This is a genomic window from Syntrophorhabdaceae bacterium, from assembly GCA_035541755.1.
Classification (GTDB): Bacteria; Desulfobacterota; Syntrophorhabdia; order Syntrophorhabdales; family Syntrophorhabdaceae; genus PNOF01.
The window spans coordinates 1-57,525 of sequence record DATKMQ010000103.1; the positions used below are offsets into that span (position 1 = coordinate 1).

At 50.9% G+C, this 57,525-nt stretch carries 56 protein-coding genes and 1 tRNA gene (1 of these 57 only partly in view); 31 read left to right on the forward strand and 26 right to left on the reverse strand.

The genetic code is table 11. From position 1 onward, the window contains the following. Positions 1-268: 268 nt before the first annotated feature. On the reverse strand, positions 269-1,651 hold the full coding sequence (locus tag VMT62_10560) for a pyruvate carboxylase subunit B (protein ID HVN96863.1): 1,383 nt from the start codon (positions 1,649-1,651) through the stop codon (positions 269-271). 98 nt (positions 1,652-1,749) lie between these two features. Between VMT62_10560 and VMT62_10565 the strand changes: the two genes are divergently transcribed. Together VMT62_10565 and VMT62_10570 are read left to right on the forward strand one after the other, a co-directional pair. After that, positions 1,750-1,828 (forward strand) — tRNA-Pro (locus VMT62_10565). 29 nt (positions 1,829-1,857) lie between these two features. After that, on the forward strand, positions 1,858-2,277 hold the full coding sequence (locus VMT62_10570; protein HVN96864.1) for a secondary thiamine-phosphate synthase enzyme YjbQ: 420 nt from the start codon (positions 1,858-1,860) through the stop codon (positions 2,275-2,277). A gap of 2 nt (positions 2,278-2,279) precedes the next feature. Here VMT62_10570 and amrB read toward each other — a convergent pair whose 3' ends face one another. After that, positions 2,280-3,476 (reverse strand): AmmeMemoRadiSam system protein B, encoded by a 1,197-nt coding sequence (amrB, locus tag VMT62_10575; GenBank protein ID HVN96865.1) that lies wholly within the window; start codon positions 3,474-3,476, stop codon positions 2,280-2,282. 36 nt (positions 3,477-3,512) lie between these two features. After that, entirely contained in the window at positions 3,513-3,653 is a 141-nt protein-coding gene (locus VMT62_10580; GenBank protein HVN96866.1) for a hypothetical protein, read from the reverse strand. Between the two features lie 73 nt (positions 3,654-3,726). Between VMT62_10580 and VMT62_10585 the strand changes: the two genes are divergently transcribed. Both VMT62_10585 and VMT62_10590 read left to right on the forward strand, forming a co-directional pair. Next, positions 3,727-4,938: an MFS transporter gene (locus VMT62_10585; GenBank protein ID HVN96867.1), complete on the forward strand. Its 1,212-nt coding sequence runs from the start codon at positions 3,727-3,729 to the stop codon at positions 4,936-4,938. 168 nt (positions 4,939-5,106) lie between these two features. Further along, positions 5,107-5,784, forward strand: coding sequence for a DUF1614 domain-containing protein (locus VMT62_10590; protein HVN96868.1), 678 nt, complete (start codon positions 5,107-5,109; stop codon positions 5,782-5,784). Between the two features lie 86 nt (positions 5,785-5,870). Here VMT62_10590 and VMT62_10595 read toward each other — a convergent pair whose 3' ends face one another. Both VMT62_10595 and VMT62_10600 read right to left on the reverse strand, forming a co-directional pair. Beyond that, positions 5,871-6,275 (reverse strand): pyridoxamine 5'-phosphate oxidase family protein, encoded by a 405-nt coding sequence (locus tag VMT62_10595; GenBank protein ID HVN96869.1) that lies wholly within the window; start codon positions 6,273-6,275, stop codon positions 5,871-5,873. Between the two features lie 96 nt (positions 6,276-6,371). Then, the gene (locus VMT62_10600; protein HVN96870.1) at positions 6,372-6,560 is read right to left on the reverse strand and encodes a ferredoxin; all 189 of its coding nucleotides are present in this window, start codon (positions 6,558-6,560) and stop codon (positions 6,372-6,374) included. Positions 6,561-6,889: 329 nt separating this feature from the next. Here VMT62_10600 and VMT62_10605 point away from each other — a divergent pair, with 329 nt between their 5' ends. From VMT62_10605 to VMT62_10640, 8 genes are all read left to right on the forward strand, one after another. Further along, a complete protein-coding gene (locus tag VMT62_10605; GenBank protein ID HVN96871.1) occupies positions 6,890-7,429 on the forward strand; it encodes a 4Fe-4S dicluster domain-containing protein in 540 nt (179 codons plus the stop codon). Further along, on the forward strand, positions 7,422-7,877 hold the full coding sequence (locus VMT62_10610; protein ID HVN96872.1) for a four helix bundle protein: 456 nt from the start codon (positions 7,422-7,424) through the stop codon (positions 7,875-7,877). The genes VMT62_10605 and VMT62_10610 overlap by 8 nt, the downstream gene beginning before the upstream one ends. A 65-nt stretch (positions 7,878-7,942) precedes the next feature. Further along, the gene (locus VMT62_10615; protein HVN96873.1) at positions 7,943-8,800 is read left to right on the forward strand and encodes a CoB--CoM heterodisulfide reductase iron-sulfur subunit B family protein; all 858 of its coding nucleotides are present in this window, start codon (positions 7,943-7,945) and stop codon (positions 8,798-8,800) included. 29 nt (positions 8,801-8,829) lie between these two features. Next, a complete protein-coding gene (locus tag VMT62_10620) occupies positions 8,830-9,183 on the forward strand; it encodes a helix-turn-helix domain-containing protein (protein ID HVN96874.1) in 354 nt (117 codons plus the stop codon). A 6-nt stretch (positions 9,184-9,189) separates the two neighbouring features. Beyond that, the gene (locus VMT62_10625) at positions 9,190-13,593 is read left to right on the forward strand and encodes an FAD-dependent oxidoreductase (protein ID HVN96875.1); all 4,404 of its coding nucleotides are present in this window, start codon (positions 9,190-9,192) and stop codon (positions 13,591-13,593) included. A 170-nt stretch (positions 13,594-13,763) separates the two neighbouring features. Continuing rightward, entirely contained in the window at positions 13,764-14,210 is a 447-nt protein-coding gene (locus tag VMT62_10630; protein ID HVN96876.1) for a hydrogenase iron-sulfur subunit, read from the forward strand. Positions 14,211-14,628: 418 nt separating this feature from the next. Beyond that, on the forward strand, positions 14,629-15,300 hold the full coding sequence (locus tag VMT62_10635; GenBank protein ID HVN96877.1) for a methylenetetrahydrofolate reductase C-terminal domain-containing protein: 672 nt from the start codon (positions 14,629-14,631) through the stop codon (positions 15,298-15,300). Next, positions 15,297-16,214 (forward strand): methylenetetrahydrofolate reductase, encoded by a 918-nt coding sequence (locus VMT62_10640; protein ID HVN96878.1) that lies wholly within the window; start codon positions 15,297-15,299, stop codon positions 16,212-16,214. Before VMT62_10635 ends, VMT62_10640 begins: the two co-directional genes overlap by 4 nt. Before the next feature lie 360 nt (positions 16,215-16,574). On the opposite strand, the gene VMT62_10645 is transcribed toward VMT62_10640, so the two are convergent. From VMT62_10645 to VMT62_10655, 3 genes are all read right to left on the reverse strand, one after another. Further along, positions 16,575-19,400 carry a hypothetical protein gene (locus tag VMT62_10645; protein HVN96879.1) on the reverse strand — a complete coding sequence of 942 codons (2,826 nt, stop codon included), beginning with the start codon at positions 19,398-19,400 and terminating at the stop codon, positions 16,575-16,577. After that, positions 19,390-20,319: an SIR2 family protein gene (locus VMT62_10650; protein ID HVN96880.1), complete on the reverse strand. Its 930-nt coding sequence runs from the start codon at positions 20,317-20,319 to the stop codon at positions 19,390-19,392. The genes VMT62_10645 and VMT62_10650 overlap by 11 nt, the downstream gene beginning before the upstream one ends. 142 nt (positions 20,320-20,461) lie before the next feature. Next, positions 20,462-21,025, reverse strand: coding sequence for a hypothetical protein (locus tag VMT62_10655; GenBank protein HVN96881.1), 564 nt, complete (start codon positions 21,023-21,025; stop codon positions 20,462-20,464). Positions 21,026-22,257: 1,232 nt separating this feature from the next. On the opposite strand from VMT62_10655, the gene VMT62_10660 reads away from it, so the two are divergent. The 6 genes from VMT62_10660 (at position 22,258) to VMT62_10685 (ending at position 26,779) form a co-directional block, all read left to right on the forward strand. Continuing rightward, positions 22,258-22,551, forward strand: coding sequence for a helix-turn-helix transcriptional regulator (locus VMT62_10660; GenBank protein ID HVN96882.1), 294 nt, complete (start codon positions 22,258-22,260; stop codon positions 22,549-22,551). A 623-nt stretch (positions 22,552-23,174) separates the two neighbouring features. Further along, positions 23,175-24,164 (forward strand): prolipoprotein diacylglyceryl transferase, encoded by a 990-nt coding sequence (lgt, locus tag VMT62_10665; protein HVN96883.1) that lies wholly within the window; start codon positions 23,175-23,177, stop codon positions 24,162-24,164. A gap of 299 nt (positions 24,165-24,463) precedes the next feature. Continuing rightward, positions 24,464-24,718, forward strand: coding sequence for a hypothetical protein (locus VMT62_10670; protein ID HVN96884.1), 255 nt, complete (start codon positions 24,464-24,466; stop codon positions 24,716-24,718). A gap of 33 nt (positions 24,719-24,751) precedes the next feature. Next, on the forward strand, positions 24,752-25,222 hold the full coding sequence (locus VMT62_10675; protein ID HVN96885.1) for an isoprenylcysteine carboxylmethyltransferase family protein: 471 nt from the start codon (positions 24,752-24,754) through the stop codon (positions 25,220-25,222). A 46-nt stretch (positions 25,223-25,268) separates the two neighbouring features. Next, entirely contained in the window at positions 25,269-25,571 is a 303-nt protein-coding gene (locus VMT62_10680; protein ID HVN96886.1) for a DUF3175 domain-containing protein, read from the forward strand. A gap of 56 nt (positions 25,572-25,627) precedes the next feature. Then, complete coding sequence (locus VMT62_10685; GenBank protein HVN96887.1) at positions 25,628-26,779, forward strand: protoglobin domain-containing protein; 1,152 nt, start codon at positions 25,628-25,630, stop codon at positions 26,777-26,779. A 31-nt stretch (positions 26,780-26,810) separates the two neighbouring features. On the opposite strand, the gene VMT62_10690 is transcribed toward VMT62_10685, so the two are convergent. Further along, a complete protein-coding gene (locus VMT62_10690; protein HVN96888.1) occupies positions 26,811-27,329 on the reverse strand; it encodes a hypothetical protein in 519 nt (172 codons plus the stop codon). A 29-nt stretch (positions 27,330-27,358) separates the two neighbouring features. On the opposite strand from VMT62_10690, the gene VMT62_10695 reads away from it, so the two are divergent. Beyond that, positions 27,359-28,537, forward strand: coding sequence for an MFS transporter (locus VMT62_10695; protein ID HVN96889.1), 1,179 nt, complete (start codon positions 27,359-27,361; stop codon positions 28,535-28,537). A gap of 31 nt (positions 28,538-28,568) precedes the next feature. On the opposite strand, the gene VMT62_10700 is transcribed toward VMT62_10695, so the two are convergent. Then, entirely contained in the window at positions 28,569-29,045 is a 477-nt protein-coding gene (locus VMT62_10700) for a chemotaxis protein CheX (GenBank protein HVN96890.1), read from the reverse strand. Between the two features lie 344 nt (positions 29,046-29,389). Here VMT62_10700 and VMT62_10705 point away from each other — a divergent pair, with 344 nt between their 5' ends. Then, positions 29,390-30,625: an MFS transporter gene (locus VMT62_10705; GenBank protein ID HVN96891.1), complete on the forward strand. Its 1,236-nt coding sequence runs from the start codon at positions 29,390-29,392 to the stop codon at positions 30,623-30,625. On the opposite strand, the gene VMT62_10710 is transcribed toward VMT62_10705, so the two are convergent. After that, entirely contained in the window at positions 30,570-31,763 is a 1,194-nt protein-coding gene (locus VMT62_10710; GenBank protein HVN96892.1) for an MFS transporter, read from the reverse strand. The two genes, VMT62_10705 and VMT62_10710, sit on opposite strands and share 56 nt — an antisense overlap. A 286-nt stretch (positions 31,764-32,049) precedes the next feature. Between VMT62_10710 and VMT62_10715 the strand changes: the two genes are divergently transcribed. Then, a complete protein-coding gene (locus VMT62_10715; GenBank protein ID HVN96893.1) occupies positions 32,050-32,760 on the forward strand; it encodes a site-2 protease family protein in 711 nt (236 codons plus the stop codon). An 8-nt stretch (positions 32,761-32,768) separates the two neighbouring features. On the opposite strand, the gene VMT62_10720 is transcribed toward VMT62_10715, so the two are convergent. Next, positions 32,769-33,152 carry a metallopeptidase family protein gene (locus tag VMT62_10720; GenBank protein HVN96894.1) on the reverse strand — a complete coding sequence of 128 codons (384 nt, stop codon included), beginning with the start codon at positions 33,150-33,152 and terminating at the stop codon, positions 32,769-32,771. A 172-nt stretch (positions 33,153-33,324) separates the two neighbouring features. Further along, the gene (locus VMT62_10725; GenBank protein ID HVN96895.1) at positions 33,325-34,800 is read right to left on the reverse strand and encodes an RNB domain-containing ribonuclease; all 1,476 of its coding nucleotides are present in this window, start codon (positions 34,798-34,800) and stop codon (positions 33,325-33,327) included. 126 nt (positions 34,801-34,926) lie between these two features. Here VMT62_10725 and VMT62_10730 point away from each other — a divergent pair, with 126 nt between their 5' ends. The 5 genes from VMT62_10730 to VMT62_10750 all read left to right on the forward strand — a co-directional run bounded on the left by VMT62_10730 (position 34,927) and on the right by VMT62_10750 (position 40,275). After that, positions 34,927-35,904 (forward strand): DUF6268 family outer membrane beta-barrel protein, encoded by a 978-nt coding sequence (locus VMT62_10730; GenBank protein ID HVN96896.1) that lies wholly within the window; start codon positions 34,927-34,929, stop codon positions 35,902-35,904. A gap of 314 nt (positions 35,905-36,218) precedes the next feature. After that, the gene (locus VMT62_10735) at positions 36,219-37,130 is read left to right on the forward strand and encodes a hypothetical protein (GenBank protein HVN96897.1); all 912 of its coding nucleotides are present in this window, start codon (positions 36,219-36,221) and stop codon (positions 37,128-37,130) included. Positions 37,131-37,240: 110 nt separating this feature from the next. Then, positions 37,241-39,052, forward strand: coding sequence for a translational GTPase TypA (gene typA / locus VMT62_10740; GenBank protein ID HVN96898.1), 1,812 nt, complete (start codon positions 37,241-37,243; stop codon positions 39,050-39,052). A 278-nt stretch (positions 39,053-39,330) separates the two neighbouring features. Next, positions 39,331-39,834: a putative metallopeptidase gene (locus tag VMT62_10745; protein ID HVN96899.1), complete on the forward strand. Its 504-nt coding sequence runs from the start codon at positions 39,331-39,333 to the stop codon at positions 39,832-39,834. A gap of 198 nt (positions 39,835-40,032) precedes the next feature. Next, positions 40,033-40,275 (forward strand): hypothetical protein, encoded by a 243-nt coding sequence (locus tag VMT62_10750; protein HVN96900.1) that lies wholly within the window; start codon positions 40,033-40,035, stop codon positions 40,273-40,275. A gap of 173 nt (positions 40,276-40,448) precedes the next feature. Here VMT62_10750 and VMT62_10755 read toward each other — a convergent pair whose 3' ends face one another. Then, positions 40,449-41,834: an MFS transporter gene (locus VMT62_10755; protein HVN96901.1), complete on the reverse strand. Its 1,386-nt coding sequence runs from the start codon at positions 41,832-41,834 to the stop codon at positions 40,449-40,451. Between the two features lie 303 nt (positions 41,835-42,137). Between VMT62_10755 and VMT62_10760 the strand changes: the two genes are divergently transcribed. Further along, complete coding sequence (locus VMT62_10760; GenBank protein ID HVN96902.1) at positions 42,138-43,910, forward strand: phosphoenolpyruvate carboxykinase (GTP); 1,773 nt, start codon at positions 42,138-42,140, stop codon at positions 43,908-43,910. Between the two features lie 105 nt (positions 43,911-44,015). Here VMT62_10760 and VMT62_10765 read toward each other — a convergent pair whose 3' ends face one another. Then, positions 44,016-44,570: an NAD(P)H-dependent oxidoreductase gene (locus VMT62_10765; GenBank protein HVN96903.1), complete on the reverse strand. Its 555-nt coding sequence runs from the start codon at positions 44,568-44,570 to the stop codon at positions 44,016-44,018. 297 nt (positions 44,571-44,867) lie between these two features. Here VMT62_10765 and VMT62_10770 point away from each other — a divergent pair, with 297 nt between their 5' ends. Next, complete coding sequence (locus VMT62_10770; protein ID HVN96904.1) at positions 44,868-45,569, forward strand: hypothetical protein; 702 nt, start codon at positions 44,868-44,870, stop codon at positions 45,567-45,569. Positions 45,570-45,663: 94 nt separating this feature from the next. Here VMT62_10770 and VMT62_10775 read toward each other — a convergent pair whose 3' ends face one another. The 7 genes from VMT62_10775 to VMT62_10805 all read right to left on the reverse strand — a co-directional run bounded on the left by VMT62_10775 (position 45,664) and on the right by VMT62_10805 (position 52,863). Continuing rightward, positions 45,664-46,476, reverse strand: coding sequence for an alpha/beta hydrolase (locus VMT62_10775; GenBank protein HVN96905.1), 813 nt, complete (start codon positions 46,474-46,476; stop codon positions 45,664-45,666). Positions 46,477-46,532: 56 nt separating this feature from the next. Further along, positions 46,533-48,464, reverse strand: a complete 1,932-nt coding sequence (locus tag VMT62_10780) for a DUF4105 domain-containing protein (protein HVN96906.1) — start codon at positions 48,462-48,464, stop codon at positions 46,533-46,535. A 28-nt stretch (positions 48,465-48,492) separates the two neighbouring features. After that, a complete protein-coding gene (locus VMT62_10785) occupies positions 48,493-48,960 on the reverse strand; it encodes a DUF3015 domain-containing protein (protein ID HVN96907.1) in 468 nt (155 codons plus the stop codon). A 336-nt stretch (positions 48,961-49,296) separates the two neighbouring features. Then, complete coding sequence (locus tag VMT62_10790) at positions 49,297-50,421, reverse strand: ABC transporter ATP-binding protein (GenBank protein HVN96908.1); 1,125 nt, start codon at positions 50,419-50,421, stop codon at positions 49,297-49,299. Between the two features lies 1 nt (position 50,422). Continuing rightward, complete coding sequence (locus VMT62_10795) at positions 50,423-51,121, reverse strand: ABC transporter permease (protein HVN96909.1); 699 nt, start codon at positions 51,119-51,121, stop codon at positions 50,423-50,425. Then, on the reverse strand, positions 51,122-51,973 hold the full coding sequence (locus VMT62_10800; protein ID HVN96910.1) for a substrate-binding domain-containing protein: 852 nt from the start codon (positions 51,971-51,973) through the stop codon (positions 51,122-51,124). Positions 51,974-52,005: 32 nt separating this feature from the next. Next, positions 52,006-52,863 (reverse strand): substrate-binding domain-containing protein, encoded by an 858-nt coding sequence (locus VMT62_10805; GenBank protein ID HVN96911.1) that lies wholly within the window; start codon positions 52,861-52,863, stop codon positions 52,006-52,008. A 304-nt stretch (positions 52,864-53,167) separates the two neighbouring features. Here VMT62_10805 and VMT62_10810 point away from each other — a divergent pair, with 304 nt between their 5' ends. The 3 genes from VMT62_10810 to purN are packed head-to-tail and all read left to right on the forward strand — an operon-like array spanning position 53,168 to position 55,653. Continuing rightward, a complete protein-coding gene (locus VMT62_10810) occupies positions 53,168-54,085 on the forward strand; it encodes a substrate-binding domain-containing protein (GenBank protein ID HVN96912.1) in 918 nt (305 codons plus the stop codon). Then, a complete protein-coding gene (locus VMT62_10815; GenBank protein ID HVN96913.1) occupies positions 54,082-55,023 on the forward strand; it encodes a 50S ribosomal protein L11 methyltransferase in 942 nt (313 codons plus the stop codon). The genes VMT62_10810 and VMT62_10815 overlap by 4 nt, the downstream gene beginning before the upstream one ends. 33 nt (positions 55,024-55,056) lie before the next feature. After that, positions 55,057-55,653 carry a phosphoribosylglycinamide formyltransferase gene (purN, locus tag VMT62_10820; GenBank protein HVN96914.1) on the forward strand — a complete coding sequence of 199 codons (597 nt, stop codon included), beginning with the start codon at positions 55,057-55,059 and terminating at the stop codon, positions 55,651-55,653. A 62-nt stretch (positions 55,654-55,715) separates the two neighbouring features. On the opposite strand, the gene ftsY is transcribed toward purN, so the two are convergent. The 4 genes in view from ftsY to VMT62_10840 are tightly spaced (at most 17 nt apart) and all read right to left on the reverse strand, a layout consistent with a single transcriptional unit that may run on beyond the window. Then, the gene (gene ftsY, locus VMT62_10825; GenBank protein ID HVN96915.1) at positions 55,716-56,621 is read right to left on the reverse strand and encodes a signal recognition particle-docking protein FtsY; all 906 of its coding nucleotides are present in this window, start codon (positions 56,619-56,621) and stop codon (positions 55,716-55,718) included. A gap of 17 nt (positions 56,622-56,638) precedes the next feature. Continuing rightward, positions 56,639-57,214 carry a hypothetical protein gene (locus tag VMT62_10830; protein ID HVN96916.1) on the reverse strand — a complete coding sequence of 192 codons (576 nt, stop codon included), beginning with the start codon at positions 57,212-57,214 and terminating at the stop codon, positions 56,639-56,641. After that, complete coding sequence (locus VMT62_10835) at positions 57,184-57,429, reverse strand: hypothetical protein (protein ID HVN96917.1); 246 nt, start codon at positions 57,427-57,429, stop codon at positions 57,184-57,186. Before VMT62_10835 ends, VMT62_10830 begins: the two co-directional genes overlap by 31 nt. Before the next feature lie 12 nt (positions 57,430-57,441). Further along, positions 57,442-57,525 carry the 3' end of a hypothetical protein gene (locus VMT62_10840; protein HVN96918.1) on the reverse strand. 363 nt of this gene lie beyond the right edge of the window, so 84 of the gene's 447 nt are visible here — the last part of the coding sequence; the start codon falls outside the window, past its right edge — the gene reads right to left on this strand; its stop codon occupies positions 57,442-57,444.

Below are 57,525 nucleotides of genomic sequence, written 5' to 3' on the forward strand. Positions count from 1 at the left end.
GGTCTTTTTTATGTCCTTTCCGGACGCAACGAGGATTTGGGGTTCTTTGTGAAGTTCCGCGGCAAGGACCTGGATATCTTCCTGGATATTCTCCTTTGTACCCACGGCAATGACGATTTCTTTCATGAGTGTAGATTACTACAGCGGCTCCGTTTTTTCAACGCATGGCGGCCAATCGAGACGCAAATAATAAAACCGGGCAACGGATTTGCTGCCCGGTTTTAATCTCGAAACGTTCTTTATTTCTTTTACAGCTTAGCGCCTGCTATCAGGAGGATTTTCCATATTTCTTTTTGAGGAATTCAAGACCCGTCATGGGATACAGGGCGTAGATGAGAATATCGCCCATGTCGCTCGTTATGTCTTTCACCGCCTCCCTCGCCTTGGGAAGTTCCGGTTCGATAACATCACCCGGCCGAGTGTCGATGGGAGTATTTCCTTTGGCATAACCTTTAAGCGCCTTCTGTTTGATCTCCTCGCTCACCGCTACCGGCGGTTTACCGTACAGGCCGTAAAAATAATCTTTGACCTCGTTGGAGATCATCTTGTAGCGGCCCGCGATAACGTTGAATACGGACTGCACACCCACAATCTGACTCGTGGGGGTGACAAGCGGGGGGAATCCGAGGTCCTTGCGGGTGGCGGGTATTTCTTCGTACACTTCTTTGAGCCTGTGGAGCGCCTTTCCCTGTTTTAACTGGCTCACGAGATTGCTGATCATGCCGCCCGGTATCTGATGCATGAGAACGCCGATGTCGATAACGGAAAAACGGGTCGTATCGGCAAAATTCATGTATTTGGGAACAATGGATTCGAGGTAATCGTCTATTTCAGCGATGGCCTCAAGATCAAAGCCTGTCTCGTGCGGGGTGCCTTGCAGTGTTACCACAAAGGGTTCCACGGCGCTATGGGAAGACCGCAGGGCAAAAGGGGCAAGACAGGTATCGACGCCGTCGGCTCCGGCTTCGATCGCCTTAAGCAGAGCCATGGAAGCCATACCGCTCGTATAATGGGTATGGAGGTGCACCGGGATGGAAATGCTGGATTTGAGCTCTGACACAAGGTCGTACGCGTCATAGGGAGAGATGATCCCGGCCATGTCTTTTATACAGAGAGAGTGTGCACCCATGTCTTCAATCTTCTTTGCCTTGTCTACATAGTATTTTACGTTGAAAATAGGCCCCCCGAGTCTCTTCTCGGTAAGCGAATAGGAGATTGCGCCCTGAATATGCTTTCCGCATTTCTTGATGGCTTTGAAAGCGGCGATAAAGTTACGTTCATCGTTCAGCGCGTCAAAGACCCTGAAAATATCGATTCCCACTTCAGCGGCCTTCTCCACGAAGGCCTCGACCACGTCATCGGCGTAGTTGCGGTACCCGACGAGGTTCTGTCCGCGAAGCAGCATCTGGAATTTGGTCTTGGGCATCTTCTGTTTGAGGATCTTCACGCGCTCCCAAGGATCCTCGTTGAGGAACCGGGTCATGACATCGAAGGTAGCACCTCCCCAGACTTCCATAGAATAGAACCCAATGTTGTCCATTTTCTCCGCAATGGGAAGCATGTCCTCTGTGGTCATCCTCGTCGCGAAAAGCGACTGGTGGCCATCCCGCAACGTTAAATCGGTAATACGGATGGGTTTCTTGTCTGCCATGATACGTTGCCTCCTCTTCAGAATGTGAAATAAGTTACATGATCCCCAGGGAAAAATCAATGGAATTCTTCTTACCAGTCATGGTATGTATATAGCCTCGGGAAGTAGCTCAGTATGGTGTAGAGCACAGCGTTCGGGACGCTGGGGTCGCAGGTTCAAATCCTGTCTTCCCGACCAGTTTTGCCCTCCACAAGTCGGACGTACCCATGAAGATCATACACAAGAAGATTGGTTTCAAAACCAAAGGGAGCGGCGATCTCATAAACATTACCGGTTCTCTGTCGCAAGCGCTCAAAGAAACGGCGTTAAAAATCGGTAACGTGACCGTCTTTGTCTGCGGTTCTACCGCCGGCATCTTGACCTTAGAGTACGAACCGGGCCTTATCAAAGATATAGGTGAATTCTACGAGAAGCTCGCACCTTCGAACCCACACTATCATCATGACGATACCTGGGGTGACGCGAACGGCTTCAGCCATATCAGGGCAAGCTTGACCGGACAATCGCTCACCGTGCCTTTTGAAGACGGAAAACTCCTGCTCGGAACCTGGCAGCAGGTGGTGCTTGCCGAATTCGATAACCGTCCCCGCTCACGCGAGCTCACCGCACAGTTCATTGGGGAATAGATTTACTTGTAAAAGACACCGCCCGCGAAGCTCACCGATGACTTGCCGTCTGTCCACTGGTCGTAGCCCACAATATCGCAGCGGCCTCCGGCGAGCAGCTTGAGTTGAAAGTAGATCGGCGTGAGGCCGCATATGCGCCGTTCATCCTTTTCTTCTTTGATCGCTTCAAAGAATCCTTGAGCATCGACCTTTCTTATGGATTCAAGCAGAAGCTCATCGCGGGCCTTTGAACGGGCAAGGGTCGCATCGTGGAGGGTAAAGGTATCTCCGAATTGCGCCCCGATATGGGCCAGGTCTGCGCCTGACAGGATTATAAACGGTTTGCCTGAGGCGGCGAGCACCGCTTTTAGACTTGTCACAACCTCGTCGATCTCTCCGTCATCAAGATTTCGCTCTCCTTCCACGTACTCATGCATGGAGCCGGTAAGAATGGGTAGCATCTCGAAGTCGTGCTGCATCATGAACTGTATGAGCGGAAGCTGCAATTCAATCGAATGTTCGTTCCTGTGGGGCCATTCGTCTATGTATCTCTCGAGGACCGGGTTTTCGCGGATGAGCTCGGCCACATCTTTCGCATGGGGGATGGTTTCAAGCGGCGTTTCAAAGTCCTTAAGCGATATGGAAAGAAGCCTCTCGGTGGGGTGATGGCACGTGCCCAGGATAACTATAAGAGGCGCGGCGCAGCCTTTGAGGTGGGGATAGGTCTTCTGATAGACGCTCATGCCCCTCGGATAGTCGATGTGGGGCGCTACCATGCCTGTCATCTCGCCTTTTTCCGCACAACCGTCAACGCCTCCTTTCAACATCTCAGTAAGAAAGGTGATGAGTTCCATTCTGTTCGCGGCATAGCTTCTGCCCGCGAGAGCAGCGGGGCGTACCGGCGATTTTTCATACTCTTCCCGCAGCGCGGCAAAACGAGCCCTGAAGTTGTCGTTCAAAAGAAGAAGGTGCGAATCCATGGTGCGAACCAGCTCTTCGATCTTCTCGATATAGACAAGCTCACCGACAGTCCGCATGAAATCGAGCTGTATGTCTCTTATGGTTCGGGAGCCGTCCATGAGAGAGATCATGAAGGCCACCTCTCGCGACACAACGAGTGCATTCTCCGTGATCCCCTCGGTATCCTTAAGAACGATGAGCTCCTGGCCTTCCTCAACTACGGGGATCGCTTCAATGAATCGTATGCGGGGGTTTTCCATGTGAAAGGTATACCACAATCGGCCCGAAGAGTGAAATTACAACGGGTCCCTGAGGTGGGAGAAAAATCGGTTTGTCTGGTTTGTCTGGTTTGTTTGGTTTGTCTGGTTTGTCTGGTTTATCTGGTTTATCCGGTTGATCTGGTTCGCTCGCCCGTTTACGCCATCCTTCACTGCCATATCGGACCTTCCTCTAAAAACCATTGACAATCCGAATGCAAAATTTGAGAATGAAAAAAAGGGGGTGTCCATCATGATACATTATGCATGGATCATCGCGCTCACGGGAACATTGGTGACGATTCTCGCTCATGGCCTCGGCAGGATGTCCTATTCCGTGATACTGCCTTCTATGAAGGACGGCCTCGCCCTTACCTACACTCAGACCGGCTATATCGCCACGGGCAATTTCATCGGATATCTCTGTCTCGCGATCATGGGAGGATTTCTGGCGGCCCGGTTCGGGGTGAGGCGAGTCGTGTTCGTATCCCTTGTTGTGATCGGCGTAAGTCTCTTTCTCACCGGTCTTTCCAATTCCTTCGCTTTTGCATTTCTCATGCGGCTTCTTGCCGGGGCTGGTAACGGGGGAAGCTATGTCCCCATAATGGCGTTGCCTGCGGCCTGGTTCGTGGCGAAAAAGAGAGGTCTTGCTACTGGCATCGTGTCCGGAGGTATCGGCATCGGGCTTTTTCTCGCAGGGATTATCCTTCCTCCCATAATTTCCGCTTACGGGAAAGAGGGATGGAGATACGCGTGGTATTTCATGGGGATTGTCGTGTTCGCGCTCGCCTTTCTCTGCTATGGCTTCTTAAGGAACAGTCCGGCGGACAAAGGCATTTCCCAGCTCGGCGGCACAGAAGCATTAAAGGGCGGCGTGAGGGTGACGCTGTTTTCGGCCTTCAAGGATGTGGTCGTCGAGCGAGAGATATGGAAACTCGGATGCGTCTACTTCATGTATGGCTTCTCGTACATAATATACCTCACGTTTTTTGTGGCTTATCTTACCAAAGAACTGGGGGTAAGTCCGGTGGCTGCGGGACGAATATTCGCCGTGCTCGGTATTTTCAGTATCTTCTGCGGCGTTATCTGGGGAGGTATATCGGATGCCCTGGGGAGAAGGCTCGGGTCCATGCTCGCCTACCTTACCCTGGCTTTCTCGTATCTGGTTTTCGTTTTCTGGAAAGACTACACCGGGTTCTATATCTCGGCCGTGGTATTCGGTTTAGCCGCCTTTTCCATACCCACGATCATGGCGGCTGCGGCTGGTGACGCCGTAGGCGGAAGGCTCGCCCCGGCCGGACTCGGTTTTATCACCCTGTTCTTCGGGGTGGGCCAGGCATTTGGTCCGGCTGTAGCCGGATGGATAAAGGATTCGGCAGGCACCTTTACCTATGCCTTCCTCCTCGCCGCTGCCATTTCTCTCGTCGGGGGCTTCGGATCCATGATACTCAGGAAGAAGGCGTAACAGGGCGAGTTCTTCTTCGGGCTGGGCAAGATATCTCTCATAAGTCTTCCTCCCCGTAATAGAAGGTCATACGGAAGAGGACAATGGCTCGCCTCGTCAACCCGGCTCATGAAGATTCCCCATCCATGTATTAGATTATGGCAGGACGAAATGTAAGGGGGATCAATAATGTTCTTTTCGCCGCTTTCTTTTTTCTTCATGGTGATCTTCTTCGTCATCATCGGTTTCGTCTTCACCATGGTTCAAGTTAACGTCATAGCGCTCGCCTTCGAAAAAATCGGGATCCCATCCCATTATGTGTTCGGGGCGCTTTTCGCGAGCTTTCTCGGAAGTCTCATCAACATTCCCGTGAAGAAGGTCCGGCAACAGACCATGACCACACGGAGGAGGGCAAGATTCTTCGGCCTTCATTACGTTGTTCCTGCCGTGAGGAATAACTTCACCGTGATCGCCGTGAACGTGGGTGGCGCCGTTGTGCCCTGTGCCATATCGGCCTTCCTGTTATTCAAAACGAGTCTTTACCTTCAGGCCCTGATCGCCACGGCATGCGTTACCTTCGCGGCCTACCGGCTTGCGAGGCCCGTGCCGGGTGTGGGCATCGCGTTGCCTTTCTTTTTGCCCCCGTTTCTCGCTGCGGTGGTTTCGGTCATCGTGGCCCGCGAGCATGCACCTATCGTGGCCTATATCGCGGGGAGTCTGGGAACGATCATCGGTGCCGACATACTGAATTTGAAAAAGATCTCGGAACTCGGTGCGCCCATCGCCTCCATCGGCGGGGCCGGCACCTTCGATGGGATATTTTTGTCCGGCATCCTGGCGGTTATTCTCTCAGCCCTTTTTACCTGATTTCGGGGGATGAAATCTCGTGTCAACCTTGCGGATGCGCGCGTCTTCAGTATTGGATACGTTGGCGGGGCCTTAAGCGAGTGTTCTTAATCCTCAATGTCATTATGAGGGGCATGTTTGAAATCTATCACCCTATCCACGCGAATGAGGACTGATCTTTCCACTTGAGGAACGGTGATCTTCTCGGTGAAAGCCGGAGCATACCCATCAAGCATGGCCATATCTTCGATCTTCTCCGATTGGCCGGTGAGCTGGAAACCCCGGTCAGACTCCCTGTCCCAGATCACAAGGCAGACGGCCCGGTTTTCGTGTAGATTCGCCACGGTCGTGGGACAGAACCAAGCGCTCGCTGTCACGTGCGTTTCATCGACCTGCCTGAGAACGGCGGCCGCGGCGATATGGGGCTCTTTTTTTCGGTTGGCCGTGCCGATCAGGACGTGCTGCAACCTCCCGGCCAGGGTCACCGCGTCACGTAATGCCTGGTAATTCATATGATCCTCCATTTTACGGGTACGCGTCATCCCTCACGGTGCGATAGCCATGTCGACCCACGCGGCCATCCGGCTCTATCTCGCCGCTTACCCTTACTACTCGTGAATAATGATCGCGTCAACCGGGCAGGCCTCGGCCGCTTCCCTGCACAGATGCTCAAGCTTCTCGGGCACCTCCTCCATCTTCACGACCGCCAGGTCTCCAACCATCTTGAAGAGATCCGGACAAATCTCTACGCAGCTTCCGTCTCCCACGCACTCCTCGTCATTGATCCTGACTTTCATATCGCCCTCCTTAAACCCGCCCTGCAGTTCCTGTCTATCTCTAATCGCATAACAGCGGACTGTCAAGGACAAGGCCGGCACGCCAACTCTCGATTGGCATGAAACCACGGTCTTTACGCGACGTCAACAATAACCCACAATATCGCCTACCGGTTAAAAAGGCCCATTCCTGCCTGTATTCGCGCATATTGCCTTTCTTCAATGCTTATGATATATAATTATTTCTGCCAGTTACCACGCAGCGCTGCATCGCGTAACTAAATTCGCACCGGGGCGAAAAACGTTTTTGAATTGATGCTGCAGAGAAACATGCAAGGGGTTGGTATCCTGTGAATGACCTTACATTCTTGAATGAAATTGAAGATAAATCGGGGCAAAAGGTATCGGCCTGTTATCAATGCTACAAGTGCACCACAGGCTGTCCCGTAGCCGGTGAAATGGATATTTATCCTCACAGGATCATACGCCACATCATCCTCGGCGACAGAGAAAAAGTGCTCGCTTCGGCAACCATCTGGACCTGCCTCCAATGCACAACCTGTTCGGTCCGTTGCCCCAACGATATAGATATTGCTCATGTGTTCGATACTTTACGGAAGATCGCTGTGGCCGAGCATCGGGAGGCCGAGCGCGACACCTGGGCCTTCTACAGATACTTCCTTGACAGCGTGAAGAAACATGGCAGACTGCACGAACTCGAAGCGATCATGCACTACAAGCTCGCCAAGAAGGATTTTTTCAGCGATACGAAAATGGGTCTCGGCATGCTCACAAAAGGAAGGATGGGCATACTGCCCCATAATATAAAGGATAAGAAGTTGATGAAAAAGATCTTCACGAGAACGAAGAGCGGAGATAAGGGTGAATAACTCGAAATTGGGGTCGGGGTTCAGGGACCGGGGGTCAGCAAAATCAGAGAACCGGGGCTCAGGAATTGAGAATCTCGGGCCGGAAAAGATAAAGAGCTATCAAGATCTGGACGCATGGAAGCAAGCCATGGATTTGGTCGTCGAGTGTTATAAGGCTACAAGAAATTTCGCTAAGAACGAGACCTTTGGTCTATCAAGCCAATTACAAAGGGCGGCCGTTTCTGTTGTCGCAAATATTGCCGAGGGCAGATCGAGAGGGCATACCAAGGAGTTTCTGCAGCACTTGGCTATTGCCTATGGCTCTCTGGCAGAATTAGAGACCCACCTCCAAATTGCAAACCGTTTGAGCTACATTAATGATGCCGGATTATCCCTACTGCTGGATAAGACAAATCTTGTGGGAAAATTGATTAACGGGTTACGTAGATCTTTGGAGAAGAAGCTATGATAGGTCTGTCTTTGCTGACCCCCGGCCCCAGAACCCTGGCCCCGCTATTTACGAAGGTACACTAAATGATCACCTTGACCTACTATCCCGGCTGCTCCATGAAGACTTCGAGCAAATTCTACGAGGCGTCTCTCAAGGAGATATTCTCCTTTTACGGGATCGGCCTCAAAGAACTCGATGACTGGTCATGCTGCGGGGCTTCCGCTGCACACACGATCGACGAGAGGCTCGCCCACGCGCTATCCGCCCGCAACATAGCCGTGGCAGAAGGTGAGGGGAACCATTTCTTTGCGCCCTGTTCTGCCTGCTATAACCGGGCAAAGATCACGAATGATGCAATCCGAAAGGATGCTACCCTGCGTGAGGAAGTGAATAGTATGATCGCACCCCTTCAATGCCGGGGCACAGTCGAAGTCAAGAACATTATAGAGGTGCTCCGCGACCACGTGGGCCTTGAACGGATCGCCGCAAGCATCGCCTACGACCTCTCCGCCATCAAAGTAGCGCCTTATTACGGCTGCGTGCTCACGCGCATACCCGGGGTCGATGTATTTGACGATGTGGAGAATCCTACGAGCATGGACGACCTGCTCTGGGTGACCGGGGTAGACCCGGTGGTCTGGCCCTATAAGATGGAATGTTGCGGGGCGAGTAAGACCCTCACGAACAAGGATGTGACCACGAGACTATCCGGGAAGATCATGGATATGGCGATCTCGGTAGGCGCGGATATGATCGTCACGCCCTGCCCTCTCTGCCAGATGAACCTGGACCTCCTCCCCTATCTCGGCAGAACGGACAAGAACCTCCCTGTGCTCTTCCTGACCGAGATCTATGAACTCGCGCTTTTTGGGAAGATTGCTGGCGGGTCATCGCACATCATACCGGTGGATGGCCTCGCGGATAAGGTGAAAAAGAAATGAAGGGAACTAAGACCCAGGAATAAGAGATCATGGACGTGACGGAAAAGATTGCCTTTATAAAAACACACGATCCGGACGGTGCGGCGCGCCTTGAGCGGTTAATCGGCAAGAGAGAAAATCTTGTGCGTGAGGGGAATGTGTACAAAGAGAAGTTTACCGAGAGGCAGTTCACTCTCGTCTTTAACCCGCTTCTGGACGCGACCTATGAGCGGACCCGCATACTGGAGATACTCTCGAGAGGCGACAGTACCATACCTGCAATTTCCGAAAAAATCGGTCTGTCAAGGGAGAAAGTCTTCGCTGCAATAAAAGACCTCATGAGAAAAAATCTCGTTGAAATAGCGCATCACCAGGAGCGGGATGCCACATTCAGGAAAAAGTGAGACGGCATGGATAAGGTAGGAAAAGTTCTCGTTATCGGCGGCGGCATTGGCGGCATGGAGGCCTCGCTCAACCTTGTGGAGGCGGGCTTTCGCGTCTATCTCGCTGACGAGAAACCGAACATCGGCGGCAGCATGTCCCAGCTCGACAAGACATTTCCTACGAACGACTGCTCCATGTGCATCATGGCCCCCAAGCTCGTGGAAGTTGGAAGAAACCCGAACATAGAGCTACTCATGAATTCAGAGGTGGTGGCCTTAGAGGGTGAGCCGGGTAATTTCACCGTTACCTTGAAACGAAGGCCCCGCAGGGTCCTGCCCGAAAAATGCACCTCCTGTGCACTCTGCGCCCCAAGCTGTCCTCTAGAAGTCAAGGCCGACTACAATGAGGGACTCTCCAAAAAAAGTGCCGCATTCATCAATTTTCCCCAGGCCATCCCTTCCACGTATATGATCGACAGACAGATCGCCCCCTGCGTGAACCGCTGTCCCGTGAACTTAAATGCCCGGGACTACGTGGGACTCATCGCCGAAGGGCGCTTCCTCGAAGCACTCGATTTGATCAGGGAACGACTTCCCTTCCCCGGCATCATTGGCCGCATCTGTGCGCATCCGTGCGAGGACGAGTGCCTGCGCGGACGCAAGGTCGAGCAGCCCATCGCCATCTGCGCGCTAAAACGGTTCGTGGCCGATTTTGAGAAGGGCAAAAGAGAGGCCCCAATACCTGAGATCGGCCCGGATACCGGCAAGAAAATAGCCGTGATCGGCGGCGGTCCCGCGGGTATGAGCTGCGCCATTGAACTTCGCAAATCGGGTCACGCCGTGACCATCTTCGAGGCCCAAGACAAGCTGGGAGGCATGCTCTATCTTGGCATCCCGGCTTACCGGCTCCCCAAGGAGGAGCTCGCGCGGGAAGTCTCTATCATCGAAAAGATGGGCGTTGAGGTAAAGTACAACACGCTCGTTGGCAAGGACGTGGCAGTCAAAGATCTCTTGAATAAGTTCGATGCGATCTTCTTTGCTGTTGGCGCTCACGGAGGCAGAGGCTTAGGAATAGAGAACGAAAACGCTCAAGGCGTATTGGGCGGCATAGACTTTCTCCGCAGCGTCAATAAAGGCACACCCATGCCTCTTGGAAAGACGGTCTTTGTTATCGGCGGCGGAAACGTGGCCATAGACGTGGCCTTAACCGCTGTAAGATCCGGCGCCGAGCGCGTGCATATGGCATGTCTTGAGACCTGGGACGAGATGCCCGCCCACACCTGGGAGATCGACCAGGCCGTATCCGAAGGGGTTCAAGTCCATACATCCTGGGGGCCAAGACGCATCCTCGCACGTGACGGAAAGCTCACCGGCATAGAATTCAAACGGTGCACTGCCGTATTCGACGCCTCCGGTCGTTTCAGTCCCTGCTACGACGACGGCACTACCCTTTCATTCGATGCGGACACAGTGATTCTCGCCATCGGGCAGGCCATGGATACGGGCTTTCTAAAGGACGCTCACGGATTGGAGATCTACCGTGACGGCAGAATCAAGACAGACCCCGTAACCCTCGAAACCACGCTCAAAGGCGTTTTTGCCGGCGGCGACGTGGCAACGGGTCCCAAGCTTGCCATCGACGCAATCAATCAGGGACAGGTTGCCGCCGAATCCATCAACCGATATCTCGCGGGCAAAGATATCAAGGCAGGTCGACTTGCAAAAGAAGATGAGCTCGTCGAAGACGTGCCGGAGGTGATCGAAAAGAAGGCCCGCGTGCTCATCCCGGAAGTGCCGCTATCGGAGCGTAAGGGGTTTGACGAGGTGTATCTGACGCTAAGCGCAGAGGCAGCGATGGAGGAGGCAAAGCGATGCCTTAACTGTCGCCGGTGCCTCGGATGCCGCATCTGCGAGGAATTCTGCAAGCCTCAAGCCATTGACTACCTCATAGAACCTACCGAAGAAAAGATCAACGTGGGGAGCATCATCATCGCCACCGGTTTTGATGAATACGACGCGAACGCAAAGAAAGAACTAGGCTACGGTATCTATAGCAATGTGCTGACGAGCATCGAATTTGAACGTGTCCTCTCGGCAACCGGACCCACGGGCAGCGTGATCATGCGCCCCTCCGATGGAAGGATACCCAAAAAGATCGCCTTTCTTCAGTGCGTGGGGAGCCGCGACAAAGTAAACGAATACTGCTCGTCCGTGTGCTGCATGTACGCCACAAAAGAGGCGGTCATTGCCAAGGAACACCAGCGGGATATCGAGGCCGCCATCTTCTATATCGATATACGGGCCTTCGGTAAAGGCTTTGACCAGTACTATGAGCGGGCAAAGAACGAGTACGGAGTCCGCTACGTAAAATCGACCATATCGCGCGTGCTCGAAGACATTAAGACCAAAGACGTGGAGATCACCTACATCGATGAGGACGGCGTGCTCAAGACCGAGATGTTCGATATGCTCGTGCTCTCCGTGGGGTTGAGGCCGCCGAAGACGCTCGCAAAACTCTCGTCGGTGCTCGATGTGGCGCTCAACGAATACGGCTTCGTGAAGACTGACACGGGTAGTCCTCTTATCACCTCCCGGCAAGGCATCTACGTGAGCGGTGCGGCGGAATCGCCCAAGGACATCCCGGAGACGGTCATGCAGTCCGCGGGCGCGGCATGTGAAGCGGCATCTATCATAGCGGACGCCCGGGGTAAAGACCTCGTGGTCCTAGAGCTGCCCGAAGAAAAGAATGTGGATGAAGAAGAGCCACGAATCGGCGTCTTCATCTGTAACTGTGGGATTAACATCGGCGGCGTGGTCAATGTGCCGGAGGTGCAGGCCTACGCAAAGACGCTACCCAATGTGGTGCTGTCCGATGAAAACCTCTTTACCTGTTCTCAGGATACGCAGGACAAGATGAAGAGGGTCATCGACGAATACAAGATCAATCGCGTGGTCGTGGCATCCTGTTCACCCCGTACCCATGAGCCGCTCTTCAGGGCAACTATACGGGAGGCGGGCCTTAACAAATACCTCTTCGAGATGGCAAACATCCGCGATCAATGTTCCTGGGTCCACATGCAGGACAAACCGGGCGCCACCGAAAAGGCAAAAGACCTGGTGAGAATGGCGGTCACCAATGCCAACTACATTCGGCCGCTCAAAGAAGTCACGATCCACGTGAACCACAGGGCGCTCGTGGCAGGCGGCGGCATTGCCGGCCTGACGGCGGCGCTTAAACTTGCCGGTCAGAACTTCGAGGTCTTCCTCATCGAAAAAGACGCGGAACTTGGCGGGAACTTGAGACACATATACCACACCGTGGACGGCATGGATGTGCAGGCGTTCCTCAAGGATACGGTCGAGAAGGTTCTCAGTCATCCGTTGATCCATGTGGAGCGCGAGGCCACAATCGTAGGCCATTCCGGGTTTAAGGGTAATTTTTCTACAGAGATCGCAATCGGACCGACAAAAGAAAGAAAGACCATTGAGCACGGTATCATCGTGGTGGCGGTGGGAGGCGAGGAATTTAAACCCCACGGCAAATATCTCTACGGCGAAGATCCGCGCATTATGACGCAGACCGAATTCGAGAACGCGCATGCGGAAGGAAAACTGCATCAGTTTCAGCGTTGCGTCATGGTGCAGTGCGTGGGCTCACGGGACGAAGAACGACCATACTGCAGCAGGGTGTGCTGCTCCCTGGCCGTGAAAAATGCCATCGACATCAAAGAAAAAGACCCGAATACCGATGTAGTTATCCTGTACCGGGATATCAGGACCTACGGCTTTCTGGAGAAATATTACCTCAAGGCGAGAAACCTGGGTGTCAGGTTCATCCGCTTCGAGCCGGAGAACCCTCCCGTGGTAAAGAATGAGCAGGGTGAACTTTCCATAGCCTGTTTTGAACCGTCTGTGGGCGAGAATATCACATTCAAAACTGATCTCTTAGTCTTGAGTAGCGCCATCGTGGCAGGCGACAACAAAGGGCTGGCCACTCTTCTCAAAGTGCCGAGGACAAATGAAGGCTTCTTCTTCGAGGCCCATATGAAATTGCGGCCCGTGGACTTTGCCTCCGACGGCATGTTTCTCTGCGGACTCGCCCATTCGCCCAAGAACATTCAGGAGAGCATTACCCAGGCTGAAGGCGCCGTAGCCAGGGCGCTCACCATCCTTGCAAAGGACACCATGGCCGTGGGCGGTGTGGTGGCGACCGTGGATGCAGACAAGTGTGCCGCGTGTCTCACCTGTGTCAGGACATGTCCATATTCCGTCCCGGTCATAAACGAAAAGGGTGAGGCCGAAATAGATATCAGCAAGTGCAAGGGGTGCGGCAATTGTGTGGCCGAATGCCCTGCAAAGGCGATCGATCTTATGCATTACAGGGACGCGCAGCTTATCGAGAAGACGAAAGCGCTCTGTGTGGAGAGATAGAACGATGAGCAGTAAACAGACTATATCAGATTTGAAATCTGCAGCAAGGAAACCAGTTCCTTTGCTCGCGCTGCGGGTGCTTTACCCTTGCTACGATTCATCTGCGCTCAATTCTCGAACTCGCTTTGTCGCTCCAAACCCAACTATTCGCTGTGTCACAAGGAGCATTGATGGGCAATTTTGAACCGGATATCATAGCCTTCTGTTGCGAATACTGAGGATACGCGGCCGCGGACCTGGCAGGTTCGATGAGACTTACGTATCCGACCAACATCAAGATCGTAAAGGTGCCCTGCACAGGCAGGGTCGATATTATGCTTATGATGAAGGCATTTGAAAACGGGGCAGACGGCGTCTGTCTCGTGGGTTGTCTGGAGGGCGATTGCCATTATCTGGTGGGCAACCTCAAGGCAAAAAGACGCGTGGAATACGTAAAGAAATTACTTGATGAATGCGGCATCGGCGGCGAGCGCGTGGCTATGTACAATCTGTCTTCTGCCCAGGGCCAGCGATTTGCCGAGGCAGCGCGCGAGATGGGAGAGAAGATAAAGGCACTCGGACCAAATCCTGCAAAGCAGGGATCAGGGGCCAGGGATCAGGGACCAGGAAACCAATGAACCAAATACGTGATAATAGTTTGTCGGGTTTGTCTTGTTTGTACGGTTTGTTTGGTTTCAACCAAATAAACCAAAAAAACCAGAGAAACCAGATCAACAAGAATAGTTTGTATGGTTTCAACCAGATAAACAAAACAAACCATATGAACCAAATAAATAAAGAAGGTTTGTCGGGTTTGTCTTGTTTGTCAGGTTTATATGGTTTCAACCAGATAAACCAAAGAAACCAAACAAACAGAGATAATAGTTTGTCGGGTTTGTCTTGTTTGTACGGTTTGTTTGGTTTCAACCAAATAAACCAAAAAAACCAGAGAAACCAGATGAACAAGAATGGTTTGTATGGTTTCAATCAGATAAACCAAAGAAACCAAACAAACAGAGAACGGGAAGGGCAGTCCCGCAGAATAAAGGAGTTATCATGATAGTAGCAGACAGAAAACCGTTTGACGAGATTATGAAGATGCTCGCGCCGTACACAAAAATTCTGCTTGTGGCGTGCAACGAGTGCGTCACGGTCTGTTCCGTGGGCGGCACAAAAGAGGTGGAAGTGCTCGCATCGGAGATACGCATGGCCCGCGCCAAAGACGGCGTGCCCGTAGAAGTGAAAGAGCACACGCTCGAGAGGCAGTGCGACCCCGAATATGCCGAGGAGTTGAAACCCTTGATAGACAACTATGAGGTCGTGATCTCCATGGCCTGCGGGTGCGGCGTCCAGACCGTAGCCGGAACGTATCCGAATAAATATGTGGTGCCCGCGGTGAACACAACCTTTATGGGCTCCTCTGAAGAACAAGGCGTGTGGAAAGAGATGTGCCAGGGATGCGGCAACTGCGTGCTCGACAAAACACTCGGGCTCTGTCCCGTGGCGCGCTGTGCCAAGAGTCTTTTCAACGGTCCCTGCGGGGGATCTCAGGTCGGCGGTTCCTGCGAAGTAAACAAAGATACGCCCTGCGTGTGGCAGCTCATCGTCAAAAAAATGAAAGAGATGAATATGATGGAAAAATATATGGAAATTCAGCCCGTGAAGAATTGGTCAACGGCGAGAGACGGGGGTCCGAGAAAAAGGATCAGGGAGGACTTGAAGATATGAGCACAGAGAGCAATCTGGAAAAAGTTCTCTTAAGCGGGGCCTTTGCGGTGACCGGCGAGTGCGGCCCTCCGCGCGGCGCCGACACCGAAGTAATCCGGAAGAAGGGCGCCTTTCTCAAAGGCTATGTGGATGCCGTGAACGTGACTGACAACCAGACGAGCGTGGTCAGGATGAGCAGCTTTTCCGCATCCCTGGTTTTGAAGGAAATGGGCTTCGATCCGGTCATGCAGATGGTCTGCCGCGACAGAAACCGTATCGCCATACAGAGTGATGTGCTGGGTGCGGCCGCACTCGGTATCAACAACCTCGTCTGCCTCTCCGGCGACCACCAGACCTTCGGTGACCATGCATCGGCAAAGAACGTTTTCGATATCGATTCCATGCAGCTCATTCAGACTGTGTCACAGATGAAAAACCAGGGCAAATTCATAAGCGGCGAAGACGTCAAGGGCAAACCAAATCTCTTTATCGGCTGCGCCGAGAACCCCTTTGCAGATCCGTTTGAGATACGCGCCATGCGTCTTGCTAAGAAGGCCGCAGCAGGCGCCCAGTTCGTCCAGACCCAGTGTGTGTTCAATGTGGACAAGTTCGAGAAGTGGATGGAGATGGTCCGCGATCTCGGCGTCCACGAAAGGATGTATATCCTCGCAGGTATTACGCCATATAAATCAATCGGCATGGCAAATTACATGAAAAAGTCCGTCCCCGGGATGGACGTGCCCGATGAGCATATCGCGCGTCTAAAAGGCGTGGCCAAAGAAAAGGTCGCCGAGGAAGGCGTGAACATATGCCTGGAGATTATAGAGCGCGTGAAATCAATCAAGGGCGTGGCGGGCATCCACATCATGGCTATAGAATGGGAGCAGATAGTGGCAGACATAGTTACGCGCGCTAAGCTGCATCCGCGTCCATAATGTTTGTTTTAATCGGCTGATGATGTCTCAGCCTAGATTAAAACAAACATGGTGCCATCTGGCCTCGATCTTTTCGCGCCTGATCTCGTTGCGCTTCGTACCGTGACTCTTCGACGTACACTTCAGTACGCCTGCGATCCCCGGCACTCACGCGCCTAATCATCCATCGCAAATCTCTTCGGCCTGAGACTCTCTTGAATTAGCGATTTCACCTGCTAATCTTCACATTATTGATTGGATAGGAATTGAAGATACAGATATGGCAGACAATACTCACCGCGAATATTTAGGAACACTAGCGAGTGACTTTTCTGCAACGGCGCATTGTTATGCAGTATCTTGATTTTCTCTTAAGCTACCTTATGTCAACTGTTGTTGCCTAATCTCTCTTAACCAAAGTGAAGGTCTATCGTTGCCTTTCTTAAGGTACTCACTTTCCGCCTCTCTAACTTTTCGCAGCCCTTCAGGGCCCATTTTGAGTAAATTAGTAAATATGATTCTAACAGCTTCTTCTGGATAATCTGGTGCAGAGCCTTCTAACATCTTCATCCAAATTTCATGGGCTTCGAAAGGTTGCGTCTCGCTGATTTCGGAAATACTTACTAATAGCTCATACGAATTGTGAGATTCATCGGAAAAAGGTGCTATTGCGAGAAGTAGTTGTCTTCTTTCTTCATCGATCTGCTCGACAAATACAGTCCAGTGGCATAGCTGCGAGGCCATCCTTCGTCCTTCCCTTGTCGATAAATCAGTATTGTGCAGAATCTTGGGCCACAACTCATAAATTTTGTTTTTTAGTTTGTCATCGCCTTTCTTTCTGAGAGTCCACATAAACCATATTAAATGGCTTATTTCTTCATGGTCATTCCTGCTTATTAATGTATTAATGAGACTATTGTCTTCCTCGAAAGACTCAAAATCACTTATATAGGCAACAGCAATATTTTGAATTGCCTTTTCTTCTACTCTTTCTCTAATATTCTCATCTTCGAGTGCTCTTAATAGGTCGCCATGCTCTTTTAGATATTTATAAATTTCCTGATATATAGTTCCTACATAAGCATAACCCTTCATGGCACACAGCCACTTCAGATAATTATTTTGATCAAACATTCTGTTGAGGTTTTCAAGCACCCACTCTCTTGACATATATAAGAAATTGGGCAAATAGTTAGTCACTAGCGTAGCAAATTCATATTCGGGATTTTCTGAATCCGCACGATCCAGCTCGGAATCGTAATAGTGTTGAAAGTGCAACCAAACCTCTGAGTGATCTTTATTGTTGTTCTGATCTGCAAGCCTGCATGAACGTAGCGTCAAATTAATTAGGGCCTCAAGACAACGCCCCCGAGGACTATTAATAGATATAAATACGGCATCGCTATCCTTTTTATACTCGTTCCCCTTCTCCCGATTTAATAGATGTGCAAGTATTTCTTCCGCATCCTTCAAATACTCCTCGTTGAATGCATGTTCGTCTGATTTTGTACCAGCCTCTATCAATCGCCCGATACTACTTACTATCCAAAATCGGTTCCCAACAAATAATTTCTGTTCTGCATTCTCAGGCTCCCAAAATCTTTCTTTCGTGACAACGTCCAAACAGAATTCGAGTAATTTTCTCCATATTTCATCCCAGGGTATTTTAGCCTTCTCCGCCCATAAGTCCCCATAAGCCTCGATAATTTCGTATATATATGCCAAATCAAGACTGATGAATTTGCTTAAGTTAAGATAAAAATTAAGTGGCGTAGTTTTGACTAATTGTTTAAAGACCTTTACTAGCCCCTCTAAACCGGGCTCAGTAAACCCACCCGGATCTTTGTAATTTTCTAAATACTGAGCCAACTCACCAATTGATAGTGATTGCAATTCTTCGAGAGTTTTGGGTGATTTTCTACCCCCCCATCCTGCTGACATGAAGCTAGAAAAATCGGGGTGATCTGGCTCTGTTTTTGCTATTTCTATATTGTTTGCATAAAGCTGTGCTTCCCTATCTCCATGATCCTTTATAGCAGAAAACCAAATGGCTTTATTGTAGGCTGATGCACCAGCATGATATTCATTCTTGTCATCGTACGTTGTTATACCAGATACTAATTCAAGCACTTTTGCTTTTTGTAGGCCTGAGAAATGCGGGTAGCTTTTATTTAAAAAATGCCACATCTCATGTCGATGGTTACTATCCAAATACTTCTCATCCAGTAGTCGGCCAACTACATCTGTAAATAAGTGATAATTTCTAGTGATTACGTGTATAGCCAACCTCTGAATAGTTTGGTATTTTGACGCAAGCATGTTTTTGACACATTCGGATGCCTCATGGGGGTGGATACGCATGAAACCACCTATCGAATCACGATACGCCCGGATTAATATGTTCTCTGCATGCTCTCGGTACTTATTTTGTTCATGGTCTTCGATAGCTGGTTGCCAATATGATGACCATAAATCATTTTTAAGTTGATCTAGTATTTTCTTTAAGGAGGCATCGAATATTTCAATAACGTCTAAACCTAATTTTTCGCCGGCTAGCGCAGCTATTTTTTCAGTAATTTGCTGAGCGTGATAATAGTCGAATCTCAGAGAGGTTTCTTTCTTTCCTTTCTCACCACGCTCACCTTCGACGAATATTACTTTATAGAGAAGTTCGATAATTCTCCTGGCTAGTTGCAATGCGTGGCCATCGTTTATTTGCAACAATTTTGGCAACCACTTTTCACCAATAACCTGAGCAACAAGTCCGCGTTCATATTTATCGTCTAGCCAGTAATCGACAATATCTATATTTTCAATAGGAATGGAATCATGTGGTACTTGGGAGATTATTTCGGCAAATTGCCACCAAGTGCGGTAATTACTAATCTCATTTTGTTTAGCGTAAACAGTAACGTCCGTAAGAACCCGAAGGAATTTTTCAGCATATTGTCGATTCTTCTCATCAGCGAGTTCTGGGACTGTTTTAACAAGATAATCAACGGTGAACCAAAATGGTATAATCACATATCCTTCCTCTTTAGCGGGCACAGGTTTTGGGTTTGCGTTTGGTCTAAAGTAGCCCAGCTCTGCGAGAGGATCGAACCATTTCAGGCCCTTCACTTTACGGAAAAATAGGGGGCGTAGCTCTTCCTTCTCATTAATACGTTGCAATAAATCCAGTTCTTCTACTGATAGCTTACTCGCCATCAAGAACCTCATTCATAAAATCGTGATCAACAGCTAACGGAGGCTTGCGTACCTTAATTTGATTTGCCCAGCTTTTTATTATCTTTTCCAGACATTGGTAGTCTTCGTGATCGCGGATAAAGCCTAGCAGGTGCACGCCAAATGACTTCTCGTAGTAAGCATGAAGATTTTCATAAAGCGGTTTTTGACTCATGAAAAAACCCTGCAATGCAAAGCGCTTTCTATTACCGGTCGGTTCTACTGATCCCCTTCTTAATATATGTTCTAATACTTCTGTATCTTCCAGACCGTATCCAAGAAATAAGACGGTCTTTTTTTCAAATAATTCCCCCAGGAATTCTTGGACATTTTTGTGATCGTAATTATCAAGATAGTCCTTCGTAGTAACAATCATTGTTTCAGGTTCACTAATTGCACCATGTAAATGAACGACCGTCCCAGGCTCATTTAGCAATTTCGCGAAAAACCGATCTCTATTATATGCTCGATTCACCGGTGTTGCGGTTGCAGATCCATCTTTCGTGTCAACGAAGCGAGGGGCCAATAATTCGTCATAGTTTGTTGTTACGCAAGAGCAGCCTATGTCATTAATGGCTTTATAAATACTATCGCCTTCGCTTTTACCAGTAAGATGTTTTATAAGATCCAATTCATAGTTATTATCCTTAGCAATTAATTGTGCAATTGACAACTGCTTCTTAGGATCGAGCCTATTTAGCTGCTCGATTTCTGAATAATTCAAATACCCGTTCTTACGTAAGTCTTCAAGGACTTTGACGGCTAACCCAGACCAAGACGGCAAACCAAGAAGCATAGACGCGCCTGCTCCAACAAAGAAAATAAGATCACCAATCAAGCCTGCCTGGACTATCTCGTCAGGAGGGTCAAAAATTTCTCGTAAGTCAGGCGCCTTTCCCATTGTTTGTTACCAATTCCTTTCGCTTAAAGTGTAAATCAAGCTTGAATGTCATCTTCTGGCCGATTGTCGCCACGCATCCTTGCTGCATATCGAGGAGTTCAGCCCGGTTTGCAAGGTGTCGGTTCCATCACATGATCAGAATTTATCTCCATATCTGTCCTTTAAGAATACAGATAGCCCGCTTCCTGTTGGTGGGTAACATAGCTACTTTGCATCGATCAGTTTTAGGGAAATTGCGAATCTTCCGAGTTATCCAGCTATCAATGTACCAATCCATTCCGTGCTTCTTGAGTCGCTCCTCCACCGTGAAACAGTTCTTAAAGGCGTAGCCGGACGCTTTTAGAAAGATGAATTTGGGCTGTCCGTTTACCTCCGTCCCATAAGCACATGGCGGCTCTGGTATGGCCTGACCCTTTACACAAATAGCATAGCTATGCCGGATTTCATCAAATCGAGGTTTGACTTCATTTAGCTCCCGCATTACGGTTTCGTAATCTCCGTTCGTCTTCGGAAAGGCGAGAAAGATGGCAGAGTCGTTCCATGCATAAGCATGACGGTGGAACGGCATATCGATGTTGATACTCTTGTGGGTCAAGGCGTGAAGTTGCCGCATAAGCTCTGTGGCCTCGCTATTCTCAGATGCGATCGTCTTGCGTGTGTCGATCAGATCAAAGTACGATACTATGCAATCCTCCCAGTTGCTCACCAGCATTCTCCTGCCGTAACAATCAGTATACAGCCATTTATAATTGTCACATTTCTAATACCTTGAGTCGGTGAATGTCAGAGTTGTGGGGTCAGTGACTCGCGCCGGGAAAAAGCTGTTAAATACTATTAAATTAATGATACCAGTGTTTCGGAACAAAGCAAGAAAAATCTTCGATTCCTTTGCCCATCTCTCCATCGGAGATGCCAAAATAGAAAGCTGCGCTATGCGCTGCGCACAGTCATTGTATGGTTCAGATGCAATAACCGCGAACTCAGCAATGTAGCTGAGGGCCGCGGGTGGAGTGGAGACAGGCTTGGAGTGAAAAGATGGAGATACGATGCACCGGCGGGTTTTGCTGACCGAGAACTATACTGTATGTATGTTCGAGGACGCAAGGCCCGACGGGGCGCGTATAAACGCTTTTCCGAACAAGCCTGTCTCCAAACACACATCATACACGCCTTTGGGCCTTAAGCAGTTAAAAAAGCAAGCGGGCGACGCGGACGCGTTCTCTCGAACACGCCCTTACCGGAAATATAATACCATTTGTAGTGTTGCACATCCGGTTAGAACGATGAAACGCTGCCTTCAGAAAGAAGTTAACTAATGAGAACGAGGCTCCCGTCCTTGGATGCCTCCGCTACTCATCACCAACTCTTTATTAGAATAAAAATGCCTGCCACGGCAACGAATAGTCCCACAATTCTTATTCTCCATTTTATGAAAATAGATACCCAGGGTCGATCATTGGAAAATGGAAGAACCTTCGAGTCGATATACGAGCCGAAACGAAAAAGTTTTTTGTAAAAGAAAAAGTCCGCCAGGCCCAAGAGTATTAACAGTATCGCCAATATCCTTTCGAAAATGGTAAGTCTCCCCATCGATTACATCCCCTCGTACGCCTGCTCCAATTCCTGCCGAGTTAAATATGCTGATTTAGCCTTTTTTGCCATCCTACACCCGTTCGCCAAAAGATTGCAAGGTCTTCTTGATGATTACCGAACAAAATACTGTATATTTGGGAAAGAGACTGAAGTGAGGATTTCAGTCAAAAGTCGGCCGGAGCTGTGGCAGCGCCTCAAAGGTTTCTACTTTTGCAAACGTTTTGCAACGTCTTTTTGCATTCCGCCCCTTCCCCCATGCTTTTTGGAATTATAACTTTAATGTTATATATCATGTGAGTTATAATACTACCCGTCGATTGGTTGGCACCATGGAGGTAAACATCTATGAAAGGAAGAACTTTGAAAGACCACATTCAAACAAGAATGAGAGACCCCAAATTCAAAAAGGCATGGCATGATCTCGACGATGAATTTGAGCTGCTTGAAAGCATAATCAAAGCAAGAGAAGTGGCCGGATTGACGCAGGAGGAACTCGCAAAGAGAATAGGAACCAAACAGCCGGCCCTGTCTCGTCTTGAAAGGGGAGGATTTCAGAAAGCAAATATCGAGACCCTGAGGAAAATAGCTGAAGCCCTGGACGTGAAGCTCGTAATAAAGCTTCAGCCCAAGGCTGCCTGAGACGGAAATCTCCCAATTGGAGATGGTAACCTCCGATGCTTAACGGGCCTGACGCTTAAGGTTAACGATGTATCGTTACGGCACAAACCGACCATCCGACCATTGGAGGTGCCGGAACTAGAAGCTGTGCTATGCGCTGCGGATAGTCAACGTATATTCAGACGCAGTATCCGCGGACTTAAGGCGCCATGGCTTAAGGGCCGCGGGTAGAGTGGAGACAGACTTGGAGTGGAAAGATGGAGATACGATGCACCGGCGGGTTTTGCTGACCGAGAACCGGGCTTATATCCTGAAAATAGGTTTGCCGGGTACCCACGCGTTGAACCGGATTGAAGGGCGACCAAACTGACACGTGGGTGGTACATGTTCGAGGACGCAAGGCCCGACGGGGCGCGTATAAACGCTTTTCCGAGCAAGCCTGTCTCCAAACATAAAACTTACACGCATTTGAGCCTTTAGCCGTTTCAAGCGGGCGGCGATCCCAACAATTTTGCTTGCATTTCTAAAATTACCGTATAATAATCTCTCAAAGGCAATCAGTACGCGAGCCAGACAGGCAGTCGAGTCGGCCGCTTATAATATCGTTTATGCGCGGTTGGGGGCGTTGAAGGGGGAGAGGCGTCATGTCTATTTTGGGTCCCTATATTCACCATGTCGATCCCGTCATCGGCACAATCCTCGGCGTTCATCTCTGGTGGTATGGTTTCAGTTATACCCTGGGTTTCTTAAACGCCTACCTCTATATACAACGCAAACAGACCCATCTGGAACTGCCCCTCAAGTCCACTTACAATCTGAGCATTCTGCTCGCCATCGGCGTTCTCCTTGGCGGACGTTTCGTGGAGGTGGTTTTTTATGAATGGCCGTTCTACCAGGAGCATCTCTCTCTGATTCCGGCTTACTGGCTGGGCGGTATGGCAACGCACGGGCTCTTATTTGGCGGCCTTATCGGAATCTGGATATTTGCCCGCATCCAGGGGATGTCCTTCTTGAAAGTCACCGATACGCTTGCCATACCGGGGGCCGTGATCATGGGCGTAGGGCGCCTGGGTAACTTTATTGACGGACAAATAGTGGGGAGCATCACGTCCGTGCCCTGGGCAATTAAATTTCCGGATGCCGAAGGCTTCCGTCACCCTGTGGTGCTCTACGACGCCATAAAGAACCTTCTCATCGTGCCCATCCTCATGCTCGCCGAGAGAGGGCAGCCGCCGGACGGCGTGCGCACAGGCATCTTTCTTTTCCTCTACGCCTTTCTCAGGATCTTTGTCGATGTCTTTCGTGAATACCCGACAAGTCTCCTCGGGCTCGCCACGGGACAGGTATTAAACATAGCGCTCTCAATCGTCGGCCTTTTGCTTATATTCATTCCTCTGTTCAAACGTCGAAATAGATCGAAAATCTTTGTAGGGTCTTTACTCAGCTCGCGACAAGACTATATGACTTCGGGACTTCTGTCAAGGCAGATCCTATTCACTGCCCTTCTTCTCTTTTCGCTTGTCATGCCGAGTGATTGGACGCAGGATGTTCCGGCGCGATACGGGAAACGACATGCCTGTCTTAACTATTCGGCGATCTATCCTCAAATAGACACTTCACCGAAGAAACATTGATGAGCTGCAGTCGCGAGACGGGAAATCGTTGAGCGGTGGAATAGTCGAATAGCCAACTGGTCGAGTCGCGAAATCGTTGAATAGTCGAATTGTCAAATGGTTGAATGGGGAGAAGAAACTGCGATCGGGAAACGACAAATCGTCAAATGGTTGAATAGTCGAATGGGGAAAAGAACTGCAATCGTGAAACGAGAAACGCGAATCGAAGAGCGCGAAACTGAAAAAAGCGAACCAATCATCGAGAGCTCAACGACCGCTGCATTGACAAAAGTTAGTGTGAATTATACGATCTCCTTACTATGACGAAAAGCGAACGGGATATCTGGTTTCCGGCGAAGAAATACGGATGGGGCTGGGGACTGCCCTGCGCCTGGCAGGGATGGCTCGTAACGCTGGCGTATATCGCGCTTGTTGCGGCCGCCATAATCTTCGTTCGACCGTCAGCGCACCTTCCGGCATTTGTGGGCGTAATTGTAATGCTCACGATCCTGTTCTGTCTTGTCTGCTGGTGGAAGGGAGAGAAGCCTGTCTGGAGATGGGGGAACAAGAAATAGAACTCATGGATATTCTGACGCGATAGGGGAAACATGAAGAGACGAGAAAAGTTATTCGGCATGGGACCGAGAGGCACGGCCATCAGCATTATTCTACTGGCAATAGCCTTTTACGTAAATGGCAGACTGGGACGCCCCGCCATGCTGGCAAATCCGGCGCCTCTCAAGGTTGCCGGCATGTTGTTTATCTGCGTTGGATTGATGCTCTACATCGCAAGCGTACACAGGCTGAGAAACTGGTGGCGTAATGATGAGCTCTGCACATCCGGTCCCTTCAGGTGGTTTCGCCATCCCATGTACGCCTCATGGATTACCTTTATATTGCCTGGCGTAGCCCTTTATTCGAATTCCTGGGTCATCCTGTGCTGCGCTATAGTATTGCATCCGATCTGGCATCTCTTTGTTGCGCGAGAAGAGAAGATGATGATGGAGACGTTTCAAGACCAATACAAAACGTACGCAGCAGGAACGGGAAGATTCATCCCGCGCATACGGTGCAGTTAACCAATATTTGTAATGCGCAGGATTCGCATCTTCTAAGGCGCGTATAATGACAGAAGAACCGGGATTATCGAAGAACCGGAATTGGTCGGGAAGAGTGACCAGAGAGAGTAACGCACTTGACCTTGAGGAGGGCGTATTCACCTGGTCAGACCCAAGAAAGATCGCGCTATCGCTTAAACGGTCGGCTGAGGCGAGTGCCCGCCGGAAATCGGCGCCATTTCGTTCGGCCATGTCCATGCTCGTGTTCTACATCAATCGCGCGGGCAAAAATCTCAACAAGGACCAACTCCGCATTCTGCAGCAGGCCAAAGAAGAGTTGCGCATACTATACGGAAAGGCCCGTCCGTAACGCCCGATCGAGGCCGGTTGACCTTCCCTTTCCTCTGTGTTACGTTTTGAAGGTATATGGCTGATACACAATCTCCGCACCAGAAACTCCGCATGTTCCTCACAAAGGTCGATATGACCGGTAACGAGATAACGCAACTCGATTCCTACAGGCCCCTTTTCATCAGCAAGAAGGATGCCTTTGCCGATTATTTCTATGATTTCTTTCTTGGTATAGCGGACACCAGGGCGATCCTGGAGAACGAAAAGACACCCGGCCTCATGAAACGTGTATGGGCCTCCTGGTTCGAATCATTTTTCCGGGCAAACCCGGACGACAACTTTCTCGCATATCTGTGGAAGATAGGGGTGAGGCACGTGGAGGTTAATCTCGATCAGCGATACTCGAACCTCGGCTTCGCCATGATACGTCAGTTCTGCCACAAGATCGTCTCCGAAGAGGTCCCGCTCGGTGAGAGAACAGGGCTCCTCTCGGCGATCAATAAGATGCTCGACCTCTGCCTTTTGACGGAAACCACCGCCTATATCGAGAATACGATAAGCTGCGATATTGAGGTCATGAGCGAGGTGGCCGACCGGGTGAGAAACCCTGCAATGATCATCGGATGGAACATAAAGAAGCTCCAGGGAAAGGTCTCAGAAGGAACTCCGGAATTTAAGACTTACAAAATGCTCATGGGGGAAAACGAACGGCTCGAAAATATGGTTCATGACATCAAGGTCTACATGGACCTGTTCCAGGGCGAACCCGTTTTTCAGACCATAGATATCCCGGAATTAATAGACTCCGTACGCAAGGAAATCGACGCCAGACATGTCTATGAACATGTTCGGGTGACGGTGGATTGCCATAAGACCGCGTGCCGCGTCAAGGGCGATCCCAAATGGTTCGAATATCTTTTTTACTATCTTATCGAGAACGGCATGGAGGCCGTGGACAAACAAAATCCCGTCATCAGGATAAGCTCACAGGTTGAAAACGTTCCTCCCTTCAACGTCCGCATTGAGATCTTCAACACCGGCTCCGTACCCGAGGAAGAGATGGAGAAACTCTTTTCTCCTTTTTTCTCAACCAAGATTTCAGGTACGGGTTTCGGCCTGCCCATCGCCCGACTCGTGGTCAAAAAGCACCACGGGACCCTTTCCCTGGAGACGGCTAAAGGTGAAGAGGGCGTGAGCGTGGTTATGAGTCTGCCTAATCCTGAATAGTGACGATACCCGGGTAAGACCTGCGTGCCCGCTACCGTAGGCCTGTGCTGTCTTTGTCTTCGAGGGCCTTTCTTACGGAGAGTTCCTTTTCAAGTTCTTTATACAATTTCCTCACATAACGCTCGGGAAACTCCTTCATCTCCAAATATCCGAGTGCGCTCTCCTCAAAGGCGGCGACGAGAGCGGCCTTTTCATTCACCAGGTCGTCAGCCCTGACCCCGCTCTTGGCAATTTCCCTGCGGTACTCTGTCACGGGAATGAGCATGTTCACGATCTCAGAATAGTGCGGGGCCTTCTCGAAATCGGCAAGGTACCCGCTTTTGACGGGGATGGTACTCTGGATGATAAGTTTTATGGTCCATGAATCGGCGCCGTAACATATGGATTCGTCGAGTATCTGAATCACGAGACCGTTGGTGGGCCACCATGTTTTGAGCGTTTGAGCCATTTTCAAGTATACACTGAAAATGGAATCCTTGGAAGCATAAGCGGCAAAAAGGTAGGGAGGTGATTTGTACAAATTGAAAAGTCCCGCACATTTCCGTTGCAAAAGACCTCCCCGGTGCAGTAAGAATTAGTATGAAATCGAGAAGAGTACTGTTCTTCTGTCTCGGATGGGTCGGCATGGTCTTTTATTTCATGCAACGATGGATATATGGCCCGCTCATACCATCGCTCATGGAAGAGTTCAAAACCACGAGGACCGCTTTGGGTGTCGTGGGGTCAGCCTCGCTCTGGGGCTACATGTTCACCACAATCCTCGCCGGGGTGATTTCAGACCGCTTCGGCAGAAAACATGCGGCGCTCTTCGGCATCTTCGGGTTCTCTCTTCTTACGGCGCTGTGCGGACTCGCGACGAGCATTCACCAGATCTTCGTGGTACGGTTCTTTACCGGCATGGTAGAGGCCTTCTATTTCGTTCCCCTCATCGCATTTACCCTGGAGCTCTTTCCCGAGCATCCCGGATTTTATCTGACGTTCATGTCGTCGGGCTCTTCGCTCGGCTGGTTTACAGGGCCCGCACTTGCGGGATGGCTGCTCGGTCTCACGGGAAGCTGGCGGGCGCCCTTCCTCGCGACAGGGCTCTCGGGCCTCATCGTGGCTTTTCTGCTTCTCGCTTTCTGGCCGGAGCACGCAAGACCCACAGGTCCGAAGGCCCTTTTTGACAGGAAATTTTTGAAACCCTCGTACCTCATGATAATTCTGCTCGCGAGTCTTACCGCCATGTTCCAGATATCGGCCGAGTTCGGCTTCACCATGTGGTACCCCGTCTTTCTCAAAACCGAAGTCGGTATGGCCATCGGCACGGCCGGGCTTATTGCAGGAACGTATGGAATCGGACAGTTTATAGGAAGACCCATAACGGGGTGGATATCGGATAAGCTCGGCTACCGGAGGACAGGGGCGACCGGCGGGCTTCTTCTGGCCTTGTCCACCGCGCTCATCCTTTCGGTACATAATAACACCCTGAGAACAGCGTTCACGTTTACCGCCGGCTTCACCGGCGCAGCCGTCATGGGTACGCTCTGGACCTTCACCGGTCTCATAGTTTCAGAGTACAAAGGTCTCGTGCTCGGCATCATCCTCACCTTTGGGTACGTGACGTCTTCGCTGGCGCCGATTACCATCGGGTATCTGGGGGACCACTATTCGGTACATTTCGGTCTTGCCTCGGTGTGCGTGCCCGCATCATTTCTCGCATGCGTGGCTTTAGCGTCAACCTATCTCGTTAAACTGGGACGGAATCAGACAAAGTAAGGGAATGTGTTGGCGCGAAAAGTATTCTCGTCTACTCGAAGGAAAAGTTTACGTAGAGGATGTCCTCGCCGTAATCTGTGGCGAACTGGAACGGCAGGGATATGATCGGCAACTTACACATAAAGTGCAACTCGACGTTCTTACCGACCACCACTGTGGGGATTGACGCGGTGAGGTTCACGCCTGCATTTTCAAGTTCCTTTCTCGATTGCCCTGATATGATATTGGTGAGCTCACCGATGGCGTCAACGACCTCGGGACTTATCTCGCTGCGTTCATCGCCCATGAGGGTCTTATACGCATAAAGAGCGCCCTGGCGACTGAAGCTTATACACATCATGCCCCTCTTGTCGTTGTCGCCTGCAACCCCCATAACACCTGTCACGTCACCGGATGTGGTCTTGTCAAGCTTGAGCAGAGGCTTTTCCATGGTCATGTCGATATTGAGCATGGCCTTGAATACCATCTTGGTTGCCAGGATAAACGGGTTGATATACTTTACATCCATCTCTGAGCTCCACCCATCAGATTATTTTAGCGCCTTTCTCTGGCCCTTCTCAAGGTTCCCCTTGAGCCCTTATCACTACGTTGAAATATGTCCCCGGAAGATAAAATTTATCTTCCTAATGTTATCGTGCATTCTTCCGTAAACTTTAATCGCAAGAGCCCTGATTTGACCCGTTTTTGTGCCGATTTGCGTCTTTTTTGGCGCCCGTCGTACCGATCTGACGTATTCTATATATCCATTTTCCTGCAATATCGATCTAATTACAAGTAAAAATTTTGGTGATTGTGTCTAATCGCCAAGATTTTTCAAAATAAAAGCTTCACGCATTAAGATCATGGGCCGCAATGAGATCAAAAAGGTTGCAACACGGCGCGCTCATATGGAATACTTATGACGCCATGAACACCGAAGAAAAGACTTCGTCACACTCACTCCGAAACATTCTGACCCGTGATTTCGTGTGCTCCTTTCTCGCCCTCTTCACATTTATCGTTGCCTATCATGCCTTGATCCCCACCCTGCCCATATATTTTTCACGACTGGGCTCCAACGAGGCAGAGATAGGAATCCTCGTCGGGGTGTTCGGGGTTTCGTCGCTTATTTTCAGGTTTGTTGTGGGCGGAGCCCTCCAGCGTTACTCGGCAAGAAGCATCATGATGTGCGGCGCCGTCTTATTCGGCCTCACCTTTGTGGCTTCGCTCGTTGTGCGACCTTTCTGGCCTTTCTTCGCCGTGAGGTTCTTCCAGGGCGCAGCGTTCTCGTGTATGGATACAGCAGTCCTCGCCTTTGTCGTGAGTGTTACTCCGCTTGCGAACAGGGCACGCGTGATCGGCTATTTTGTGCTCGCCCCTCCGCTTTCACAGGCCATGTCTCCCGCGTTCGGCATGTTTCTCATCAACCAGTACAACTTCACCGTTCTCTTCCTTGTTTGTATGGTGCTGACTCTGTGCGCCCTGGCCTCTTCCTACAATGTGAGTGCTCAGGAATCGCACCGGTCCGACAAAGACGATCCTCCGCGAAGCACCCATTATTTCGATGGTAAGGTAATCATTCCTTCGCTCGTAAGCCTGCTGCAGAATTTCGTCTGGGGCGCCGTCATCGCCTTTTTGCCTCTCTATGCAAGCAGGTGCGGGGTTAGCAATCCCGGACTCTTCTTTTCGGCGAACGGTGTTATGCTCATCGTGGGCCGCGCCTTAGGCGGCAAGATTCTTGACTCCTATAACAAGGAAAAGATGCTCCTCATCCTCGTCTCCACGCTGACCTTCGCCGTTATCCTACTCGCGTTCTCAAAGACGCTTACCATGTTCATTATTGTGGGGCTCATCTGGGGGGCGGGAAGTGCCTTCTTCTTTCCCGTATCCATGGCTTATGCGCTTGACTATACCGGTACCTCGGACGGCACTACCGTGGGGACTTTTCGGGCGATCTCCGATCTGGGGATAGCGATGGGACCGGTGGCCATGGGGGTTATTATTCCGGCTACAGGTTATCAGGGCATGTTTCTCTGCCTTGCCAGCATCAACTTTATGAATCTTTGCTGCTTTCAGTTCTATGTGAGGAAGCGAGGACGAAGACCATAAAGGCCACGGTCGCCATCACGGCCGCAAAGTAAAAGGGGGCCGCGGCGCCCACATATTTCCAGAGAAATCCGGCAATGAGAGAAGAGAAGAAGGTCATAACGCCGATCAAGGTCTGGTAGATGCCGTATGTGGTGCCCGCATAGTCCCTGTCCGTGAGATGCGAAATATAGGCCTTGCCCACGCCCTCGGTCAACGCCATGTACAGCCCATAGAATGGAAAGAGAATCCAGAGATAAGCCGCCTGCGTGACCAAACCGAAGAAGAAATAGATGACCGCAAAGAGAAAGAACCCGTACAGGAGAACACTCTTTTGTCCGATTCTGTCGGATAAGATACCGGCGGGAAATGAGGTGAGCGCGTAGGCCGCATTAAAAACCGTGTAGACGAGAATGGTGAGGCTCAAGGAGAGCCCCAGGTTTTGCGCCCTTAAGATCAGAAAGGCATCCGAGCTGTTGCCCACGGCAAAAATGGCGCTCACCCAGAGAAAGACTTTGAAATCCCTGCTGAGTTTCATGCCCTTGAGGGTAAGCCGCGGCTCGCCAGCAGTCTGTTCTTGCTTTTGGATGTCCTTCACGAATGCGACGAGAAGCCCAACCCCTGCCGCGGCCGGTATAATGGCAAGAATGAAGATGAACCTCATGTTGTCGCGAAACGCCTGAAGAAGCGCGAGGGCGGTGAGAGGCCCTACCAACGCGCCCATCGTATCAACGGCCCGGTGGAACCCGAAGACTTTTCCCCGTGAGCCCGCATCCGAGCTCTGTGCGAGCAGGGCATCGCGGGCCGACGTCCTCACCCCTTTTCCGAAGCGGTCAAGGAAGCGTCCGCCCATGACAACCGACCAGTGAAAGGAAACCGCTATAACTAATTTTGAAAGGGCAGAAAGCGCATAGCCAGCCACCATAAAGGGTTTTCTGCGTTTGAATTTGTCCGAGAACCAACCTGAAAAGACACGGAGGATGCTCGCCGTAGATTCTGCGAAACCCTCGATGAGGCCCACAACGGTTACCGGCGCTCCGAGCACACTCGTCAGAAAGATAGGCACTATGGGATAGATCATCTCTGAGGCGATATCGTTGAAGAAACTCACGAGGCTGATACCGACTACGTTTTTCGTGATCCCCGAGCCTGCCTTGCGCATAAACGACTTCATCTGCTCAGTCTATGATAGCGCAGAGGATAAATCAATCAACAAGATAGTCCGGATTTGCCTTGATGAGCATTGTAAGCTGCGCGTGGCGCTCCGAAGAGTCAATTGAATACTCCGCGACTATTACCGAAATTTCCGGCCTCTACTGGGAATTTCGGTGTGAAACTACAGAACCAAAACAGAAATCGAACGCCTTCTCTGTTGAATTTCCCCGGCACTCGCGGTAGGATATTGAGAAAGTTGATCTAAAAGCGATATCACGCCTCGAAGGAGAAATATGCAATACATCATCGCGCTCCTGCTCATCGGTCTTGTGATCCTGGCCCACGAATTCGGTCACTTCATCGCCGCCCGCATTGTGGGTGTGCCGATCAGAATCTTTTCTATCGGGTTTGGTCCCAAGCTCTGGGCCACAACAAAATCAAGAACTGAATACCGCATAGCCGTGATCCCGCTCGGTGGCTATGTGATGCCCGATTGCGAGGACGACAAGGACTTTCTTGCCCTGCCTGTTTACAAGAGGATCGTCATGACGGCAGGCGGTCCGGTCGCGAGCATGATCCTGCCTCTATTCTGCTTTGCCGCCGCCAACTGCGTTTCAACCGGGGCAGATTTCAATGCAGTTTTGATAAAACCCTTGCACCAGATATACCACATCTTTTCTCTCGTAATCGTCTCCCTTCTTGGACTCTTCTCTCAACATGGCCAGTTATCGGGCATCATCGGTGTGGTCGCTCAGGGCGGACAGTTCATCGGCGTAAGTTCCATCAAGGCCCTTCAGTTCACAGGGCTTATCAGCCTCAATCTTGCCGTGCTCAATCTGGTTCCTCTGCCCGTTCTCGACGGAGGCAAGATACTCCTCTATCTCGCAGAGGGCCTCCATCCGCGGTTTGCAAAGCTCCACTATCCCCTAGCAATTGCCGGATGGTTGCTTATCATGGCCCTCATGCTCTATGCGACGGTCATTGATGTGGTAAGGCTCATATAGCGGCGATCTTAACCGTAGCCGAGTTCCGCGAGTCTTGCCTCGGTCATGCCGATGTAGTGCGCCACCTCGTGAACAACTGTGATCTCAATCTCTTGTTCCAGTTCATTAAGCGTTTCACACATTGCTTCGAGAGGCTCCTGAAAAAGATAGATCATGTCCGGGTACAAGGGTGGGGTGGTGACAGACCGGTCTATGAGCGCAACCCCTTCGAAGAGGCCGAGCAAAGGCTCCTCCGGCGAAAGCTCCATCTCCTCCCTCATGCGTTTTGAGGGCCGTTTCCTCACGGTTATAATAATGTTGGTCAGATGTTGACGGATCTCTGCCGGTATTCTCGCCACGGCCTTTTGCACAATGCCATCGAACTCCTTCTCACTCAATTTAATCGTTCCCACGATCTCTCATTGTACCATCTCAGACAAAAATAGACAGCAGTTTAGGAAGCCGAGCAGGGGGCGTTGTTATCGACTGTAATCCGTATTTTACTATGTTCTTCCAGTGTAAAAGATTTCAAGGCTTAATCAACGGCAGAAAGGAAATTCTTATCTAAAGAGGCGGGTCACTTCCCTAGTGCGCCGCTTTAAAGTCTATATATCCGCGCTCCACGTCCGTGTTGATCAACTCGACACGTATTCTGTGTCCGACGTCAACCCCCTCAAAACCGTGAACTAATCTCCCTTCCACAGGAAGATTAAGAAGACGAACCCAGGTGCCCTTGTCTGCAGCACCTGTCACGATAGCGTCAAACCGTTCACCGATGCGCGATTCCAAAAGCATTGCAGCAGCGGACTTTTCCACCTGCCGTTCGACCTTCTTAACCACATCCTCTTCCTCTGTGCAGTGGGTGGCAAGCGCTTCCAGATCGTTTGCCGTGTAGGGAAGGGGTCGCTCGCTCATGGCAGCCTTGAGCATTCTCTGAGTGATAAGATCCGGATACCTGCGATTTGGTGCGGTGGAATGTGCATAATCTCTAACCGCAAGGCCAAAATGACCTGGCGTATGGGTGTCCCCGGGGAATTCAGCAACGTACTCTCCGGGTCCTAACAGTTTGATGATAGAGAGGGAGAGGTCGGGAAAACGAAGCGGATCCGACGCTCTCGCCTGTTCCAGGAATCTCTCCAATTCCTTGGCATCCGGCGTGTCTGAAAGCCCAAATCCGTGTTCTCTGGCAATCTCGACTATTCGAGGCCATCGTTTAGGCGTCTTTACTACGCGGCGCAACGAGGGAAAATTCCGTGAAGAGAGATACCGGGCGGTTACGCCATTTGCCGCAATCATGAAGTCTTCGATAATGTCGGTCGCGCGGCCCTTGCTTTCCGTTTTCAGTTCGCGAATTTCTTCGCCATCAAAGACCGGCCGTGCCTCAACGGTTTCGAGACTGAGCGCCCCATGAACATGCCGAAAATTCTTCATGCGCTGCGCCACATTGTCCTGCATACGGAGATTCTCATCGAGCCCGGCCACAGCCGCAATGCCTTCAGGCACAGCGCCGCTGCCTTCAAGCCATGCTCCGACGCTGTTGTATGCAAGCTTGGCGCGATTGCGGACCCACGCCCTGTAGACATCAGAATTCACTACGGATCCGTCAGCGTCAATGACCATTTCCATAATAATTGCCAATCGGTTTTCGTTAAAGCTCAACGAAGTGAGGTCGGTGGAGAGCTTCTCGGGAAGCATGGGAAATACCTGTGCCGGCGTATACACCGAGGTCGTATTGTGGCGGGCATGACCGTCAATCGAAGATCCCTCCACAACAAGCGCATCTACATCAGCCACCGCAACGAATATCTTGGCTGTGTTTCCCGGCATTGTTTCCGCCAGGGTAAGCTGATCCAGATCAAGGGAGTCGTCATTATCGATAGAAGCCCAGAGACAATGTGTAAGATCACGAATCTGTCCGTCACTCCCCATTGCGGGAGCTTTAAGTCTGTCAAGCTCTGAGAGGACTTCGGCAGAAAAATCAGGGAAAAGTCCCTTCTCGATCATTGCTTTCCGAGCGATTCTCTGGAGTATGGCGCGGTGTTGTTTTTCTGTTCCGGTCATATTATTCACCTCGTTGGCAAGTATAGCATAACGCTTAGAGCAGGGAGGGAAAAAATCTTGCAATTACTCTTGTAAGATAATCGCAATTATGGGAAAGTAAACTGTATTTAAGTGAGAACGGATAGAATGACAAAACATGAATCTTTTTTGTTGAAACCCGGTAGTTCGAAGGGCAAAGGACCCTCCAATGCCATCCTGACCGGTTTAGCTGTTTTCATCCTCGTTCTCGTGAGTTCCACTGGCCTTTCCGCTCAGACGGCGACCGACCTCGACGCCTCGGGCAATCTCAGGCTTTCTATCTCCGGATCGACGTTCTATCAACCCAAAACCCACGTCAGCGGGGGCGGCGACATCACTGTAGGCAGCTATCGCATCTCGGCAAACGGGTTAATCCCTATCAATGACAGGTTTAGCTTCGGATTGGGGCTGGCGTACGAGTTCGACGATTACAACTTTTCCGGACTCACCGGTTTTGCCGTCCCGGATCCATGGAACAAGATACAGAGAGTGGGTTTATCGCCGCGGCTCGTTTACAAGCTCCAACAAGACTGGAATCTATCTTTCAGCCCCATCGTGCAGTACGCCGGGGAGCAAGGCGCCGCCTTCGACAAATCCCTGGTGTACGGTGGAGCGATGAGTGCAATGCATAGAGTGAACCGTAACCTTTTTGTCGGCCTGGGTGCGGGTGTGTTCTACCGATTGGGGGAGACACGGCTGTTCCCTTCACTCATGGTTTCCTGGAGGATAACTGATCAACTTCGTTTTGGAAACTCAAACAGGTTGGGGCCATCCGGGCCTGCAGGTCTTGAGTTGGCCTACACGCTCGACAAGAACTGGGAAGTGTCGGTAGGTGGGGGATACCGGTCGAATCGCTTCCGCCTCGATCACAACGGTACGACACCTGACGGCATCGGTCAGAACGCTACCGTGCCTGTCTGTGCCCGCATTGGACGAAAACTCGGTCAGGATTTTCACCTTGATCTTTATGGCGGCGCGGCCCTCGGTGGAAGTCTCCGGCTTGAGGACAAAAACGGCAACGGAATAGATAGTGTCCATTATAACACTGCGCCCATAATGGGGCTAACGCTTTCGTCGTTTTTTTAAAAAAAAGACGCAGATAATCATTGTTCTGGTTGATCTGGTTTCTCTGGTCTTTTTGGTTTGTTTGGTTGGAACCACATAAACCGGACAAACAAGACAAACCCGACAAACCATTTTTGTTCATCTGGTTGATCTGGTTTATTTGGTTCATTTGGTTGAAACCCGATAAACCATACAAACCCGACAAACCAGACAAACATTACAAACCGTACAAACTTTCTTTGGTTCATTTGTTTGAAACCGTCGTTTGCTTTTGACGGCAAAATGTTTTTTAATGGTGTGGTTATGAACAGCTTGTATTAAGGGAGGTAGATGAGTTGGACGACAAAGACAGATCGGGCAATCTTGCGGAATGGATTACCGACGTAGTCACTACATTTACCGTCAGTCCCGAGAATACGCTTAAAAACACCGGAAATGAGCCTGCCTGGGCAAAGCCACTTATCGGTTTCGCCCGCGGCGATGAGTCGCTCTGGGATGAGTTCAAAAGAGACATCGGCGAGTTCTATCACACGCCCATCGAATTTTTCACCCAGGCTTTTCCTCGCAGAACCGTGACACCTCAGGAACTCGCGGTCATCGTCTGGATACTTCCCCAGACCGAACAAACGAAATCCGACCACCGGAAGGAGACGGCTTTCCCATCCGAGCGATGGTCCAGGTCACGCAAATACGGCGAAGAGTTTAACGTGAAGCTCCGCGTCCATCTCGTCGAGAAACTGAAGGAGGCGGGCTACGAAGCCCTGGCTCCGCAGCTTTCGCCCCTCTGGAAGATGGCAAAATCAGAAAAATATGGCCTTTGTTCTGCATGGTCCGAACGGCACGCCGCCTACGTCGCGGGGCTCGGCACGTTCGGTTTATGCGACGGACTCATTACCGCTGTCGGAAAGGCCATGCGGTGTGGCTCCGTGATCGCGCGACTTTCCGTTCCCCCCACGCCGAGACCATATGAGTCCCGCCATGCCTACTGTCTGTTCTATGAGAAAGGCATCTGCGGAAAATGCGCGGACCGCTGCCCTGCCCAGGCGATAAGCAGGGAAGCCGGACATGATAAACTGCGATGCCAGGAATACATAGATACAAAAACGCCGCAGTATATCAAAGAACATTACGGGCTTGATATTTACGGCTGCGGTCTGTGCCAGGTTGCCGTACCCTGTGAATCGAAGATACCGGTAAAAACCCGACCCAAGCCTTATCTGTCCTCACGCCTGCCAATCGGGCCGTAAATGAGACCGATGAGCCTTGTTTGCACGATCATGCTTGATTTTTGCCCTGTTTTCGGGTATATTATCAACTCGTAACCGTACATCGCTTCATCAATCGTTCAAGAGGGGACATGGAGCCGGAAAACATACGTAATATTGCGATCATAGCCCACGTCGATCATGGGAAGACGACTCTCGTGGATCAGCTCTTTGCACAGAGCGGCATGTTCCGCGACAATCAGGTCGTGGAAGAGAGACTCATGGATTCCATGGACCTCGAACGGGAGCGAGGTATCACTATTGCGTCGAAAAACGGATCTTTCCGGTACAAAGACCATCTCATCAACATTATCGACACACCGGGACACGCGGATTTCGGTGGCCAGGTGGAACGGGTGCTCAAGATGGCCGACGGTGTGCTACTCCTTGTGGATGCCGCCGAAGGGCCCATGCCCCAGACCTATTTTGTTTTGAAAAAGGCGCTGGCGCTCAACTTGCCGGTTATCGTAGTCATAAACAAGATAGATAAGCCGGCTGCCCGGTGCGACTGGGTGGTAAACGAGGTTTTCGATCTTTTTGTGAAGCTTGAAGCGCCTGATCACATACTCGATTTCCCCATTATTTACAGCTCGGCCAAAGAGGGTTTTGCGACCCTCGATCCTCAAGTCCGCGAGGGCACCATGGAGCCGCTCTTTGAAATGATCACAGAAGCAGTGCCCGCGCCCTCGGGCGACCCTCAGGGCCCGCTCCAGATGCTCGTGAGCTCGCTTGACTATTCGCCTTTCCTTGGCAGGCTTGCCATCGGAAAGATTACCTCCGGTGAGTTGAGGCTCGACCGCGACGTGTCGGCGGCGAGCGCGGACAAGGAACCGTCACCCGCGCGTATCACCAAGATTTATCGCTTCAAAGGCACCGAAAAGGTGGAGACGGAAAGGGCCGGAATCGGAGAAATCGTGGCAGTTGCCGGTATGGAATCCGTTACTATAGGGGAAACACTCACAGACCCCTTAAACCCCATCCCGCTGCCCGGTATCCATGTGGACCCCCCAACCGTTGCCATGAATTTTGTTCCCAACGATTCTCCGTTCTATGGAAGGGAAGGACGGTTTGTCACCTCACGGCATCTGCGCGACAGGCTTTTCAGAGAGACGCTATCGGACGTGGCCCTGGTTGTCGAGGAAGTGGAAGAGTCACCCGGATTCAGGGTATCAGGAAGAGGAGAACTTCATCTCTCGATCCTCATCGAAAAGATGCGCCGGGAAGGATACGAATTTCAGGTCACCCGGCCGCAGGTCCTCTTCAGAGAAAAGGGTGGTGTGAAGCTCGAACCGTACGAAGAGTTGACCATCGATGTGGACGAGAACTACGTGGGCAAGGTTATAGAGAATTTGGGCGCGAGAAGGGGACTGCTTATCGATATGAGACAGGAGAACGGCATGGCCCGCCTCAAATACAAGATTCCCACCAGAGGGCTGCTCGGCTTTCGCTCGGAATTTCTCACAGAGACGAGAGGCATGGGGGTCATGAATTATGTCTTTCTCGAATTCGACGCCTACGCGGGTGAAATCAAGAACAGGACCAAGGGCGTTATGATCGCCATGGAGGAATGCACGACGGTTGCCTACGCGCTTTTTAATCTCCAGGAGCGCGGGAGGCTCTTCCTTGGCCCCGCTGAAAGGGTCTATGAAGGTCAGATCATCGGGGAACACTCGCGGGAGACAGATCTCGTGGTCAATCCGGCAAAGGGCAAGAAGCTCACCAACATGCGAGCGGCCGGCTCCGACGATGCGGTAATTCTAACCCCCCACGTGAAGATGAGTCTCGAAGAGTGTATCTCCTATATCAACGATGACGAGCTCGTGGAAATCACCCCTCAATCGATCCGGTTGCGTAAGCAGATCCTTGCCGATCTCGAGCGGCGCCGATCCCGTTCCGCAGCCTGAAACGGGCATTGTTTCCCTTTTTTGAAATCCGTCTTCGCTCCCGGGAAGCCAAAAGTATCCCCTTGAATTTCCCTGCTCGCTCATGATAATCTACGCCGTCCGTCCGAAGAGATTCCGTCAAGCGCAGAAGTATCGTCAGCCTCGCAGAGCGAGTGCGGGCGATCCCATGTGAGCCGTTGAGAATTAGGCACTAAGAAGGGCGAGCAGACACGGTTCGAACCGGTCGATAGTTATTTAAGTTGATTTTCATCATCTTGCATGCATGAGGAGGCTTTTACATGGGATTACGGTATGAAGAGGTCACGTCGACAGCGCTCAACTTGCTTAAGACAGTGAGGGCAAAGGACTTCCCCGAACTGAAGAATGCCAAGATCAAGGTGCTCTTTGACCTGAAAAAGAGGAAGTCGGGGGGAAGGATCGTTCTTGGCAGGATCATGAAGACAAACGACCTTATACGCCACCTCACAAAGGACGAAGTGGAAGTAATTGAGGGGTTCGACTACATCATCACCCTGGACAAAAAATGCTGGGACAATACTACCGACGAAGACAGGACGAGGATCCTGCGCCATGAGCTAAGGCACACCTTCTTCGACATTGAAGCTGAAAAGGACCCTTACAAGCTCATGACTCATAGCATATCGGACTTCTACGAGGAAGTAGAACTCAACCAGAAGGACCCGCGCTGGCGCGAACGGGTAGCGATTTTAACCGAAGACATCTACGAACAGGAGAAAGAAGCACAGGCGGAGAAACGAAGAAAGAAAAAGGACCGCGAATAACACGGCTTTGTTCTCCCCGGCACGTCTTTTCGTTATAGGCCTACTTGACGCCCACCATTTCGGGGCCCAATATGGCGTCTACCGCTCTATCCTGCAATAATCTCACAATCTGCACCTTTTTCCTTAATCAAAATGAAGCTTACGCGATAAAAAGGGTACAATGTTGCGTATGGGCGTAAGGAGAATTATATTAGTATTATGACAACAGCTGAAAAACAAAAGATTACGATCTGTGCGGACCAGGTATTTCACGGAGGAACCATACGGCAGGAGTATCCAGTCTGTGAATGCGGTAAGATTTATACCGAAAAAGAGCTTTACAATGCTCCGGGGGTATTCTTTAGAAAGATAGATATCTTCGGTAAGACTTATACGCTGATAGAACCCGTCTGTCCGATATGTAAACAGAGGATCCCCGCAAGCTTTAACGTACTCAACTAAGATTCCTCCGGGAAAGAGGTTACTGAATACGCCTCGTTCGGCCTTTGCCTGTCTGTGGGTGACCGACGGCGGCCGTGCCGTAAAGAGCTTTACACTTCACGCACAAGAGGATTACCGGATCATCCCCGACGAAAACTTTAGAAACCCAATCATTGCCGCAGGGTGAGCGGGATTTACGCCTCTTCTCTTCGAATTTTGCCCCGCACAAGCGACGCGAACATGCCCAGAAGACAGAGCGCGGCGAAGATCAGGAACGATATCTTCATGCTCTGAAGAAACTGTGGATGGTTCTCCTCGGTGATCATGCTTTTGCCCATGTGAAGCATGAACGTAAACATGACAACCCCCATGCTCAGGCTCTGCCCCACGAGCCGCATGGTCGCCATAATACCGGAGGCGAGCCCGTAGGATTTCCTTTCTACTGAACTCATGATCGCATTGGTGTTCGGCGCTATGAAGAGGGCGAAGCCGAAGCCGAGCAGCGCCAGGTCAAGAACCACATACGTCAAAGTCGACGTGCTGTGCAGGAAAGCAAAAAATAGAAGCCCCACAAACAGGGATGCCATGCCGGCAGACGCGAGGACCCGCGGCTCTACCCTGTCGGAGATCTTTCCCGCCATGGTAGACAGGGCCGCCTGCACAAACGGCTGGACCACGAGGATGAGCCCGGCATGTTCCGGGCTGAACTTCATAATGTACTGCAGATAGAGGCTCAAGAGAAAGCTCACGGCAAAAGTCGCGCTGTAGTTAATGAGCGCGGCAAGGTTAGAAAAAAGAAATGGCCGGTTGTGTCGGAACAGGTGTAAATCAAGCACAGGATAGCGTGCCTTCGATACCCAGAACACGAATAAGACAAAGCCTGCGACGCCGGGCACAACGAGTATGAGGCCGATCAATCGGGGTAAGAGAGAAAGTCCGTACATGCTGAGCACCAGGGAAAATACGTAGAGCACGGACCCCGTCAGATCGAGCGACTCGCCACGGGCCTCAGCCCACTCCTGTTTGATTTTCCAGAGGGTCGTAGTCAGGATGACAGCTCCGATCACGACATTGGAGAGAAAGATACTCCGCCAGCCAAGATGGGTCGTAAGAAATCCTCCGATAAAAGGACCCGCCGCAAGCCCTATGTAGGTAGTGGTCAGTACGATGCCCAGGGCCTTGCCACGCTCTTGAAGAGGATACACCGCTGTGACCATGGAGATGCCTGTGCCGAAGATCATGGCGCCGCCCACCCCCTGAAGCACCCGGCAGAATATAAGGATAGAGCCGGACGGGGCAAGGGCCCCGAAGATCGAAGCCGCATTGTCGATAATGATGCCCCAGGTAAAGATTTTCTTCCTTCCGTATATATCAGATGCCCTGCCGAAGGGCACGAGAAACGCTGCAGCGGAGAGGATATAGGAGGTCGCAACCCAGCTCAACGCAATGGCGTCCATTGAGAGATCGCGCCCCATGGTGGGGAGCGACACGTTCACCGAGGAACCCATAAAGGGAGTGAGAAATGAGCTGAGCGAGGCAACAAGAAGGGCGTTTCTTTTCAGGCTGTCATTGTTTTCCATGGATACCCGATGTGTTCAGAATATGATCCGTCTACTATATCACACTTTATCCAATCGTTTCATATAATTTCACTCATGATAAAATAACACTTGATTCTTGCTATACTTTAGTCATAAAATCGGATATAGTATTATGTGTACTATTTCACAACCGGATTTTCGGTAGCGTATACGGGATTTCGCGTGATCAGGTTCCCCAGAAATGACAATAAGGTTTAATTCTCCAGGCGTTGAAAGCAAGATTGGATCACGGAGAGTTTTAGCTCCGAAACCAAATAAATAAAGTCCCAAGGAGAGTAAGTCATGGCAAACGCGGTTGAAAAATGGGTAGAAGCACAGGCAGCCCTGACCAAGCCGGATAAGGTATACTGGGTCCAGGGCACAGAAGACGAAATGAGGCGGCTTATCGAAATCGGGATGACCAAGGAAAAGACAGGCCCCCATCAAACCTTTCGGGAATTGAATCCCCAGGCCTTCGCCAATTCGTATCTCCATCGGAGCCATCCAAACGATGTGGCCCGCACAGAACAGCTCACCTTTGTGTGTACGACGTCAAAAGAAGAAGCCGGTCCCAACAATAACTGGATGGAACCGAAAGAGGCCAAGACCATGGTCTCAAAACTCTTTGACGGTTGTATGAAAGGTCGCACGCTCTATGTGATCCCTTACATGATGGGCCATCCTGAATCTCCTTATGCAAAACCCTGTATTCAGATCACAGACTCGATCTACGTAGTCGTGAGCATGTATATCATGACGAGGGCAGGAAAAAAGATACTCGACAGGATAGGCTCGTCGGATAAGTTTGTGAAAGGCCTTCACTCCATCGGCGAGCTCGATCCCAATAAGCGCTACATCATGCACTTCCCCCAGGAAGACCTTGTTATGAGCATTGGTTCCGGCTACGGTGGTAATGCGCTCCTCGGCAAGAAATGCTTTTCGTTGAGAATAGCGTCCTACCAGGGCCGCCAGGAAGGCTGGCTCGCCGAGCACATGATTATTATGGGCGTGGAAGACAAAAAGACCAAGGAAACCATGTATATCCTCGGCGCCTTTCCTTCCGCATGCGGCAAGACTAATCTCGCCATGATCGATCCCATTCTCGAAGGTTATAATGTCACCACGTTGGGAGATGATATCTCCTGGATCAATGTGGGTCCGGATGGCAGGCTCTATGCGATTAACCCGGAAGCCGGGTTCTTCGGCGTGGCGCCTGGAACCGGGGACAAGACAAATCCTCAGATGATAAAGACGCTCAAGGCCGGTAAATATTACCCCACGCTCTTCACCAACACAGGCCTCGACACGGACACCAATTCCCCCTGGTGGGAAGGATTAACCGACGTGGCCCCCGCCCATCTTCTCGACTGGCAGGGTAATCCCTGGGACGCCGCCTCGGGCAAGGTTGTGGCCCATCCCAATTCCCGTTTTACCGTAGCGGCATACAACTGCCCTACCCTTTCAAAAGAGTTCGATAACCCCAAAGGCGTGCCGATTTCGGCCATCCTCTTCGGAGGAAGGCGCTCCGACACGGTCCCCCTGGTCTGTGAAAGTTTCGACTGGAACCATGGAGTTTTTAAAGCGTCGTCCCTGGGCTCCGAGACAACAACTGCTGCAGCCGGCCAGGTAGGTGTGGTGAGGCGTGATCCCATGGCCATGCTTCCTTTTTGCGGGTACAACATGGCAGATTATTTCCGCCACTGGATGACCGTGGGCAGCAAGCTCACAAATCCTCCGAAGATCTTCTTCGTAAACTGGTTCAAGAAAAACGCTCAGGGCAAGTTCGTCTGGCCGGGATTCAGGGACAACTTCCGCGTGATTAAATGGATGATGGACAGGGTCAAGGGAACGGTATCGGCGAAAAAGACACCCATCGGCTACATGCCGGAGATGGCCGATCTCAACCTGAGCGGCCTCGATATCTCAAAGGAAACTCTCGATATGCTCTTCGAGATAAAAGGCGAGCACTGGAAAAAAGAGATCGAAGGGATCGAGACGTTCTACGCCCAGTTTGGCGAGAAAATTCCCAAAGAACTCACCCAGTATCTGGCTGAGCTGAAAAAGAACATATCATAACGGGCATATAAACAGGAGGAGGCGCGCCGAAACAAGGCCACCTTCTCCTGTTTCTCAAGAACAATAGTAAGACCGGCCATCATCTCACGAGGCCAAAAACCCTGCCTATTTCAGCTTTTGCACCCACCTCGCCAACGCAGCTAGAAGCTCTTTGATTTTTTCCCGCGTCGCTTCGTCGGCGAGTCTCCCCTTTTCGTCAAATTTCTTTTCGGCGAAGGGTACCATAATCTCGGGACGGTTCAAAGGAAACGCATTGAGAAAGACCATGGTCTGCCTTAGATGATACTGCGCCCGGGCCGTGCCAAGCATACCGATTGAGGCACCCATGATGGCCACGGGTTTTCCTTCAAATGGACTTGTACCGTAAGGTCTGGATGCGGCATCGATGGCATTTTTCAGAACTCCCGGCACAGAATAGTTGTATTCGGGCGTTACGATGAGCAGTCCATCCGCCGCTTTTACTTTCTCCTTGAACGCCTTTACCGTGGGATGAGGATCGTTCTCAAAGTCCTGATTGAAGGGGGGAATGCCCTCAAGGTCGAATGTGTCGAGTTGTAGTTGCTCCGGGACAAGCTCGCTGGCGGCTCTGAGCAGCATTCTGTTGAATGACCCTTTCCGGAGACTTCCAGCAAAGCCAAGTATTGTGAGTTTATCCGCCATTTCATACCTCCGCTTTTATGTCTCAGGCGTCCCCCAAGGGGACATCCTGGAATGAGAAAACCTTTATGCCGCGTGTAGAAGCATACTAAGACCTCCTCGGGATAATGTCAACGATATCTCTTGCTCGTCATGACACAGTTCCTACAGCGCCATGGCCAGGCAATGGTGAGCTTCGTGGTCTTGTTCAATCCCTCCCATGAAAAGAACTTGACTGTCAGACCATTTAGATATAATAATTTTCAATAATACAATTGACCGTGGGCAGACAAACAAACTGAAACTCGTGAAGGGGGAGTCATGAATTTACCTTTTAGATTCAGTCTGCTGTTGATATCCGCAATCATCATGGTTTTGCAGGGGTGCGCCGCCCCTGAGCAACGCCTTGACAGGCAGATGCTCGGTAATCCTGCATCCATAAAAGTGGCCCGCTTCGAGCCTGTGAAGCTAAGAAAACCGACTTCCGGTTCAAAGGTAGCCGCAGCTACCTCCTACCCACTGGCCGTTCTTACCGGAGGTATCGGGGCAGGTGCAGCGGCCGCAACGACCCTTGCTCTTGAGTCGAACGCCGGAGAGGAACTGTCGGTACGGGTGCAACTGCCTGACTACAGCGAGATCGTCATGGGCAGATTTGTCGAGACGGCACAGTCCGAAATATCCGATTGGCCTAAAATGTATATTGATAATAACGTCTTAAGAACTAATGAGGCCCAAAATGAATGCCTCATCGCATTCCGCGTGGTACGTGCACGGGTCGCCCCTGCCTCGGGTCTCACGATAAGTACCGATGCCGAGATGTTTACACCGGATAAGAAAAGAGTGTGGGCACGCAGGTTCACGTACAGGTCATCGGATTTCAGAAGATGTACGGACCTTGGGATGTTAGAGGCAGATCAGGGCAAGCTCCTGCACGAAGAATGGGAGTACGCTGCTAAACAAACCGTGGCCGATTTCATTGCACATCTTAAGGGCGCCACAGGATACGCGGCAAGGTCAGAGTGATGTCTGCGCATAGCCGCAAGCAAGAGACGTGTAAAAGTTGATCTCCAGAGTACCGGGAGGGATGAAAAAAAATCGTAGGGCACGTGCCGGTCGATCACTTCGATGGAAGGTACTTATTGATAAAGTCCTTCAATCCCGATTCATACACCAAAAGAGACTGATAAAAATCTCCGTTATGCGAGCCCGATAAGGCCAGGAACTCTTTTTTACCCAGGGCTATCTCATAGAGTTCCTGCCCGTGATGAAAGCGGACTATTTCGTCATCGCGGCTGTGGATAACAAGAACAGGGCATCGCACGCTTTTCAAGTATTCCTGAGTATTGTAGGCATTGCCGAGGATAAGTCCCGCCGGGGCCCATGGAAAAAGATCGTGCGCTACGGCGGCAATCCGGGTAAAGGAAGAGTGGACGATGAGCAAGCCAGGCGTGTAAGTTTGAGCAAGCCGAGCCGCAACTGATCCGCCGAGAGATTTTCCATAGATGATTATGTCCTGCGGGTCTATGACCCTCTGCTCCACAAGATAGATCCAGGCCGCTTCAGCATCCCGGTACGTCCCTTGCTCCGTGGGATGGCCCGCACTCAATCCATAACCGCGATAATCAACGGAAAGGGTGCTGAGTCCCAGTCTGTTCCAGACTACCGCGTAGTCGAGGAAATGAGAAATATTTCCGCCGTTGCCGTGGAAGAAGAGCACCACCGCGATCGGTTTTTGCGCAGGCATCCACCACGCTGAAATCCTTACCTTGTCGCTTGTTTCAAAAAAAACTGTTTCGTAGGCAAGGCCAACATCAGCCGGGGTTATCCTGATTTCCTTATCAGGCTGGAATATAAGCTGTGACCGGCAACCAAGGAGGGTCGCAAGCGTTAGCAGAGCCAGGACGCAAAGAAGATAACCTTTACGGTTCATCACACGCCTATTCTCGCGATAACATCTTGCAAATGCATTCCAGAGTTCTTCTTCATTCAGAAAAAAAGATTGAGGCCGCACTTGAATTCGGTCTGATAGAACTCACGGGTCTTGCTTCTCGCAACCTCGAGAGAGATACTCGAATTCGTGCTAAGAACAAGGTTCTGAATAAGCCTTGCCTCAAAAAGGTTGTGTTCGTTTCCCAATCCGTAGTAGATGTCTCTCACATAAAGATGTGTTTTCCAGAAGTCGGTCATATTCCGGATAAGCCCCAGGGAAGCGCCGGCGCCCAGGGCATACTTCTCCTTGAAGGCGCCGCCCACATCCAAATCCGACTCCATCATAAAATAATATAGGCCAAGAAGCCTGTTCTTCCACGTAAATCCTCCCGCCGGATTGAGATGAGCGATCATGTGATCTTTGCCGTCTTCCATGATTCTCTGTATCAAACCGGTATCCACCTTCCATGAAATTGGTTTGAAGAAAAGGTCTCGTGGAGCGAGGGAAACAATATTGATGGCGTCGACGCTCTCCAGTTTCAGCTTATCGTCCTGAGAATAATACCTCAAAGCGGTATCTGCGAATATGATCTGCGCCCCTTCTTTATATCCCTTTCCATTATCCAGGAGGCCGTGGTAGACAGGCCGATAACTTACCTCTTGAAATGGTCTATTCATTTTAGATCCAATCGCAAACCCTATCCGGCTTGAATCATGCCCCTCGTCCGGCCTCGGTGGAACGGGGATTGAGCGTTCTTCGCTTTGAGGCCCTCCTAAGGCGCTCCTGGCCCGTAGCATTTTCATAAATCTTTGGGTATAGGTATCGTTTGATACCTGCTTGCTCGTATGAAGATACTGGAGGTACTCGATAGCAAGGTCGTAGATCTGTATCTTTTGCGCCTGTGAGACCCCCGGTCCGGGTTCGCCGTCAGGCTCGATCTCGCCCATCGCGAGCATACGGACTCTTACCTGGCCCTCCTTCGGCAACAGGGATGCCAGATATTCTATCTTTGATGTCCGGGAGGGTCTGTACTCAGCCCCGAGAAATATACCTTTTTTCTTGATTGCCTTAACCGTATCAAGGGGGATCACCCATACGCCCTGGTTGTCAGTCAGGTTAAGGGACGGACGGGCGGCATCAAGAAGAAAGAGCAGATCGTAGGAACAGTTCTCATCAAAGAAATAATAATCGGAATAGATGTTGTCGAGTTCATAGAGATGCATGAGAAGTCTTTTTGTTTCGTCTTTGGTCAAATCGAGTGGGTACTCCCAGATATCCCTCCTGTCGATATCGCCGTACTCCTGTAATTTGCCGTAGTAGGGGAGAGTAGAGAAGTATCCCCTGTAAAAACCAAAAAGACCCTTAACGGCATAGAGAGGGCCGAATGTCTCTTTGGTAACTGCAGCGTAGTTGACTGCATAGGCGAGGAGTTTGCTTTTCGATGCAGTCTCAACGGCGAGCAGGGTATGACCGAACATGGAGGCGGGGCTGTTTATGTGGGCGTCAGGAAAAACCAGGGTGACCGATTCAGGTTTAATGTCATCGACGAAATTATCGAAAGATTTGATAGGCGTGTTGAAATTTCTGCATTCAGGACGGGGAATTCGTGACTCGTCAAGATGGAGTTTCTCTTTAATCCATTCATAGCGTGCCACGAATGTGCAGACAGCAGGCTTTGTGTCACCGGTTTCAGTATGAAAGATGGCCCTGATCGTGGCATCGAGCTCTGCCGCGGGGTCATACTTGCCGTCCGGTGCAAGGAAGAATTTTGGATCATCGATGAGGCTTCTAAAACCGCCAAGGCCTCTTTTGTAGTGAAGCAGAATGTGCCAGTAGTGATCTTTGGAAAGGCCCATCTCGCGGGCATTATTCAGAACAGACTCAAGGTAGGAGGTCTCCTCTGCGCGAAGACCAGCATTGATATTGACACAAAGAAAGATAAGGCAGGTGAGAAGTGTGGAGATGCAGCACCTGTTCGGGCGCCACATCTCCCTTAGACGGCTCAGGTCAGAAAACTTACGTAGAAGAGATAACAGTCTCTATGTTCCTGATTACCTCCGTGCTGGTCACGGACTGAGATGTGTATATGCGGGAAAAATTCTTCTGGAGTTTGGCGTTGAAGGATGTCCTGTCTTTCTCCGCAATATTCAGAAGCGATGCGAGCGTGTCGAGGTGCTCTCCCTCACCCTTTGCGATATCCCGTGCCAGGCTGTCCATATTGTCTGCCACAAAAACGTTCGCCTTTTCATTCGAGGTCCAGGTTGAGTACTGCGCGCAGTTCGACGTGCCTGAAGTTATACCGAAGGTCTGATTGCCAAAAGTGCCGTTTGTTGTAGCTGCCGAGATCTGGGAAATGAGCCCATCATTCCCTTCAAAGGCCATAGAGCCGAGACCACAGCCATAATTCTTCTGGTCCGCAAGGGCTGCCGTGCTGAAACCGACTATGATGAAAGCGACGAAAGACAGAAACAGAACCTTTTTCATACAAACCTCCCCGTTTGGCTTTATTGAATACTCAATAATGAGATTCTAACGAGTTTGTCATATCAAGTCAAGTAGATTTCCAGAGGCTGCGGGAATGGTTTTCTCTACTTCAGATGCAGTCGTCCCATACCAGAACCGTCAGATTGTAAATGATATCACTATCCTTTCCGGGACCAATTGAAACGAGTGGGGTCTAAATTGTTCTATCTTGTTTAGCGTATATCGGGCAATCGCAAACAGAAAATTACGCCGTCGCACTCAGTGCACTATATTACCGATCGTTCGAATCGTTCTATCAAGACATGGCCCCGGCATGGCACCCTCTTATAGATAATTTTACCCTTTTGCCTTGAGCACGTGGACCGCTGTGGCCTTGAAGGACGCGGCAATTTTCTTATCAGCGGAGAGAGACATATGTTCCAGCGAATGTTTGGTCACATAGGCCACAAGGGGAAACCCGCAGTCCATTTCGAGCCGGTAATGAAGACCAAGCGGGGTAATCCTTTTGATCACGCCCGGAAAATGATTTCGCGCGCTTGTTTGCGCATCCGAAGAGCCGTCCAAAAGCGTGACATTCTCGGGCCTGATACAGAGGATCACCTGTTCGCCGGGTTTGTTGTCACCGATCGCCTCAATCTGTTCGCTGCCCACGGACACGACAATCTCCCCTTCCTGCGCATGGGCCACTCTTCCCCTAAGGATCGTCTCCACACCGACAAAAGATGCAATGAATTCATTTAACGGATGATTCATTACCTCTTCCGGATAGCCAATCTGTAGGGTCTTTCCGTTGTTCATAACGGCAATCCTGTCTGAAAGCCTGAGCGCCTCCATGCGGTCGTGGGTCGCAAAAATCGTTGTCGTCCGTGACTCGCCGAGGATCGCTTCGAAATCGCTTATCAAAGATTCGCGCGTGGGCGGGTCCAGGGCTGAGAAGGGTTCGTCGAGAAAGAGGATATCCGGGGCGATGGCAAAGGCGCGGGCCAGGCTTACCCTCTGCGCTTCCCCGCCTGAAAGCGTTCGCGCCGAACGGTCTCTTAGATGTGCGATGCCAAACCGTTCGAGATTCTCATCCACGATCCGCTTCGTCATCGATTTCTTTGTTTTACGGAAGTTGAGGCCCGAGGCTACATTGGCAAAAACCGTGGTATCGAAAAGGAGCGGCTCTTGAAAAACCATGGCGATCCTTCTCCGATAGGCATCAACAGACATCCCCCCGCCGACCTTTTCGCCTCGGAAAAAGATCTGCCCTTCAAGCGATTTAGTAAGTAAACAGAGGGCCACGAGCAGTGTGGTTTTGCCCGCCCCGTTGGGACCGACAAGAGAGAGAACTTCACCTTCGGCAATCAAGATGAGATCGATCTCGAGGATTGAAAAACCGCTTCTCGCAACCCGTAAACCTCTTCCTTCAAGAACGGGAACCACTGTGTCTGCAGGATGAATCGATTCTTTGCCGGACATGTTATCGAGGTCTTTCTTTCTGTTGGATGTGGGTGAGGATAAAGTTAATGGCGTAAGCAAGAGCGAGCAGAATAATGCTCAACGCGATGGCGACCTCAAAATTGCCCCTGCCTGTTTCCATGACCGTGGCCGTGGTGAGCACCCGTGAATACCCCTTGATATTGCCGCCCACCATAATTGAGGCCCCAATCTCGGAGATGACCCCGCCAAAACCGGCCATGACTGCAGCGAGGAGCGGTAGTCTCGCCTCATTGATCAGGGTCCAAACCATCTGCACCCTTGTGGCGCCGAGTGCGAGAATCTGAAGCCTCAATTTCTTTGGAAGCTGTTGCACGGCGGCAACGGTAATCCCCATGACGATCGGTGTTGCAATGATGGCCTGGGCGATGACCATGGCGAGCGGTGTGTAGAGAATGCCCAGGAAACCGAGCGGGCCGTTTCTCCAGAGGAGTATGGAAACAAAAAGACCGACGACCACGGGCGGAAGGCCCATGCCCGTGTTGATGAGACTAACAACGAGCTTCTTTCCCGGAAAGCTGGAAAGGGCAACCACCGTCCCCACGGAAATGCCTATGACGAGGCTCACGAGCGTGGCCGCGCCCGACACCTTGAGCGAGAGAAACGTAATGCCCATGACCTCAGGGTCCAGGGTAAAGAGCAAGACAAACGCTTTTCTTATGCCTTCAAAGATAAGTTCCATTTACTTCCCGAGATCTTCGTCTTTCTTGCCTGCGTCGGGAAAGAAAAGGGGCGCCCCGAATTTTTCCACGCCGAATGTCTTGATAAGGCCCTGGGTTTGCTGCGACACCATGAAATCGGAAAAGGCCTTTGCGCCTTCCACGTTCACTTTAAGCCACTTCGAGGGGTTCACTTCGATCACGTGGTAGATGTTAAGCAGCACGGCATCCCCCTCGACGAGTATTTCAAGACCCAGGTTCTTCTTGAGAGACAGGTACGTGCCCCGATCGGTGAGCGTATACGCCTTCTTCTCGGACGCCACGTTCAGGGTCTGGCCCATACCAAGACCGGTCTCCTGATACCATTTCTCGCCTTGATATTTGGTACCCGCCGCTTTCCAAATTGATTTTTCCTTGGCATCGGTACCCGAGTTATCGCCTCGTGACATAAAAAGGCTCTGCGAGGCGGCAATTTTCCGGAATGCATCTACCGTGGGTTTCGTCCCCCTGGTTTTGGCTGGGTCGGTAGCGGGTCCCACAAGCACAAAATCGTTATGCATGATGAGTCTCCGATTTACCCCGTAACCCTCGGCCACAAATTTCTGCTCCGCTTCAGGAGAATGGACAAGGAGTACATCGGCCTCACCCTTCTGGCCCATGGCCATGGCCTGGCCCGAACCAACCGCGATGGTCTTCACAAAATACCCCATCTTTTTTTCGAAAGCCGGAATGAGCACATCGAGCAGGCCTGTATCCTGTGTGCTTGTCGTGGTTGCAAGAATGATGTTCTTCTCGATGGGGGCACAAAGGCCAGGGATTGCAAAAAACCCCACAAGCGCCAAAACAAATGCCAGCATATAATTGATGCGTTTCATGGTAATTCTCCTTCAAGTGACGTTTTGTTCAGCTATCTGCCTCGCCCCTCTCTGTCTCTCCATTGTTTCGAATTGGGGAAAAAAAGGGGGCTTCCGAATTCCGCCTTACCAAAATCGCGAACGATAGCCTGGCCCTTGGCCGCATCCGTGAGCCAGGTAATGAAGGCCATGGCCGCTAAATAGTTTGCACCTGGAATCTTCTTCGGGTTTACCGGAATGAGGCTGATATAATTGAGTAAGGCTTCGTCTTTTTCCACCAGAACCACGAGCTTGATTTGTTTCTGCAATGTGAGCAAAGTGGCCCGGTCCATGACCGTATATGCCCCCTGCTTGTCGGCCTCGAGCAACGTGGGTGCATTCCCTTCGGCGCCTCTCTCGTAAATCCTATACCAGGGGCCCGCCGGTTTGATGCCGGCCTCCTCCCAAAGAGACATCTCAGCAACGTGCGTGCCCGATTGGTCGCCACGACTGATAAATAGGACCCTTTTTTCAGCAATTCGCCTTAATGCCTCGTCTGCCCTTTTCACGCCTCTGATTCCGGCAGGGTCATTAGAAGGACCCAAAATGACAAAGTCATTGTACATGAAATCGATCCTTTCCGTTCCGTATCCCTCTTTCATGAATTTCTCTTCCAAGCTTTTGGCGTGCACCAGGACAAGATCGATATTCCCTTTTCGGGCAATATCAAGTGCGGCGCCGGTCCCGGCGCCAACGTGGCGCACCCGTATGCCCGATTCTGCTTCAAATCTGCTTTCGAGAACGTCGACAATGCCCGAATCGATGGGGCCGATCGTACTCGCCATGAGAATAAACTTGTTCTCTTGTGCCCCGCAAAACTGAGGCAAACCGACGGCCAAGCAAAGGACAGTGAAAACGAACCATTTCTTCATAGTTTCATCCCCATATGGCATGCTTAATATGCGATATAAAATAATCCCACCAGGACCGTAAGTCAATATAAATAGACAACTTATAATTACTATCGATAACCAATAATAACCAATTGATACAACCATATGAAGCGTCGCTGGCTGCTCAAACAACGGGCAAATCCAAAAGGAGGATCTCAAACAATCCCGATCCCCGCTCGTCCTGCCCGATAGGAACGGAAGGCGCAGGAAAAAACGCTCTTTCTTGGCCGTCCACCGTCTCGCAGGCGCGGATCCCTTATAATTATGAGCTAAAAAGGGGCCCGTGGGTGCAGTTGCCAATAGAGCTTTTTTTCGATATAATCACTATGTGGAAATTCTTTCTGCCAAAGAACTCTCAAAATACCTGAAGATCAATGAGAAAAAAATTTACAAGCTCGCCCAGGAAGGAACACTGCCTCATGTAAAAATCGGAGGCAAGATAGCCTTCGCCAAGGAACTTATAGACAAGTGGATATTGGAAAATACCGAGCGTGAAAAGCATGTGCTCATCGCCGGCAGCGACGATCCCCTGTTAAGACAGGTCATCGATCTTTTCAATGGGAGAAACGAAGGTGTGATCTACTACGCCCCCGTGGGGAGCATAAATGGCTTGAGACTCCTCGAGGCAAAGGCCGCCAACATGTCCTGCGTGCATATGCTTGATTTGGAAAAGAAATCATACACCCTGTCTTATATAGCCCGGTACCTCTCAAAAGACGATTATCGGGCTCTCCAGTTGTTCTACCGGACCCAGGGGCTCATGTTGAGGAAGGATAACCCCAAAGGCATTCGTTCCATTAAGGACCTATCCAACAAAGGTGTCGTCTTTATGAACAGAAATCAGGGATCCGGAACGCGTCTGCTGTTTGATTTCCTCCTTCGGGAACAAAGTGTTGCCCAATCGGCGGTGAGCGGTTACGGCAACGAAGCGGCATCTCATATGGAGGCCGGCATCGCGGTGCTCAAAGGAGAGGCCGACGCGGCTCTCGGCATAGAGCACACAGCGCATATTCTCGATCTTGATTTCATCCCGCTTTTTGAGGAACGGTTCGATCTTGTCATCCCTATCGATTATTTCCATACTGCCCAGGTCAAAACCTTCCTCTCCTTGTTTGAGCACCCTTCGCTTCTCCATCATATACGGGACTTCACGGGTTACGATCTCAAGAACACGGGAAGCATCCTGGAAGCAGATGCATGACGGGGCAGAAAAGGGATCCTATGGCCTTTTCTTCAAAAAAGGACCCCCCCGTGACACCTCAAAAGAAATTGCGAACTCGTGTTGATATTAAAGTCTTAAAAGGGGCCGAAGAACTCCTTCCGGAGGCTTTCTATGAATCCCTTTGCGCGTCGGGCATATGGGTGGAGGACATGGGCCGCTACTCGGTCGTCAAATGCTATCCCGAAAACGTCAAAACCTTTCTCAAAATGATCAAAGCTTTGCACGTACCGGCCGAGGATATCCTGGTCACAGATGAGCCCGAGCGCGATTACGCGGAGCTGTCAAAGAAATATTTTCGTCCAATCAGAGTTGAAGGACTCACAATATTAACGCCCTGGAACAAGACAAGACGCGATGGCCCTCGTATTCTCATCGAGCCGGGTATGGCGTTCGGCACGGGCAGGCATGAATCGACCCGATTGATGATCAAACTGATGAGCGGCATGAACATGGAGGGCAAGAGCGTGCTTGATCTGGGATGCGGGTCAGCAATCCTCTCATTGTATGCTGCGCTCCTTGAGGCAGGCCACGTCCTTGCTGTGGATGTCGATGAAGATGCCGTGGCCTCGGCCCGTAAGAACATCGCCTTGAACCGCGCCGCCGTCGATATTACCTGCTGCGATCTGCAACAGGTGACCGGGGGCTACGATATTGTTCTCGCCAACATCGACATCGCCACGTTCAGGGGCATGTCAGCCCATATCATCGACCTTTTGAACAAAGGCGGGTATCTTCTCGTTTCGGGCGTGCTCAGGCGCAACAAAGAGGAATTGCTGTCCCTTTTCGCCCCCCTTTCCTGCCTTAACGCGGAGCTAAAGAACAGCTGGTGCGGGTTTGTTTTTCAGAAAGATGCCCACGGCGCTACGACGCGGAGAAATTTACATACAAGCTCAACAGATTCATACCCTGGCAGTTGAGCTCGGCACATTCTTTATTACACAGGTGAAACTATGAAGATAGGATTCCTGGCATCGCACGGCGGAAGCAATATGCAGGCTATCATCGACGCCTGCAAATCGGGAAAACTTGAGGCCATACCGGCAGTCGTTGTGAGCAATAATAGCGATTCAGGCGCTATCGCCAGGGCAAGAACCGAGGGCGTGCCTCACTATTATCTGAGCGGAAAGACCCATCCCGACCCCGTAGAACTCGATCAGGCCATTCTCGATGCCCTTTTGCGCCACGGCGTGGATATCGTGATCCTGGCCGGGTACATGAAGAAACTCGGTCCCAAAACGCTCGCTCACTTCCGGGGACGGATTCTCAACGTCCATCCTGCGCTTCTTCCCAAGTTCGGCGGCGCCGGTATGTATGGTATTCACGTGCACGAGGCGGTGATCGCCGCCGGGGAAAAGGAGAGCGGAGTCACCATCCATCTCGTTGACGAGCAATACGATACAGGCCCGATCCTTGCGCAAAGACGAGTGCCTGTGATGCCGGACGACACGCCCGAAACGCTCGCAGCGCGCGTTCTGACTGAGGAACATATCTTGTATTCAGAAACATTACAACGAATCGCGACGGGCGAGCTCAGCCTTCCTACCTGAAGGCTCTTTACCGGGGTTCTCCCGCGTCAGAACGTGATCACTGTCGATGAGATGAGTAAGCCCTAAAGGATAGCCTCGGCAAAATCTCTGGCGCTGAATGGTATCAGGTCATCGACCTTTTCGCCCACCCCCACATACCTCACCGGAATCTTGAGCGTGTGAGCGATAGGCAAAATGAATCCTCCCTTTGCGGTGCCGTCAAGCTTCGTAATGATCATGCCTGTCACGTTCAGGGCCTCGTGAAATGTCCTGGTTTGTGCAATGGTATTCTGCCCATTTGTTGCATCCACAATGAGGAGCGTTTCGTGGGGGGCTCCGTCAAGCTCTTTGCTCACTACCCTCTTGATCTTCTTCATTTCCTCCATAAGGTTCGCTTTGGTGTGGAGTCTCCCGGCGGTGTCAAGTATGAGAATGTCTATGTTGCGCGCCTTTGCGGCTTTTACCGCGTCGAATGCCACGGCAGCGGGGTCCGACCCCTGCGCGTGTTTTACCACGGCGATATTGAGCCTTTCTGCCCACACCTCGAGCTGCTCGATGGCTGCGGCCCTGAAGGTGTCGCAGGCCCCGAAGAGGATCGTCTTGGCTGTATGCTGGTAGATGCTCGCCATTTTCGCTATGGTCGTGGTTTTACCGACGCCGTTTACGCCGAGGGCGAGTATCACAAAAGGGTGCGTGCCGTCTACGACAATCGGCGATTCAACAGGCTTGAGTATCTTTTCGATTTCCATTTTCATGGAACGTTTGACATCATCGGCCGTTTTGATCTGACCACGCTTCCACTGATCTTTGAGGGATGTAATGATGAGTTCCGCCGTCTCGAAACCGGCATCGGACAAAAGGAGCGCTTCTTCGATTTCCTCGAAGGCCTCTTCGCCCATGGGTTTACCCGTAACAGCCCATTCTACGCGGGTTATGAGCTGGTCTCTCGTCTTGGCGAGACCCTGTTTTACCTTTTCAAATAAACCCATGCACCGTCTCGTCTGTGCTAATGGAAGACCCCGCCGTTGTCCCTTCCCAGACGGTCATAGAATCCGGTACCCGTGGACAGATATTGCTCCACCTCGGTCTCATACCACCATATCTCATCGTCGATGATCTTCTCGAGGCGCGCCTCATCAACGGCACCGGTGGCTACCATTTTCTTTAGGTCTTTAATAGAAGGGAGCGGGTATGAATACTCGTAACGGCTGATGTAATCTTTCAGCGCGACGAGCCCCTGGGCCTTGTCTCGCTTCATAAGTATAATCGCCCTGTACCCGAACGCCCTGATATTGTAAAGTGTGCTGGTTTTACTTTGAGCCGCCTCTTGTATCAGCTTTTCCGCACTTTCCAAATTACCCATTCTATATTCTGTAATGGCCAGGAAGGCTAGCGAAGCTTGATCCCTTTGGTTATTCACCGCGTCCTGGAAAGCACCCTCAGCCTTGGCATATTCCTGTTCGTTCAGGAATTCCTTTCCGTCACGAATGTCACTGGAATACTTCGTATAGGTTGTGGAACAGGACCACAGGGTAAAACCGAAGAGAATTGCTACGATTCCGATGTGTATGGTTTTCCGCATATCTTACATACCCCCTTCTCGACTACGCCGATGCAGGCCCCATCGACACACAGGAGCCTTTCGGTAAAATCGACGGTATCGGCCTCCTGTTTGTCTGCTGAGGGAACAATCTCCCTGCCGCAAGAATAACAAAAAGGGCCGAGCTTCACAATTACGTTGCCGCACTGATCGCAGGTAATACTTTCAATCGCACTTCCGCATTTTTCACAAAGCATAGTCCACCTTTGCTATTCCTTTACCTTAAGAACTTTAATCACTTTGCCATTTTCAAACTCTACATAGACGGTATCCCTATTGTCAGGCATCAGTTT

Excerpts from the sequence above, each read along its gene's own strand:
- VMT62_10560 (HVN96863.1), bottom strand. The coding sequence starts at position 1,651 with ATGGCAGACAAGAAACCCATCCGTATTACCGATTTAACGTTGCGGGAT.
- VMT62_10570 (HVN96864.1), top strand. The coding sequence starts at position 1,858 with ATGAAGATCATACACAAGAAGATTGGTTTCAAAACCAAAGGGAGCGGC.
- amrB (HVN96865.1), bottom strand. The coding sequence starts at position 3,476 with ATGGAAAACCCCCGCATACGATTCATTGAAGCGATCCCCGTAGTTGAG.
- VMT62_10580 (HVN96866.1), bottom strand. The coding sequence starts at position 3,653 with ATGGCAGTGAAGGATGGCGTAAACGGGCGAGCGAACCAGATCAACCGG.
- VMT62_10585 (HVN96867.1), top strand. The coding sequence starts at position 3,727 with ATGATACATTATGCATGGATCATCGCGCTCACGGGAACATTGGTGACG.
- VMT62_10590 (HVN96868.1), top strand. The coding sequence starts at position 5,107 with ATGTTCTTTTCGCCGCTTTCTTTTTTCTTCATGGTGATCTTCTTCGTC.
- VMT62_10595 (HVN96869.1), bottom strand. The coding sequence starts at position 6,275 with ATGAATTACCAGGCATTACGTGACGCGGTGACCCTGGCCGGGAGGTTG.
- VMT62_10600 (HVN96870.1), bottom strand. The coding sequence starts at position 6,560 with ATGAAAGTCAGGATCAATGACGAGGAGTGCGTGGGAGACGGAAGCTGC.
- VMT62_10615 (HVN96873.1), top strand. The coding sequence starts at position 7,943 with ATGATCACCTTGACCTACTATCCCGGCTGCTCCATGAAGACTTCGAGC.
- VMT62_10620 (HVN96874.1), top strand. The coding sequence starts at position 8,830 with ATGGACGTGACGGAAAAGATTGCCTTTATAAAAACACACGATCCGGAC.
- VMT62_10625 (HVN96875.1), top strand. The coding sequence starts at position 9,190 with ATGGATAAGGTAGGAAAAGTTCTCGTTATCGGCGGCGGCATTGGCGGC.
- VMT62_10635 (HVN96877.1), top strand. The coding sequence starts at position 14,629 with ATGATAGTAGCAGACAGAAAACCGTTTGACGAGATTATGAAGATGCTC.
- VMT62_10640 (HVN96878.1), top strand. The coding sequence starts at position 15,297 with ATGAGCACAGAGAGCAATCTGGAAAAAGTTCTCTTAAGCGGGGCCTTT.
- VMT62_10645 (HVN96879.1), bottom strand. The coding sequence starts at position 19,400 with ATGGCGAGTAAGCTATCAGTAGAAGAACTGGATTTATTGCAACGTATT.
- VMT62_10650 (HVN96880.1), bottom strand. The coding sequence starts at position 20,319 with ATGGGAAAGGCGCCTGACTTACGAGAAATTTTTGACCCTCCTGACGAG.
- VMT62_10660 (HVN96882.1), top strand. The coding sequence starts at position 22,258 with ATGAAAGGAAGAACTTTGAAAGACCACATTCAAACAAGAATGAGAGAC.
- lgt (HVN96883.1), top strand. The coding sequence starts at position 23,175 with ATGTCTATTTTGGGTCCCTATATTCACCATGTCGATCCCGTCATCGGC.
- VMT62_10670 (HVN96884.1), top strand. The coding sequence starts at position 24,464 with ATGACGAAAAGCGAACGGGATATCTGGTTTCCGGCGAAGAAATACGGA.
- VMT62_10675 (HVN96885.1), top strand. The coding sequence starts at position 24,752 with ATGAAGAGACGAGAAAAGTTATTCGGCATGGGACCGAGAGGCACGGCC.
- VMT62_10680 (HVN96886.1), top strand. The coding sequence starts at position 25,269 with ATGACAGAAGAACCGGGATTATCGAAGAACCGGAATTGGTCGGGAAGA.
- VMT62_10685 (HVN96887.1), top strand. The coding sequence starts at position 25,628 with ATGGCTGATACACAATCTCCGCACCAGAAACTCCGCATGTTCCTCACA.
- VMT62_10695 (HVN96889.1), top strand. The coding sequence starts at position 27,359 with ATGAAATCGAGAAGAGTACTGTTCTTCTGTCTCGGATGGGTCGGCATG.
- VMT62_10700 (HVN96890.1), bottom strand. The coding sequence starts at position 29,045 with ATGGATGTAAAGTATATCAACCCGTTTATCCTGGCAACCAAGATGGTA.
- VMT62_10705 (HVN96891.1), top strand. The coding sequence starts at position 29,390 with ATGAGATCAAAAAGGTTGCAACACGGCGCGCTCATATGGAATACTTAT.
- VMT62_10710 (HVN96892.1), bottom strand. The coding sequence starts at position 31,763 with ATGCGCAAGGCAGGCTCGGGGATCACGAAAAACGTAGTCGGTATCAGC.
- VMT62_10715 (HVN96893.1), top strand. The coding sequence starts at position 32,050 with ATGCAATACATCATCGCGCTCCTGCTCATCGGTCTTGTGATCCTGGCC.
- VMT62_10725 (HVN96895.1), bottom strand. The coding sequence starts at position 34,800 with ATGACCGGAACAGAAAAACAACACCGCGCCATACTCCAGAGAATCGCT.
- VMT62_10730 (HVN96896.1), top strand. The coding sequence starts at position 34,927 with ATGACAAAACATGAATCTTTTTTGTTGAAACCCGGTAGTTCGAAGGGC.
- typA (HVN96898.1), top strand. The coding sequence starts at position 37,241 with ATGGAGCCGGAAAACATACGTAATATTGCGATCATAGCCCACGTCGAT.
- VMT62_10745 (HVN96899.1), top strand. The coding sequence starts at position 39,331 with ATGGGATTACGGTATGAAGAGGTCACGTCGACAGCGCTCAACTTGCTT.
- VMT62_10750 (HVN96900.1), top strand. The coding sequence starts at position 40,033 with ATGACAACAGCTGAAAAACAAAAGATTACGATCTGTGCGGACCAGGTA.
- VMT62_10755 (HVN96901.1), bottom strand. The coding sequence starts at position 41,834 with ATGGAAAACAATGACAGCCTGAAAAGAAACGCCCTTCTTGTTGCCTCG.
- VMT62_10760 (HVN96902.1), top strand. The coding sequence starts at position 42,138 with ATGGCAAACGCGGTTGAAAAATGGGTAGAAGCACAGGCAGCCCTGACC.
- VMT62_10765 (HVN96903.1), bottom strand. The coding sequence starts at position 44,570 with ATGGCGGATAAACTCACAATACTTGGCTTTGCTGGAAGTCTCCGGAAA.
- VMT62_10770 (HVN96904.1), top strand. The coding sequence starts at position 44,868 with ATGAATTTACCTTTTAGATTCAGTCTGCTGTTGATATCCGCAATCATC.
- VMT62_10775 (HVN96905.1), bottom strand. The coding sequence starts at position 46,476 with ATGAACCGTAAAGGTTATCTTCTTTGCGTCCTGGCTCTGCTAACGCTT.
- VMT62_10780 (HVN96906.1), bottom strand. The coding sequence starts at position 48,464 with ATGTGGCGCCCGAACAGGTGCTGCATCTCCACACTTCTCACCTGCCTT.
- VMT62_10785 (HVN96907.1), bottom strand. The coding sequence starts at position 48,960 with ATGAAAAAGGTTCTGTTTCTGTCTTTCGTCGCTTTCATCATAGTCGGT.
- VMT62_10790 (HVN96908.1), bottom strand. The coding sequence starts at position 50,421 with ATGTCCGGCAAAGAATCGATTCATCCTGCAGACACAGTGGTTCCCGTT.
- VMT62_10795 (HVN96909.1), bottom strand. The coding sequence starts at position 51,121 with ATGGAACTTATCTTTGAAGGCATAAGAAAAGCGTTTGTCTTGCTCTTT.
- VMT62_10800 (HVN96910.1), bottom strand. The coding sequence starts at position 51,973 with ATGAAACGCATCAATTATATGCTGGCATTTGTTTTGGCGCTTGTGGGG.
- VMT62_10805 (HVN96911.1), bottom strand. The coding sequence starts at position 52,863 with ATGAAGAAATGGTTCGTTTTCACTGTCCTTTGCTTGGCCGTCGGTTTG.
- VMT62_10815 (HVN96913.1), top strand. The coding sequence starts at position 54,082 with ATGACGGGGCAGAAAAGGGATCCTATGGCCTTTTCTTCAAAAAAGGAC.
- purN (HVN96914.1), top strand. The coding sequence starts at position 55,057 with ATGAAGATAGGATTCCTGGCATCGCACGGCGGAAGCAATATGCAGGCT.
- ftsY (HVN96915.1), bottom strand. The coding sequence starts at position 56,621 with ATGGGTTTATTTGAAAAGGTAAAACAGGGTCTCGCCAAGACGAGAGAC.
- VMT62_10830 (HVN96916.1), bottom strand. The coding sequence starts at position 57,214 with ATGCGGAAAACCATACACATCGGAATCGTAGCAATTCTCTTCGGTTTT.
- VMT62_10835 (HVN96917.1), bottom strand. The coding sequence starts at position 57,429 with ATGCTTTGTGAAAAATGCGGAAGTGCGATTGAAAGTATTACCTGCGAT.